Annotated in this window: 45 protein-coding genes and 1 pseudogene; 30 read left to right on the forward strand and 16 right to left on the reverse strand. The window is 71.8% G+C overall.

All coding sequences use genetic code 11. From position 1 onward, the window contains the following. Nucleotides 1-213, forward strand: a pseudogene (locus AB0472_RS40985) (hypothetical protein); the annotation flags it as partial. 590 nt (nt 214-803) lie between these two features. On the opposite strand, the gene AB0472_RS40990 reads toward AB0472_RS40985, so the two are convergent. Together AB0472_RS40990 and AB0472_RS40995 are read right to left on the reverse strand one after the other, a co-directional pair. After that, complete coding sequence (locus tag AB0472_RS40990; protein ID WP_366364457.1) at nt 804-1,904, reverse strand: DUF5937 family protein; 1,101 nt, start codon at nt 1,902-1,904, stop codon at nt 804-806. 208 nt (nt 1,905-2,112) lie between these two features. Then, on the reverse strand, nt 2,113-3,318 hold the full coding sequence (locus AB0472_RS40995; protein ID WP_366364458.1) for a beta-eliminating lyase-related protein: 1,206 nt from the start codon (nt 3,316-3,318) through the stop codon (nt 2,113-2,115). 176 nt (nt 3,319-3,494) lie between these two features. Here AB0472_RS40995 and AB0472_RS41000 point away from each other — a divergent pair, with 176 nt between their 5' ends. The 10 genes from AB0472_RS41000 to AB0472_RS41045 all read left to right on the forward strand — a co-directional run bounded on the left by AB0472_RS41000 (nt 3,495) and on the right by AB0472_RS41045 (nt 11,895). Then, nucleotides 3,495-4,442, forward strand: coding sequence for a DUF2520 domain-containing protein (locus AB0472_RS41000; protein WP_366364459.1), 948 nt, complete (start codon nt 3,495-3,497; stop codon nt 4,440-4,442). Next, nucleotides 4,439-5,440, forward strand: a complete 1,002-nt coding sequence (panC, locus tag AB0472_RS41005) for a pantoate--beta-alanine ligase (protein WP_366364460.1) — start codon at nt 4,439-4,441, stop codon at nt 5,438-5,440. Before AB0472_RS41000 ends, panC begins: the two co-directional genes overlap by 4 nt. Continuing rightward, nucleotides 5,437-7,185, forward strand: a complete 1,749-nt coding sequence (locus AB0472_RS41010) for an L-aspartate oxidase (RefSeq protein ID WP_366364461.1) — start codon at nt 5,437-5,439, stop codon at nt 7,183-7,185. Before panC ends, AB0472_RS41010 begins: the two co-directional genes overlap by 4 nt. Nucleotides 7,186-7,190: 5 nt before the next feature. After that, nucleotides 7,191-8,168 carry a carboxylating nicotinate-nucleotide diphosphorylase gene (gene nadC, locus AB0472_RS41015; RefSeq protein ID WP_366364462.1) on the forward strand — a complete coding sequence of 326 codons (978 nt, stop codon included), beginning with the start codon at nt 7,191-7,193 and terminating at the stop codon, nt 8,166-8,168. Nucleotides 8,169-8,172: 4 nt separating this feature from the next. Further along, nucleotides 8,173-8,970, forward strand: a complete 798-nt coding sequence (locus AB0472_RS41020) for a type III pantothenate kinase (protein ID WP_366364463.1) — start codon at nt 8,173-8,175, stop codon at nt 8,968-8,970. A 314-nt stretch (nt 8,971-9,284) separates the two neighbouring features. Further along, nucleotides 9,285-9,902 carry a hypothetical protein gene (locus AB0472_RS41025; RefSeq protein ID WP_366364496.1) on the forward strand — a complete coding sequence of 206 codons (618 nt, stop codon included), beginning with the start codon at nt 9,285-9,287 and terminating at the stop codon, nt 9,900-9,902. Between the two features lie 84 nt (nt 9,903-9,986). Next, nucleotides 9,987-10,166, forward strand: a complete 180-nt coding sequence (locus tag AB0472_RS41030; RefSeq protein WP_366364464.1) for a hypothetical protein — start codon at nt 9,987-9,989, stop codon at nt 10,164-10,166. A 138-nt stretch (nt 10,167-10,304) separates the two neighbouring features. Continuing rightward, entirely contained in the window at nt 10,305-10,727 is a 423-nt protein-coding gene (locus AB0472_RS41035; RefSeq protein ID WP_366364465.1) for a BlaI/MecI/CopY family transcriptional regulator, read from the forward strand. Nucleotides 10,728-10,736: 9 nt separating this feature from the next. Further along, nucleotides 10,737-11,270 carry an amino-acid N-acetyltransferase gene (locus tag AB0472_RS41040; protein WP_366364466.1) on the forward strand — a complete coding sequence of 178 codons (534 nt, stop codon included), beginning with the start codon at nt 10,737-10,739 and terminating at the stop codon, nt 11,268-11,270. A 289-nt stretch (nt 11,271-11,559) separates the two neighbouring features. Next, the gene (locus tag AB0472_RS41045; RefSeq protein WP_093500012.1) at nt 11,560-11,895 is read left to right on the forward strand and encodes an Lsr2 family protein; all 336 of its coding nucleotides are present in this window, start codon (nt 11,560-11,562) and stop codon (nt 11,893-11,895) included. On the opposite strand, the gene AB0472_RS41050 is transcribed toward AB0472_RS41045, so the two are convergent. Further along, nucleotides 11,874-12,560: an SCO3374 family protein gene (locus AB0472_RS41050; protein ID WP_366364467.1), complete on the reverse strand. Its 687-nt coding sequence runs from the start codon at nt 12,558-12,560 to the stop codon at nt 11,874-11,876. The genes AB0472_RS41045 and AB0472_RS41050 overlap by 22 nt on opposite strands. A gap of 430 nt (nt 12,561-12,990) precedes the next feature. On the opposite strand from AB0472_RS41050, the gene AB0472_RS41055 reads away from it, so the two are divergent. Next, nucleotides 12,991-15,516 carry an ATP-dependent Clp protease ATP-binding subunit gene (locus tag AB0472_RS41055; protein ID WP_351960935.1) on the forward strand — a complete coding sequence of 842 codons (2,526 nt, stop codon included), beginning with the start codon at nt 12,991-12,993 and terminating at the stop codon, nt 15,514-15,516. 60 nt (nt 15,517-15,576) lie between these two features. Here the strand turns inward: AB0472_RS41055 and AB0472_RS41060 are convergent, their stop codons facing one another. Together AB0472_RS41060 and AB0472_RS41065 are read right to left on the reverse strand one after the other, a co-directional pair. After that, nucleotides 15,577-18,636, reverse strand: coding sequence for an NACHT domain-containing protein (locus AB0472_RS41060; protein ID WP_366364468.1), 3,060 nt, complete (start codon nt 18,634-18,636; stop codon nt 15,577-15,579). Nucleotides 18,637-18,682: 46 nt separating this feature from the next. Then, nucleotides 18,683-19,285, reverse strand: coding sequence for an HAD family acid phosphatase (locus AB0472_RS41065; protein ID WP_366364469.1), 603 nt, complete (start codon nt 19,283-19,285; stop codon nt 18,683-18,685). 511 nt (nt 19,286-19,796) lie between these two features. On the opposite strand from AB0472_RS41065, the gene AB0472_RS41070 reads away from it, so the two are divergent. Beyond that, nucleotides 19,797-20,348: a M23 family metallopeptidase gene (locus AB0472_RS41070; protein WP_366364470.1), complete on the forward strand. Its 552-nt coding sequence runs from the start codon at nt 19,797-19,799 to the stop codon at nt 20,346-20,348. A gap of 7 nt (nt 20,349-20,355) precedes the next feature. Here the strand turns inward: AB0472_RS41070 and AB0472_RS41075 are convergent, their stop codons facing one another. Then, a complete protein-coding gene (locus tag AB0472_RS41075) occupies nt 20,356-20,952 on the reverse strand; it encodes a TetR/AcrR family transcriptional regulator (RefSeq protein WP_366364471.1) in 597 nt (198 codons plus the stop codon). 148 nt (nt 20,953-21,100) lie between these two features. On the opposite strand from AB0472_RS41075, the gene AB0472_RS41080 reads away from it, so the two are divergent. The 4 genes from AB0472_RS41080 (at nt 21,101) to AB0472_RS41095 (ending at nt 24,752) form a co-directional block, all read left to right on the forward strand. After that, nucleotides 21,101-22,699, forward strand: coding sequence for an MDR family MFS transporter (locus tag AB0472_RS41080; RefSeq protein WP_366364472.1), 1,599 nt, complete (start codon nt 21,101-21,103; stop codon nt 22,697-22,699). A 291-nt stretch (nt 22,700-22,990) separates the two neighbouring features. After that, nucleotides 22,991-23,422 carry a helix-turn-helix transcriptional regulator gene (locus tag AB0472_RS41085; RefSeq protein WP_366364497.1) on the forward strand — a complete coding sequence of 144 codons (432 nt, stop codon included), beginning with the start codon at nt 22,991-22,993 and terminating at the stop codon, nt 23,420-23,422. A gap of 32 nt (nt 23,423-23,454) precedes the next feature. Beyond that, nucleotides 23,455-23,886, forward strand: a complete 432-nt coding sequence (locus AB0472_RS41090) for a VOC family protein (protein ID WP_366364473.1) — start codon at nt 23,455-23,457, stop codon at nt 23,884-23,886. Nucleotides 23,887-23,888: 2 nt separating this feature from the next. Continuing rightward, nucleotides 23,889-24,752, forward strand: coding sequence for a class I SAM-dependent methyltransferase (locus AB0472_RS41095; protein WP_366364474.1), 864 nt, complete (start codon nt 23,889-23,891; stop codon nt 24,750-24,752). Nucleotides 24,753-24,879: 127 nt separating this feature from the next. On the opposite strand, the gene cseC is transcribed toward AB0472_RS41095, so the two are convergent. From cseC to AB0472_RS41120, 5 genes are all read right to left on the reverse strand, one after another. Further along, entirely contained in the window at nt 24,880-26,232 is a 1,353-nt protein-coding gene (gene cseC / locus AB0472_RS41100; RefSeq protein ID WP_366364475.1) for a two-component system sensor histidine kinase CseC, read from the reverse strand. A gap of 11 nt (nt 26,233-26,243) precedes the next feature. After that, nucleotides 26,244-26,948, reverse strand: coding sequence for a two-component system response regulator CseB (cseB, locus tag AB0472_RS41105; RefSeq protein ID WP_366364476.1), 705 nt, complete (start codon nt 26,946-26,948; stop codon nt 26,244-26,246). Between the two features lie 125 nt (nt 26,949-27,073). Continuing rightward, nucleotides 27,074-27,745 (reverse strand): hypothetical protein, encoded by a 672-nt coding sequence (locus AB0472_RS41110; RefSeq protein ID WP_366364477.1) that lies wholly within the window; start codon nt 27,743-27,745, stop codon nt 27,074-27,076. Next, complete coding sequence (locus AB0472_RS41115; protein ID WP_362603150.1) at nt 27,733-28,272, reverse strand: SigE family RNA polymerase sigma factor; 540 nt, start codon at nt 28,270-28,272, stop codon at nt 27,733-27,735. Before AB0472_RS41115 ends, AB0472_RS41110 begins: the two co-directional genes overlap by 13 nt. 267 nt (nt 28,273-28,539) lie before the next feature. Beyond that, nucleotides 28,540-29,415, reverse strand: coding sequence for an A/G-specific adenine glycosylase (locus AB0472_RS41120; RefSeq protein ID WP_366364478.1), 876 nt, complete (start codon nt 29,413-29,415; stop codon nt 28,540-28,542). Nucleotides 29,416-29,617: 202 nt separating this feature from the next. Between AB0472_RS41120 and AB0472_RS41125 the strand changes: the two genes are divergently transcribed. After that, nucleotides 29,618-30,466, forward strand: coding sequence for a hypothetical protein (locus AB0472_RS41125; protein WP_366364479.1), 849 nt, complete (start codon nt 29,618-29,620; stop codon nt 30,464-30,466). A gap of 99 nt (nt 30,467-30,565) precedes the next feature. Here the strand turns inward: AB0472_RS41125 and disA are convergent, their stop codons facing one another. Together disA and radA are read right to left on the reverse strand one after the other, a co-directional pair. Then, nucleotides 30,566-31,690, reverse strand: a complete 1,125-nt coding sequence (gene disA, locus AB0472_RS41130) for a DNA integrity scanning diadenylate cyclase DisA (protein ID WP_366364480.1) — start codon at nt 31,688-31,690, stop codon at nt 30,566-30,568. A gap of 80 nt (nt 31,691-31,770) precedes the next feature. Beyond that, nucleotides 31,771-33,180, reverse strand: a complete 1,410-nt coding sequence (gene radA, locus AB0472_RS41135; protein ID WP_366364481.1) for a DNA repair protein RadA — start codon at nt 33,178-33,180, stop codon at nt 31,771-31,773. 262 nt (nt 33,181-33,442) lie between these two features. On the opposite strand from radA, the gene AB0472_RS41140 reads away from it, so the two are divergent. Then, nucleotides 33,443-35,143, forward strand: a complete 1,701-nt coding sequence (locus AB0472_RS41140; protein ID WP_366364482.1) for a hypothetical protein — start codon at nt 33,443-33,445, stop codon at nt 35,141-35,143. Between the two features lie 108 nt (nt 35,144-35,251). On the opposite strand, the gene AB0472_RS41145 is transcribed toward AB0472_RS41140, so the two are convergent. Continuing rightward, nucleotides 35,252-36,109 (reverse strand): hypothetical protein, encoded by an 858-nt coding sequence (locus AB0472_RS41145; protein WP_366364483.1) that lies wholly within the window; start codon nt 36,107-36,109, stop codon nt 35,252-35,254. Nucleotides 36,110-36,189: 80 nt separating this feature from the next. On the opposite strand from AB0472_RS41145, the gene AB0472_RS41150 reads away from it, so the two are divergent. The 4 genes from AB0472_RS41150 (at nt 36,190) to ilvD (ending at nt 40,682) form a co-directional block, all read left to right on the forward strand. Beyond that, complete coding sequence (locus tag AB0472_RS41150) at nt 36,190-37,122, forward strand: Ppx/GppA phosphatase family protein (protein WP_366364484.1); 933 nt, start codon at nt 36,190-36,192, stop codon at nt 37,120-37,122. A 134-nt stretch (nt 37,123-37,256) separates the two neighbouring features. Continuing rightward, nucleotides 37,257-38,087 (forward strand): sugar phosphate isomerase/epimerase, encoded by an 831-nt coding sequence (locus AB0472_RS41155; protein WP_366364485.1) that lies wholly within the window; start codon nt 37,257-37,259, stop codon nt 38,085-38,087. After that, nucleotides 38,084-38,707, forward strand: a complete 624-nt coding sequence (locus tag AB0472_RS41160; RefSeq protein WP_366364486.1) for a TetR family transcriptional regulator — start codon at nt 38,084-38,086, stop codon at nt 38,705-38,707. The genes AB0472_RS41155 and AB0472_RS41160 overlap by 4 nt, the downstream gene beginning before the upstream one ends. 121 nt (nt 38,708-38,828) lie before the next feature. Continuing rightward, nucleotides 38,829-40,682 carry a dihydroxy-acid dehydratase gene (gene ilvD, locus AB0472_RS41165; protein ID WP_366364487.1) on the forward strand — a complete coding sequence of 618 codons (1,854 nt, stop codon included), beginning with the start codon at nt 38,829-38,831 and terminating at the stop codon, nt 40,680-40,682. Between the two features lie 64 nt (nt 40,683-40,746). Here ilvD and AB0472_RS41170 read toward each other — a convergent pair whose 3' ends face one another. Beyond that, complete coding sequence (locus tag AB0472_RS41170) at nt 40,747-42,891, reverse strand: serine/threonine-protein kinase (protein WP_366364488.1); 2,145 nt, start codon at nt 42,889-42,891, stop codon at nt 40,747-40,749. 180 nt (nt 42,892-43,071) lie between these two features. Here AB0472_RS41170 and AB0472_RS41175 point away from each other — a divergent pair, with 180 nt between their 5' ends. The 7 genes from AB0472_RS41175 to proC all read left to right on the forward strand — a co-directional run bounded on the left by AB0472_RS41175 (nt 43,072) and on the right by proC (nt 48,078). Next, on the forward strand, nt 43,072-43,398 hold the full coding sequence (locus AB0472_RS41175) for an SH3 domain-containing protein (RefSeq protein WP_366364489.1): 327 nt from the start codon (nt 43,072-43,074) through the stop codon (nt 43,396-43,398). A gap of 75 nt (nt 43,399-43,473) precedes the next feature. Then, nucleotides 43,474-43,755, forward strand: a complete 282-nt coding sequence (locus tag AB0472_RS41180) for a peptidase (protein WP_366364490.1) — start codon at nt 43,474-43,476, stop codon at nt 43,753-43,755. A gap of 55 nt (nt 43,756-43,810) precedes the next feature. Continuing rightward, nucleotides 43,811-44,317, forward strand: coding sequence for an EamA/RhaT family transporter (locus AB0472_RS41185; RefSeq protein WP_366364491.1), 507 nt, complete (start codon nt 43,811-43,813; stop codon nt 44,315-44,317). A 76-nt stretch (nt 44,318-44,393) separates the two neighbouring features. Beyond that, nucleotides 44,394-45,197 carry a class I SAM-dependent methyltransferase gene (locus AB0472_RS41190; protein ID WP_366364492.1) on the forward strand — a complete coding sequence of 268 codons (804 nt, stop codon included), beginning with the start codon at nt 44,394-44,396 and terminating at the stop codon, nt 45,195-45,197. Nucleotides 45,198-45,602: 405 nt separating this feature from the next. Beyond that, complete coding sequence (locus AB0472_RS41195) at nt 45,603-46,412, forward strand: ABC transporter ATP-binding protein (RefSeq protein ID WP_366364493.1); 810 nt, start codon at nt 45,603-45,605, stop codon at nt 46,410-46,412. Then, a complete protein-coding gene (locus AB0472_RS41200) occupies nt 46,409-47,197 on the forward strand; it encodes an ABC transporter permease (protein ID WP_366364494.1) in 789 nt (262 codons plus the stop codon). Before AB0472_RS41195 ends, AB0472_RS41200 begins: the two co-directional genes overlap by 4 nt. 68 nt (nt 47,198-47,265) lie before the next feature. Then, nucleotides 47,266-48,078, forward strand: a complete 813-nt coding sequence (gene proC / locus AB0472_RS41205) for a pyrroline-5-carboxylate reductase (protein WP_294009600.1) — start codon at nt 47,266-47,268, stop codon at nt 48,076-48,078. Between the two features lie 86 nt (nt 48,079-48,164). Here proC and trpS read toward each other — a convergent pair whose 3' ends face one another. After that, nucleotides 48,165-49,235: a tryptophan--tRNA ligase gene (gene trpS, locus AB0472_RS41210; RefSeq protein WP_366364495.1), complete on the reverse strand. Its 1,071-nt coding sequence runs from the start codon at nt 49,233-49,235 to the stop codon at nt 48,165-48,167. Between the last annotated feature and the right edge of the window lie 520 nt (nt 49,236-49,755).

Below are 49,755 nucleotides of genomic sequence, written 5' to 3' on the forward strand. Positions count from 1 at the left end.
TCTGACGGCTCCGTCGAAGCCTGGCTCAACACCGGCATAGCAGGGTGGTCGGCGCAAGGGAAAATCGCCGGCGGCGTGGGTCCGATCGCATCTGGTGATCGCATCGCTTTTGCCGATGTCAGTGGCGACGGCAGAGACGACTACCTAGTAATCCGGGCGAACAGTTCCATCGATGCCTGGCTAACGACCGGCTCTTACGGCCTCTGGCTGTAGAAACCGAGCACCAGCTGAAGGCTGCCCGTAACTCGATGAAGAGACCGGTCGCCTACCCCCTAAGGGCTAGCTTGCCCGGTTCCGGCATGACCCGCGACCCAATCGCGAGGCGACCAATAGAGGTCGAACTGGACATTGGCGAGCGGCTCTCAGAGTTACGGGACAGCCCTAGCCGCTGAGGCCCCGACGGAGGACCCGCCGGCGCCAGGACACTGCGGGCGGGATCCAGAACACGCAGCAGCTCCGTACGGAAGGACCTCAGGGCCTGCTGCCCCCTCGCGGTGTCCTGGTAGTTGGCGGTGACCGAATCTTGTGTTTCCCGTAGGTGTAGTGGCAGGTCTCTGCGCGACTGAGCTCTCCGGCTTCGTTTCGGGTTGATGCTGGTCAGTGGCGTGTGTGGGTGTGGAAGACGCGGAAGGGGTCGTTCGCGTTGCCGGCGAGGCGCGCCGCTGTCGGGGGCGCGACGGGCCGTCTGCCGTCTGCCGTCTGTCGCCCGCGGCGCCGTCGTGCCTGGTCGCGCAGTTCCCCCAGCCTTCGGCCGGGCGTGACCCCGGCGTCCCATCGGGGCGCCGCGCTTGGCGGCCTCTCGGCTAGCGGAGCATCCCCTCCAGGAAGTCGCTGCCGAGGCGGGCGACGACCGTGACGTCCAGCTGGTGCAGGACGTACCGGCCGCGGCGGCGCGTCGTGACCAGGCCCGCCTTCTTGAGCACGCCCAGGTGCCGGGACACCTCCGGCGCCGACAGGCCGTGCATCTGCGCCAGCTCACCGGTGGTGTACGCGCTGCGCGCCAGGTGCCGGCACAGCCGCATCCGCACGGGATGGGACAACGCCGCCATCCGCAGCGTCAGCTCCTCGACGGACGCGGGCGGGGCGAGTTCCGGCGAGCCGACCGGGTAGTGCAGCACCGGCTGCCAGCCGTAGCGGTGCAGCACCGCCAGATGCGGCCGGCCCAGGCTGGTGGGCACCAGCAGCAGGCCGTCGGCCGCCACGCGCGCGTGACCGTCGATGAGCTTGTCCACGGTGATCCGCGCGTCCGCCTCGTCGAGCGTCACGGCCGGCGAGACCGCCGTCAGCGCCTCGGCCAGCCCTCTGCGGCGCAGCAGCTCGGTCTTGTGCCGGGCATCGGCCTCCAGCTGGGGGCGCAGCCGTGACCAGGCGTCGTCGAAGAACGCCGCGGCGCAGTCCTCGAGGAACCGGCGCAGCCACGCACGCACACCCGGCGGGTCGTCCAGCAGCCGCCGGGCGAACCGGGCCTGCTGCGGGCCCCGCGAGGCGGCCGTCTCCAGCGCCCTGCTGCGCCCGGCCGGATCCGACAGGAGCGCCGGTGCCCGCGTGGAGTACGTGAGCACGCACGCGAACTCCAGGGCCGCGTCCACGAACTGTTCATCGGCCAGCTTGTCGAGCTGGTCGAGCTCCGCCGCGAGCGTGCCGGCCGGGAGGGTGCCCGGCACGGCCGCGTAGGGCAGGAACAGGTCCGAGAACGTCGTCCGCCACAGGAAGTCCGCCTCGCACATCCGGTCGGCCAGGTGCGGCTCCAGGCGGGCGGCGACGCCGGTCGCCCAGCCCTGCAGGCCGGGGTGGTGGCCGGGCTCGGACAGGGCGTGCAGCGCCATGCCGAGCTCGGCGAGCGGCGAGGGCACGACGGCGACGCTCTCGGGGCGCAGCCCCGGGATGTCGATACGTACGCTCATGTGCCCATCGTGCACCCTGCCGCGAGGCGGGTGGGCCGAGCACCTTCCGGGGGCGCCGGGTGCCGGGTGCGGTTCGGCGGCGGGTGCGGGTCGTGGGTGGCTGCGGGTCGTGGGTGGCGGGTGCGGGTCGTGGGTGGCAGCGGGTCGTGTGTGGGGGGCTAGCGCAGTTCCTACCCCCGGCGTTCGGCCGGGGGTACCCCTGGCGCGCCTAAAGGGGCGCTTCGGCTCGCGGCGTTTCGGGCAGCCGCCCCACGAAGTCCGCGACCGCTGCCCGCACGTCCTGGGCCGTCCACTCCAGGCCCGCCTCCGCCACCGTCACCTCGGTCATCGACAGGCCCGGGCCCTTGTGCTCCCAGAAGCCGGGGAAGAGGTAGGTGCCGGTCTCCTCGGCCTGGCGCACCGCCGTCTCCAGCAGGACGTCGGCGTCGTACGGCAGCCAGACCTGGAACTGGTGGGTGTGCGGTGGTTCGGGGTGGATGCGCGACCAGGGGACGCCCGCCCCGGTGAAGCCGTCCCGCAGGGCCGCGGCGACCACGCGCGCGTGGCGGACGTAGTCCGGGAGGCGGGGCAGCTCGTGGTCCAGGCCGGCCAGGGCCGCGAGGACGGTCGGGAACTGCTGGAAGATCATGCCGCCGTAGCGGTGGCGCCAGGTCTTCGCCTCCTCGACCAGGGACTTCGGGCCGGCCAGCGCGGCACCGCCGAAGCCGTCGAGGGACTTGTAGAACGACACGTAGACGCTGTCCGCCAGGTCCGCGATCTCGGACAGGGGGCGCTCGAAGTGGACGGTGGCCTCCCACAGGCGCGCACCGTCGAAGTGCACCACCGCGTCGCGCTCCCGGGCCGCCTCCACCAGCTCCGTGAGCTCCTCCCACGAGGGCAGCACGAAACCGGCGTCCCTCAGGGGCAGCTCCAGCATCAGCGTCCCGAAGGGCTCGGCGAAGTCCCGTATCTCCTGGGCGGTGGGGAGCCGGGGCTCGCCGGTGACCCGCACCGTGCGCAGGCCGGCCACCTCCCGGAAGGCGTTGCGCTCGTGCACCTCGGGATGGGCCAGGGCGTGCAGGGCGACCGTGGGGTTGCCGGTGCGGGCCGCCCAGCAGCGCAGGGCGACCTGCTGGGCCATCGTGCCGGTCGGGAAGAACGCGGCAGTCTCCGTGCCCAGCAGGGCCGCGACGCGCCGCTCCAGCGCCTCGACGACGCCGTTGCCGTAGACGTCCGTCGGTTCGTCCAGGTCGTACACCCCGGGAGCCGCCTCCTGGAGGCCCGCGAGCCGTTCGCGGAGCGAAGCGCGCCCGCCCACGCGCGCGAGGACGCGGGTGGCTCGCCCGTAGGCGGCGGAGCGCCGCTCCCGCATCCGGTCCTCAGCGGACAGGGGTTCCTTCGGCTGGTCGTCCCGGGCCGTGGCCGTATCACTCATGCCGTGGATGATGCCGTGGCAGGGCGGCCGGAAGCCCGTCATTTTCCGCCGCAGCACCGGTGTGATCCGTCACCCACAGCCTGTGGACGACCGATCGGCTCCGGACCGGATAGCGTTAACATGACGAGAAATCGTCCGGTACCCAGAGCGGACTGGAACGGGAAGGCCACCCTCGCGTGAGTACAGTCCAACAGCCAGACCCCAGTGAGCGCCCCGCGCGGCTCACCGTCGGCGTGGTCGGCGCCGGCCGGGTGGGCCCCGCGCTGGCCGCGTCCCTGCAGCTCGCCGGGCACCGCCCGGTGGCCGTCTCCGGGGTCTCCGACGCCTCCCGGCGGCGCGCCGAGGCGATGCTGCCCGACGTCCCGCTGGTACCCCCCGCCGAGGTCCTCCAGCGCGCCGACCTGGTCCTGCTGACCGTTCCCGACGACGCCCTGCCCGGCCTGGTCACCGGTCTCGCCGAGACCGGTGCGGTACGCCCCGGCCAGCTGCTCGTGCACACCTCCGGGCGGTACGGCGCGAAGGTGCTGGACCCGGCGCTGCGCGCGGGCGCGCTGCCGCTCGCCCTGCACCCGGCGATGACCTTCACCGGGACTCCGGTGGACGTGCAGCGCCTGGCGGGCTGCTCGTTCGGGGTCACCGCGCCGGAGGAGCTGCGGCTGGCTGCCGAGGCCCTGGTCATCGAGATGGGCGGCGAACCGGAGTGGATTTTCGAGGAGAACCGCCCGCTCTACCACGCGGCCCTCGCCCTCGGCGCCAACCACCTGGTCACCTTGGTCGCCCAGGCCATGGAGCTGCTGCGCACCGCTGGCGTGGAGGCCCCCGACCGGATGCTCGGCCCACTGCTCGGCGCCGCCCTGGACAACGCCCTGCGTTCCGGTGACGCGGCCCTGACCGGGCCGGTCGCGCGTGGCGACGCGGGCACCGTAGCCGCGCACGTCACGGAGTTGCGCAGGCACGCCCCGCAGACGGTCGACGGCTACCTGGCGATGGCCCGCGCGACCGCCGACCGGGCGCTCGCGCACGGCCTGCTGAAGCCGGAGCTCGCCGAGGACCTGCTCGGCGTCCTCGCCGACGGCGGCCACGGCACGACCGGTACTGACGGCACCGAGGGGAACTCCCGATGAACACCGCCCTGCTGCGCTCCGCCGACGAACTGCACGCGTGCGTGCGGCACGGGCGCCGTGCCGTCGTGATGACCATGGGCGCCCTGCACGAGGGCCACGCCACCCTGATCCGGGCGGCGCGTGAGACCGTGGGCCCGGACGGCGAGGTGGTCGTCACGGTCTTCGTCAACCCGCTGCAGTTCGGTGCCGGAGAGGACCTCGACCGCTACCCGCGCACCCTGGACGCCGACCTGAAGATCGCCGAACAGGCCGGTGCGGACATGGTGTTCGCCCCCTCCGCCGACGAGGTCTACCCGGGCGGGGAGCCCCAGGTGCGGGTCACCGCCGGTCCCATGGGCACGGTCCTGGAGGGCGCCTCCCGCCCCGGGCACTTCGACGGCGTCCTCACCGTCGTCGCCAAGCTGCTGCACCTCACCCGGCCCGACGTGGCCCTGTTCGGGCAGAAGGACGCCCAGCAGCTGGCCGTGATCCGGCGCATGGTGCGCGACCTGAACTTCGGCATCGACATCGTGGGCGTGCCGACCGTGCGCGAGGCCGACGGGCTCGCGCTGTCCAGCCGCAACCGCTACCTGTCCGTCGACGACCGGCGCACGGCGCTCACGCTGTCCCGCGCGCTGTTCGCCGGCCGCGACCGGCACGCGGCACAGGAGGCGCTGCGCGCGCGGGCGCTGGAGGTGCCCTCCACGCGGGCGCGTGCCGAGGCGCTCAGCGCCATAGGCGAGTCCCGGGCGGCCGCCGACGCGCACGCCGTCGCCAAGGCCGTGCCGAACGCCGCCGCGGCGGTCCGTGCGGCCGCCCGCCAGGTCCTGGACGAGGCCGTCCACTTCGACCCGCCGCTCGAACTGGACTACCTCGCCCTGGTCGACCCGTCCGACTTCACCGAGATCGACGACGACTTCACCGGAGAGGCCGTCCTCGCCGTCGCCGCCCGGGTCGGGACGACCCGGCTGATCGACAACCTTCCGCTCACCTTCGGAACCCTCGGAGCCGCCTCGTGACCAGCACAGGCACCAGCAGTACACGCACCAGCACCGGCATACGACTGCACGCGCCCGCCCCGGGGTGGAGCATCTCGGCGGACGTGGTCGTCGTCGGGTCCGGGGTGGCGGGTCTGACCGCGGCCCTGCGCTGTCAGGCCGCCGGACTCACCACGGTCGTCGTCACCAAGGCCCGTCTGGACGACGGCTCCACCCGCTGGGCGCAGGGCGGCATCGCCGCGGCCCTCGGCGAGGGCGACACCCCCGAACAGCACCTCGCGGACACCCTGGTGGCCGGTGTCGGCCTCTGTGACGAGGACGCCGTGCGGATCCTCGTCACCGAGGGCCCCGGCGCGGTACGCCGGCTCATCGACACCGGCGCCATCTTCGACGAGTCCTCCGAGGGCGGCCTCGACCTCACCCGCGAGGGCGGCCACCACCGGCGCCGGATCGCGCACGCGGGCGGCGACGCCACCGGCGCCGAGGTCTCCCGGGCCCTGGTGGAGGCGGTACGCGCGCGTGGGCTGCGCACCTTCGAGAACGCGCTCGTCCTGGACCTGCTGACGGACGCCGAGGGCCGTACGGCCGGCGTCACCCTGCACGTCATGGGCGAGGGCCAGCACGACGGCGTGGGCGCCGTGCACGCCCCCGCGGTCGTCCTCGCCACCGGCGGCATGGGCCAGGTGTTCTCCGCGACCACCAACCCGTCGGTGTCGACCGGCGACGGCGTGGCGCTCGCCCTGCGGGCCGGCGCGGAGGTCAGCGACCTCGAATTCGTGCAGTTCCACCCGACGGTGCTCTTCCTCGGCCCGGACGCGGAGGGCCAGCAGCCGCTGGTCTCCGAGGCGGTGCGCGGCGAGGGCGCCCACCTGGTCGACGCGGACGGCACCCGCTTCATGGTGGGGCAGCACGAACTGGCCGAGCTGGCGCCCCGGGACATCGTCGCCAAGGCCATCATGCGGCGCATGCAGGAGCGGGACGCCGAGCACATGTACCTCGACGCCCGGCACTTCGGCGCCGACATGTGGGAGCACCGCTTCCCGACCATCCTGGCCGCCTGCCGGGCCAACGGCATCGACCCGGTCACCGAGCCCATCCCGATAGCGCCCGCCGCCCACTACGCTTCCGGGGGCGTACGCACCGACGCGCGCGGGCGCACGACCGTACCCGGGCTCTACGCCTGCGGCGAGGTCGCGTGCACCGGCGTGCACGGCGCGAACCGGCTCGCCTCCAACTCCCTCCTCGAAGGCCTCGTCTACGCCGAGCGCATCGCCGCCGACATCACGGCGGCCCGCGCGGCCGACGGCCTGCACGCGCGCGTGCCCGCACCGGTCGCGCACCCCGAGAAGCCCGCGCACCCGCTGCTCGCCGCCGAGACACGCTTCGCCATCCAGCGGACAATGACCGAGGGCGCCGGCGTGCTGCGCTCCGAGGAGTCCCTGGCCAGGGCCGCCGCGCAACTCCAGCGGCTGCACACGGACGCCCGCGACGCCCTGGACGAGAACGGCAAGACCGCCGAGCCCGGCGTCGACACCTGGGAGGCGACCAACCTCCTGTGCGTGGCCCGCGTGCTCGTGGAGGCGGCCCGCCGCCGCGAGGAGACCCGCGGCTGCCACTGGCGCGAGGACCACGCGGACCGCGACGACGCCCGCTGGGAGCGGCACATCGTGGTACGGCTGAATCCGGACCGGACGCTGGCCGTGGGCACCACCGACACCGCAGACTTCCCCCCTACCCGGCCACACCAGCCACACCAGGAGCAGTGACAGACGTGAGCACCAACGACCTTCCCCTTGCCGACGGCGGCGGCTGCGGCGACGGCTGTGCCTGTGGCGCCGAGGGCGACGAGGAGTACCTGGAGTGCGGGCTCGACCCCGCGCTCGCCGAACTGCTGGCCGCCGCCGGGCTCGACCCCATCGAGGTCGAGGACGTCGCCAACGTGGCCATCCAGGAGGACCTGGCGGGCGGCCTGGACGTGACGACCGTCGCGACCATCCCCGAGGAGGCGGTGGCCACCGGCGACTTCGTCGCGCGCGAGGCCGGCGTCGTGGCGGGCCTCCGGGTCGCCGAGGCCGTGGTCTCCGTGGTCTGCGCCGACGAGTTCGAGGTCGAGCGGCACGTCGAGGACGGCGACCGGGTCGAGGCCGGGCAGCCGCTGCTGTCGATCACCACCCGCACCCGTGACCTGCTCACCGCCGAGCGCAGCGCGCTGAACGTCCTGTGCCGCCTCTCCGGCATCGCGACCGCCACGCGCGCGTGGGCGGAGGAGCTGGAGGGCACGCGGGCACGCGTGCGTGACACCCGCAAGACCACCCCGGGGCTGCGCTCCCTGGAGAAGTTCGCGGTGCGCTGCGGCGGTGGCGTCAACCACCGGATGTCGCTGTCCGACGCGGCCCTGGTCAAGGACAACCACGTGGTCGCCGCCGGCGGCGTCGGACCGGCCTTCAAGGCCGTCCGGGAGGCGTTCCCGGACCTGGCGATCGAGGTCGAGGTCGACACCCTCCACCAACTGCGCGAGGTCGTCGACGCGGGCGCCGACCTGATTCTTCTGGACAACTTCACGCCGGGGGAGTGCGAGGAGGCCGTCGCGATCGTCGGCGGGCGCGCGCTCCTGGAGGCGTCCGGGCGGCTCACGCTGGAGAACGCGCGGGCGTACGCCGAGACGGGCGTGGACTTCCTGTCCGTCGGTGCCCTCACCCACTCCTCGCCGATCCTGGACATCGGCCTGGACCTGCGCGAGGCGGAGTGACCCCATGCTGCTCACGATCGACGTCGGCAACACGCATACCGTCCTCGGGCTCTTCGACGGCGAGGACATCGTCGAGCACTGGCGCATCTCCACGGACGCGCGCCGTACCGCGGACGAACTGGCGGTGCTCCTCCGCGGCCTGATGGGCATGCACCCGCTGCTCGGCGACGAGCTGGGCGACGGCATCGACGGGATCGCGATCTGCGCGACCGTGCCGAGCGTGCTGCACGAGCTGCGCGAGGTCACCCGGCGGTACTACGGCGATGTGCCGGCGGTGCTGGTGGAGCCCGGGGTGAAGACCGGGGTGCCGATCCTCACCGACAACCCCAAGGAGGTCGGCGCCGACCGGATCATCAACGCGGCCGCCGCCGTCGAGCTGTTCGGGGGCCCGGCGATCGTCGTCGACTTCGGGACGGCGACGACGTTCGACGCGGTGTCCGCGCGCGGGGAGTACGTCGGGGGCGTGATCGCGCCCGGGATCGAGATCTCCGTGGAGGCGCTCGGCGTCAAGGGCGCCCAGCTGCGGAAGATCGAGGTGGCCCGGCCCCGCAGCGTGATCGGCAAGAACACGGTGGAGGCCATGCAGGCGGGCATCGTGTACGGGTTCGCCGGGCAGGTAGACGGGGTGGTCGGGCGGATGGCGCGGGAGCTGGCGGACGATCCGGACGACGTGACGGTGATCGCGACGGGCGGGCTGGCGCCGATGGTGCTGGGGGAGTCGTCGGTGATCGACGAGCACGAGCCGTGGCTGACGCTGGTGGGGTTGCGGCTGGTGTACGAGCGGAACGTGTCGCGGATGTGAGCGCGCGGTGGGGGCGGGCGTGGGTTTTCTCGCCCCCGCCGCCCCTGCCCGTCCCGTCCTGTCAGGGGGTGGGCCCCCTGCGGCCGCCCGTTTCGGGGGCTGCCGCCCCCGGACCCCCGCATCGGCCTGCCGGCCTCGTCCTCGAACGCCGGACGGGCTGAAAGCGCGCCGTGCCGGGCCGCGGTGGGGTGGCGTGGCGGGTGGCGGCGGCCAGGTGGGTGGCCGTGGTGCGCCACACCCGGTCGCTATGTCGAGTTTGTCTGATTTACGCGTATCTTCGGTCCATGCCCACGCCATACGGATCCCGCGGCGGCATGGCGTTCGGTGCGGAGGAGCTGCGTGTGCTCCGCCGTGCTCTCGCCCTCGCCCTTCACCCCGGCCCCGTCTCCGCCGAGGACGTCAAGGACTGTCATCGGCTCGCCGAGTCGCTCGACGAGGCGATCGGCGAGGGGGCCCGGCTGCGCGCCTTCCTGGTGGCCGATCTGGCCCGGTACCGTGCCGCCCTGCCGGGGACCGCCATCGGTTACCTGGCCCTCCTGGAGGAGGCGCTGGCGGCCGGGCACCGGCCCGCTCCGGACGACCTCGCCGCGCTGCGGGCGCTGCGCGGGAACGCCGTTGCCGCCGGTCTGCTGGGCCGCTGCCAGGAGCTCGCCGAGCACGATGTGCGGGCCCGGCTCGCCCAGGGGGCCCGCAAGGTACCGGCACCGGCCGTTCCGGGCGCCAGGGTCCGGCTGACGGCCCTGCCGGGCGGAGTGGCCGAGGAGTCGGAGAAGAAGCCCAAGGAGAAGCCCGCGGAGCGGCCCGCGCCACGGCCCGCGGCTCCCGAGCCCACCGCGCCGAAGCGCCCCATCCCCACGCCGGGCGAGGTCTTCCCGCGGCGCCGGCCCGCCGCGCCGCCGGCCGGGCCCCCGCGGCAACTCGCCGCGGGCTGACGGAAACGGCAGGCGGCGGGGGGTTGCGGCGTGGTTCGCCCACCCCGCCCCTTTCGCCCGGTCCGCCGTGGCTACTCTGGACCCATGGAATACTTCGCCGCGCTCCTGCCTCCGGTCGTCATGGCCGTCTTCTTCATCGGACTGGTCCGGGTGATCGTGAAGACCCAGGGTGGCGCCGCCAAGGCCAAGGAGGACGCCGCCGTCGACGCGGCCTTCGCGGAGAACGCCCGCCAGGCCGCCGTCTCCCGGGCCGACGGCGTCTGAGAGCCGGACCGCGCCCGTCTCGACGTACCGCACTTTCCGAGTCGTACGCCCCTTTTGTTCGGCTTTGTTGGTGAAAGTGCACGTCCGGCACGCCATTTGCGGGATCTCCCACTATTGTTCTGAGCTGTGCCTCGCCCATTGGGAGAACTCGAAGACGCGGTCATGACGCGGGTGTGGAAGTGGAACCGCCCGGTGACCGTTCGAGAAGTCCTGGAAGACCTTCAGCAGGAACGGTCCATCGCGTACACCACGGTGATGACCGTCCTGGACAATCTCCATCACAAGGGCTGGGTCCGGCGGGAGGCCGAAGGGCGTGCCTATCGATATGAGGCCGTCTCCACCCGGGCCGCCTACGCCGCCGCCCTCATGAACGACGCCTGGTCGCAGAGCGACAACCCGGCCGCCGCGCTCGTCGCCTTCTTCGGGATGATGAGCGACGAACAGCGCCAGGCACTCCGGGACGCCGTACGCATCGTGCAGGGTCCGGATAGCGAGAGGGAACACCGGGAAGCCCGGCAGGGGGAGAACCCCGGCTCGGTGGCGGACGCCGACGGGCGATAGCGTCCGCTCATGTCAGCGACGCGCCCCGAAGTGACCGCAAAAGCCATCACCGTCCGGCGGGCCCGGACCAGCGATGTCCCGGCCGTGCGCCACCTCCTCGACGTGTACGTTCGCGACCGCATCCTGCTCGACAAAGCCATGGTGACGCTTTACGAGGACATCCAGGAGTTCTGGGTCGCGGAACGCGACGACAACGCCGAGGTGGTCGGCTGCGGCGCACTGCACGTGATGTGGGAAGACCTCGCGGAAGTGCGCACTCTCGCGGTGAACCGGAGCCTCAAGGGGGCCGGTGTCGGTCATCAGTTGCTGGAGAAGTTGCTGGAGACCGCACGTTGGCTTGGTGTTCGCCGGGTTTTCTGCCTGACCTTCGAAGTCGAGTTCTTCGGGAAGCACGGCTTCGTGGAGATCGGCGAGACGCCCGTGGACACCGATGTCTACGCGGAGCTGCTGCGCTCCTATGACGAGGGTGTCGCGGAGTTCCTCGGACTCGAACGAGTGAAACCGAACACCTTGGGCAACAGCCGGATGCTTCTGCATCTGTGATCGTCGAGAGGGATCGCGGCGGACAAGGGCCGTCGAGGCAGAGATGGCCGGAGATGGGGCCGAGATCGGCCCGCTATTCAGCGGCATCCCCCCTTGCCCCGGTGCCCTATGTCCGAAACGCGCATGTTTCCGGGTGGGAGCGGGCCCCTCGGCCTCTCCCAGGGGTTTGTGTTTTTCCCGCAAAAGCGGTTTGCTTTCCGACGTACTGCAGTACTGCATATAACAGGGGGCGGCGAAACGGCGGGCGCCGCACACCCCGGCCCTGAAGTTATCGATGAAAGGAAATCCGGTGGCACAGAAGGTTCAGGTCCTTCTTGTCGACGACCTCGACGGCGGCGAGGCGGACGAGACCGTGACGTTCGCGTTGGACGGCAAGACGTACGAGATCGACCTCACGACCGCCAATGCGGACAAGCTGCGCGGCCTTCTCGACCCCTATGTCAAGGGCGGCCGGCGTACCGGTGGCCGTGCTTCCGGCGGACGCGGAAAGGCCCGTGCGGCTTCCGGCGGCAGCCAGGACACCGCGCAGATTCGCGCGTGGGCCAAGGAGAACGGTTACGACGTCAACGACCGCGGCCGTGTCCCGGCGACGATTCGCCAGGCCTACGAGGACGCGAACGCCTGACTGTCCTCCGGTCCGTGGCCCACGCGCCGCAGCCGGACGCGGTGGCACTCCGTGGCCAGCGTGTTCACCAGTCGTACGAGATCGGGGGCGCCTCCGACGCCCCCCATGGCCGACAGTGTCGGCAGCGAGGCCTCGACCTCGCACCCCGACTCGGGGGGCCGCAACCATACGGCGGCCCCCTGCACGGGCCCGGCCGGGCTCCCGGCACAGCCGGACGGCGGCCGGCTCCCGCTGCCCGACGGCCCGGGCCGGTCCGGGGCGTCCATCGCACCCCCGGCGCCCAGCGCCCGCAGGCCGAGATCCAGGGCCGGTGCGCCCCACTCCAGCCAGGTCAGCAGCCCCGGCAGCTCCTCCGCGCTGCCCGCCGCCACCAGCAGCCGCATCCGTCCGCCCTGAAGGGCCACCGGAGAGCCCGGCACCAGGTGCCCGAGCGCCCGCGCACCCGCCCGCGCCGGCACCTCGACCACGTCGAACCGCACGCCCGTGACCAGCCGCAACGGCTCTCCGGGCGCCGCGGGCACCGTCGCCCACCCCAGTTCGTTCTCGTACCAGTGCCGGACGGCGCCCGGACCGGAACCGGCGCCGTGCCCGGATCCGGAAGCGGAATCGAACGGAGAACGGGGGTGAGGGACCGTTGAAGCGGACAGAGGTGCGGTGCCGGCCATACCCGGCGCAACCGTCCCGGAACCCGTCGGGTTACGCTGGGTGTGCGTGTGACTGCGCAGAGTTCCGCGAACGGGGGTGTCCGGGGATCCGGAGAGACGCAAGGTTGTTCGCCCGTAGCGGAGGGACCGGGGGCCAACGGCATGGACTGTCAGTAGCAGCGGGTAAGACATCCCTAGTGGGAGGGGGCGACACGCAGGCGAGGGCGTCTCACGTTCGCCATCGGCGTACTGGAGGAAAGGGTAACTGCCTGGCCTGCGGGAACATCGTCTCGCACCATCGGGTTGGAGCATATGTCGGCGTTCGGGGTCAGGAGGCCATCGACGGTGTCGGCAGTTGGAATGAGCGGTCCCCGCTTGCGGGACTAAGCTGCGGAAGGACAGAGAGGGGAAGTTCCCCCCACTGCCTGACCGCTCTGAGGAGCGATTAACGATGTTCGAGAGGTTCACCGACCGCGCGCGGCGGGTTGTCGTCCTGGCTCAGGAAGAAGCCCGGATGCTCAACCACAACTACATCGGCACCGAGCACATCCTCCTGGGCCTGATCCACGAGGGTGAGGGTGTCGCCGCCAAGGCCCTTGAGAGCCTCGGGATTTCGCTCGAGGCGGTCCGCCAGCAGGTGGAGGAGATCATCGGCCAGGGCCAGCAGGCCCCGTCCGGGCACATCCCCTTCACCCCCCGTGCCAAGAAGGTCCTGGAGCTGTCGCTCCGCGAGGCCCTTCAGCTCGGTCACAACTACATCGGCACGGAGCACATCCTGCTCGGCCTGATCCGCGAGGGCGAGGGCGTCGCCGCCCAGGTCCTGGTCAAGCTGGGCGCTGATCTCAACCGGGTGCGGCAGCAGGTGATCCAGCTGCTCTCCGGTTACCAGGGCAAGGAGACCGCCACCGCCGGCGGCCCTGCCGAGGGCACCCCCTCGACGTCCCTGGTCCTAGACCAGTTCGGCCGGAACCTCACCCAGGCCGCTCGTGAGTCCAAGCTCGACCCGGTCATCGGGCGCGAGAAGGAGATCGAGCGGGTCATGCAGGTGCTGTCCCGCCGTACCAAGAACAACCCGGTCCTGATCGGTGAGCCCGGCGTCGGCAAGACCGCCGTCGTCGAAGGCCTCGCCCAGGCCATCGTCAAGGGCGAGGTGCCCGAGACCCTCAAGGACAAGCACCTCTACACCCTGGACCTCGGCGCCCTGGTCGCCGGCTCCCGCTACCGCGGTGACTTCGAGGAGCGCCTGAAGAAGGTGCTCAAGGAGATCCGCACCCGCGGCGACATCATCCTGTTCATCGACGAGCTGCATACGCTGGTCGGTGCGGGTGCCGCCGAGGGCGCCATCGACGCGGCTTCCATCCTGAAGCCGATGCTGGCCCGCGGTGAGCTGCAGACCATCGGTGCCACCACCCTGGACGAGTACCGCAAGCACCTGGAGAAGGACGCGGCCCTCGAGCGCCGCTTCCAGCCCATCCAGGTCGCCGAGCCGTCCCTGCCGCACACGATCGAGATCCTCAAGGGTCTGCGTGACCGGTACGAGGCCCACCACCGGGTCTCCATCACGGACGAGGCGCTGGTCCAGGCCGCCACCCTGGCCGACCGGTACATCTCGGACCGCTTCCTGCCGGACAAGGCGATCGACCTGATCGACGAGGCCGGCTCCCGGATGCGCATCCGCCGGATGACCGCGCCGCCGGACCTGCGCGAGTTCGACGAGAAGATCGCCGCCGTGCGCCGGGACAAGGAGTCCGCGATCGACTCGCAGGACTTCGAGAAGGCCGCCTCCCTCCGCGACAAGGAGAAGCAGCTCCTGGCCGCCAAGGCCAAGCGGGAGAAGGAGTGGAAGGCCGGCGACATGGACGTCGTCGCCGAGGTCGACGGCGAGCTGATCGCCGAGGTCCTCGCCACGGCCACCGGCATCCCGGTCTTCAAGCTGACCGAGGAGGAGTCCTCGCGTCTGCTGCGCATGGAGGACGAGCTCCACAAGCGGGTCATCGGCCAGGTCGACGCCGTCAAGGCGCTGTCGAAGGCGATCCGCCGTACGCGTGCCGGTCTGAAGGACCCGAAGCGCCCCGGTGGCTCGTTCATCTTCGCCGGCCCGTCCGGTGTCGGTAAGACGGAGCTGTCCAAGGCCCTCGCCGAGTTCCTCTTCGGTGACGAGGACGCGCTGATCTCCCTCGACATGTCGGAGTTCAGCGAGAAGCACACGGTGTCGCGTCTCTTCGGTTCGCCCCCCGGCTACGTGGGCTACGAGGAGGGCGGCCAGCTGACCGAGAAGGTCCGCCGCAAGCCGTTCTCCGTCGTCCTCTTCGACGAGGTGGAGAAGGCCCACCCGGACATCTTCAACAGCCTGCTGCAGATCCTGGAGGACGGTCGCCTGACCGACTCCCAGGGCCGGGTCGTGGACTTCAAGAACACGGTCATCATCATGACGACCAACCTCGGCACCCGGGACATCTCCAAGGGCTTCAACCTGGGCTTCGCGGCCACGGGTGACACCAAGTCCAACTACGAGCGCATGAAGAACAAGGTCCAGGACGAGCTCAAGCAGCACTTCCGGCCCGAGTTCCTCAACCGCGTCGACGACGTGGTCGTCTTCCCGCAGCTGACGCAGGAGGACATCCTGCGGATCGTCGACCTGATGATCAGCAAGGTGGACGAGCGCCTCAAGGACCGGGACATGGGCATCGAGCTCTCCCAGTCCGCGAAGGAGCTGCTGTCCAAGAAGGGCTACGACCCGGTGCTGGGCGCGCGGCCGCTGCGCCGCACGATCCAGCGCGAGATCGAGGACACCCTCTCGGAGAAGATCCTCTTCGGCGAGCTGCGTCCCGGTCACATCGTGGTCGTCGACACGGAGGGCGAGGGCGACACCAAGACCTTCACCTTCCGCGGCGAGGAGAAGTCGGCCCTCCCCGACGTCCCGCCGATCGAGCAGGCGGCCGGCGGTGCCGGGCCGAACCTGAGCAAGGAGGCGTAGCCCTCCGGGGTGAGCCGAGAAGAGGGGCCGGTGCTTTCCGAAGCACCGGCCCCTCACTCGTCAGCGCGACTCCAGGCTCGGCTCCACGCCGGGGAAGAGCCCTGTGAAGCGGGAGATCGGGAAGGTGTGCCCCGACCGGTTGGTCAGGGTCAGCGAGCGCAGTCCAGGCAGCCGGGGCACCAGCGGAGCGAGGTCCTCGGCGCCGTGCATCGACGCGATCCGCAGCTCCTCGACCCCCGGCAGTTCGGGCATCAGCTCGATGGAGTGGGGGAAGTCCCGGATGATCCTCGCGTTCAGATACAGGCGGGTCAGTTCCGGCAGCTCGGTGACCCGCCGCCAGTCGGCGACCGTCAGCTCCGTGGTCAGCGGCCCCAGGCTGAGCGTGTGCAACGTGGTCCAGTGCTGGAGTCCGCGCAACCCCGTGCTGTCCGTGCTGTGCGCGCCGAGGAAGAGGAACTCCAAGGCCGCCTCCGTCGGCAGGGTTTCGGTGAGATCGGTGCCCGGGAGCTCCTGGCTCAGGGTGATCCTGGTCAGTGACCGCAGGAACCGCATCCCGGTCAGGTCGGCGACGCCACCGCAGCCGATCAGCGCCAGCGGCAGTTCGGCCAGTCGTTCCAGGCCGGTGGCCGCCGGGCAGTCGTCGACCCACAGCCGGTTGAGCGAGCCGAAGGACGACAGCACCCCCAGGTCGGTGAGAAAGGGGTTGTCCGACAGACTGAGCGATGTCACGAAGTCGGGCGCCGGCACCGCGGCCAGGACGTCCGGGACCTCGTGCGCACCCGCGAAGGAGAGTTCCGGCCAGGGGCGCATGTGGGCCAGCGCCCTCAGCTCCCCGGTCGTCTCGCCGCGCAGGAAGAGGTCCGTCCGCGCAAGATGGTCCAGCACCTCCCTCGCATACTCCCCGGTGTCGAACCGGCTCCAGGTGCCGGCCAACTGCCTGCGCACATCGAGGTCCTGATGGTCCCGGTACCGCCGCAGCACCCCCAGTGCCCCGGTCGGGTCCTCCGTACCCAGCATCGACGCCGTCACCGTGACCCCCAGGGCCTCCTCGGCGCTCAGCGCCTGCGGTCCCGGTAGCAGTTCCAGCACCAGAGGCCCCGCCTCGGCCAGGAGCTTCGCGTCGTCCTTCGTCCGGGGTGGAATCAGCGCGGCGGCCCGTGACTCCACCTCCGCCCGTACCTCCGGATCCAGTGCTGTCGCGTGCTCCAGACAGGCCAGTGCCAGCAGGGTCAGCCGCGGCTTGTCGCCGGCCAGCAGCTGCCGCAGCAGCCAGGCCCGTTCGCGGGGCCTGGCGTGGGCCATCGCCATGCGGATCACGTCCTCCCACTGCGTGTCGTTCGCATGGCTGGCGAGGACGTCCAGGTGGCCCTCCGCCACCGCGTACCGGGCGCCCAGGTAGTCCTGGAAGGTGCGGTGGACGAAGTCCATGACACCGACGGCCGGTTGACGGACCAGGCCACTGCGCAGCAGCAGGGTGCGGAGCACGGTCGGTGCGTCGGCCCGGCGTCCCGGCAGCGCGATCGACGGCAGGCAGCGTTCCACGATGCCCTCGGCCGTCTCCACCTCCATCTCGGTGCGGCCGCTCAGCACCAGCGCGTAGGCCAGGCGCTGGAGGAGCTCCAGCTGGGCCTCCTCGCCCAGTTCCACCTCGTCCACCGTGCCCATGCCGCGTTCCCGGTCCCGGCGGGCCAGCAGCATCGTGAGGGCGGAGTCGTACAGCTCCTTGCGGCCGGTGGGGAGATAACCGCGGCGCTCCCGGTGCAGGGCGCAGATCAGGCCGCACATCAGGGGGTTGGTGGCGAGGCGGGCCAGATCGCGTTTGGTCCGGAGGGAGTCCAGCAGTGGTCCCTCGAACTGCGGGGCCCCGGCGGCCGTGTGCCAGCGGTGGACGAAGGTCGCCACGTCCGGGCGGCGCATGGGGGCGAGGGCCAGCTCGCGAAAGCCCTCGGTGGCGAGCCAGTCGGGGCGTACCGCGGTCGGGCGGGAGGTCAGGAGCCAGCTGTTTCCGGGGAACGCGCGGACCAGGGCCAGGAGCCAGTCGCGGGTGCGGCGGCGGTCGGGTGCCGGGATCTCGTCCAGGCCGTCGACCAGGACGAGGGCCCGGCCCGCCGTAAGGACGCGTTCCGTCCACCCCTCGGGGGGTGTCAGGGGGCAACTCACCGCTGTCACGAAGGACGCCGGGGCGGGCAACGCGCCCGCGCGGATCAACGTGCGCAGGGGGAGGACGTACGGGATGCGTTGACCGGCGCGGGCGGCCGACACCGCCAGCCACTGGACCAGGGTCGTCTTGCCGGAGCCGGCGTCGCCGCGCAGCAGCACGCGGTCGTTGCCGTGCATGGCCTCCTCGGCGGGCATCGTGAGGGTCACGGGGGCTCGGTGAGCAGCGTCCGGCCGGCCCTCGGGCTCGTCGGCCGTCGTCGCCTCCAGGCTCAGGTAGGCGACTTCCAGGGGCCAGCGGTCCGGGGAGTCGCGCAGGTCGATGCCGTAGATGGTGATGTGACTGTGGTGTTCGGCGACGTACCCGAGGTAGCGGCGTTCGAAGGCCGTGTCGTGGGCGTCCGGGCGTGGGACGCGGGTGATCAGCTCGTCGGTCCTGGCGATCAGCTCGGCCTGCGAGCGGGTCTGTTCGACCAGGGTGCGGGCTACGAAGGTGGACCGGCGGGTGAAGAACTCCAGGATCTGGAGGCAGGCCCACTCGGTCGCGGAGTCGAGGAAGAGGGCGGCGTCCGAGGAGAGGCCGGTGCCGGAGGCGGGGGCGGCCCCGCGCAGGCGCCTGGCGAGTTCGTCGTGCCCCAGGCGTACGGCCTGTACGTCGTCCATGTCCAGGTCGCCGAGGGCGAGCAGGCGGTGGGCCAGGGCGTCGGCCACCGCCGCTTGCTCCTCGGCAGGGAACCGCGGCTCTCCCGGAGGCTCGACGGCCCGTGCGACCAGCTGGGCGGAGAGCCTGCCGAGCTCCTTCTCGCCCAGCACACGCTTCTCGCCCCTGAAGGACACCAGGTCCCTCAGCCGCACCGGCCTGTCCACCAGCCCCGCGCCCGGTCCGTCCGCCACGAGGAGTTTCTTCACCAGCTGGCCCATCAGGCTCGACGCCAGCTTCCCGCCCAGTACAGTCGGCTCCATCCGCCACCCCCGTGAGTCCCGTCAGCGGATGGAGCCTATCGGCGGTCTACGACAACTGGCCGTTGTAGTCCGGCAGCTTGAACGTCCGGTCGGCGTGGCCGCCCGAGAGATCGGTGGCGCTGTTGCCGACGTTCGCGATGATGTCGTAGCCCTTGTTCTCGATGTCGACGCGCTGGGCGGTCTTGTAGGCGGCGACGTCCTTGAAGAGGTCGAGGAAGCCGCGTGCGTAGAGGCCGGAGACCTGGTAGCCGTCGTGTTCGAGGTTGTACTCGGTGGGCAGGTAGATGATGCCGGGGCGCGCGGTGACGAAGAACAGGGAGACGCCGTGCTCCTGGGCGTACTCGGCGACGTTCAGGACCGGCTTGTTGGCCGGCTGGGGGTAGCTGAAGCCGAAGTCGGTCTCCAGCGTGGTGTTGTCGATGTCGAAGACGATCGCCTGCTTCTCGCCGGGCCGGGCGGCGGCGATCCGCTGCTTCAGGTAGGGCAGGGCCTGGTCCATCACGGACTGGCAGTCCTGCTGCCAGGTGGCGTAGTCGACCGTGGTGGAGCTGCTCTCCGTCGCGGCCTGGGCCGGCGCGGCCAGTCCGGCGAGCGCGGCCACGGAGACGGCGGTGACGGACATGCGGCGGGTCCACGTGCCTGTGGTCATCGGGGTGGGGTGTCCTCTCACGTCATGGCTCATGTCATGGCAGGGGTGTCAGGGGCATGATGAGTGGAGCAGGTGGCGTGCGGGGAACCATAGGGTTACTGGTGGGTAGGGCGCTAGGGGTGTGCGCCGCATCGGTGCGCGCTGTCCCGGCGGTCCGGGGGTGGTCGGGGGGTGGTCCGCAGGGGCCGGTGACGGCCCCGGCGGGTGACATACCGCACGGGCGAAATGTTCGTTACTAGTGGAGATAGTGGATTCCCTGGCCGGGCGGCCCAGGGGCCTTCCTGCCGGGTCTCCCTGCGCGGGGCCGACGCGAGGGCGGACCTGCCCTGCCGGCGCGGCACGTGTCAAGGAATGGTCAATAACGGGTCAGATTACTAACGTTTATCGTAGATGAGCGGCTTGAGCGTTTTCCGGCCTCCGGGTTACCAAGGGATGCCCCGTTCGGCGGCCGCCCCACTGCGGGCCGGTGCTGCCGGAGCGGGGGTCCTGTTGTCTACTCCACGAGGTTCCGATGTCCCTGCGCGCCGCTCTCCGTTCCCCCCGTACGTCCCCGCTCCGCCGCCGGGCCGCCGTTCTGGCCGCCGGAGTCGGGGTCACGGCCGTGGTGGGGTCGGGGGTCGCGTCGGCCGCCACGCCGAGCGCCGCAGCCTGGGTCGACCCGGTGAAGAAGTACACGCTCTCCGCGACCTTCAACCAGGCCGGCGGCATGTGGTCAGCCAGGCACAGCGGTCAGGACTTCGCGGTGCCGAGCGGCACCGACGTCGTCGCGGCGCACGGCGGCACCGTCGTCAAGGCCGGCGGCAACGGCGCCGGTGACGGTCCCGCGTACGGCAACGCCATCGTCGTCAGGCACGGCAACGGCCAGTACTCGCAGTACGCCCACCTGTCCCGCATCGACGTCAGGGTCGGCCAGATCGTCAGGACCGGGCAGCACATCGCCCGCTCCGGCAACACCGGCAACTCCTCCGGCCCGCACCTGCACTTCGAGATCCGTACGACCCCGAACTACGGCTCCGCGGTCGACCCCGTCGCCTTCCTGCGCGCCAAGGGCGTGTCCCTCTAAGCGGCGGTCACGCGGGGTGCGAGCCCCGGTGGGCCTGGGTCACCAGGTCCACGGCGACCTCCAGGACGGCCTCGCGCTTCTTGCGGGGGTCGCCCTCGATGTCCTGCATCACGAACATGCCGGCGTGCAGCGTGAAGAGCGCGCTGATGCAGCGGATCTGGTCGGTCAGCGCCGCGTCCGGGTCGATGATGATGTTCCGCAGGCCGCGCATCCGGTCCTTGAAGGTGTCGCCGATCCTCAGCTCCCGGACCGTCGCCTGGTTCTCCTGCATGAACCGGAACAACGGCTCGGCGCCGCCCAGCGCCTCGTGGTACCGCCGCACGATCTCCTGCTTGGTCTCCAGGGTGTGCGGCTGGCCCTTGCCCCACTCGATCAGGTCCTCGATCGGCCGCGTCAGATCCTCGAAGACGCTGACCAGGATCTCTTCCTTGGTCTTGAAGTGGTAGTACAGGGCCGCCTTGGTCACGTCGAGGTGCTCCGCGATCTCCCGCAGGGAGGTCTTCTCGTAGCCCTGCTCGGCGAAGAGTTCGAGCGCCACGTCCTGGATGCGCTGGCGGGTGTTCCCGCGGCGCTGCTGCTTGGTGCCGTCCATGGTGACGCTCATCCTCTTACTCCTCGCACTCCCGCGAAAACTTGCTTGCCGCCCGGCTAGTAAACTTACTTGACGCCCGGCTAGCAACGGGTCTAACTTCCGAGTGTACTGAACTAGCCGGGCGGCAAGTAAGTAGCTGTCGCCAGGGGGAGTGGGAGAGATGGCGGACACCCAGGCGGCCGAGACCGGCCAGGAAACGACTGCGGCACCGGCAGCGGCCGAGAAGCCGCAGAAGGAGCCCAAGAGCGTACGGGTCGTGATGCTCGCGCTCATGGTCGCGATGATGCTCGCGATGCTCGACAACATGATCGTGGGCACCGCGATGCCGACCATCGTCGGCGAGCTGGGCGGGCTGGAGCACCTGTCCTGGGTCGTGACCGCCTACACCCTCGCCACCGCGGCGGCCACCCCGCTCTGGGGCAAGCTCGGTGACATGTACGGGCGCAAGGGCGCCTTCATGACCTCCATAGTCATCTTCCTGCTCGGCTCCGCGCTCAGCGGCATGGCCCAGGACATGGGCCAGCTGATCGGGTTCCGGGCCATCCAGGGCCTCGGCGCCGGCGGTCTGATGGTCGGCGTCATGGCGATCATCGGCGACCTCGTACCGCCCCGCGAGCGCGGCAAGTACCAGGGCATGATGGCCGGCGTCATGGCGCTCGCCATGATCGGCGGTCCGCTGGTCGGCGGCACCATCACCGACAACTGGGGCTGGCGCTGGGCCTTCTACATCAACCTGCCGCTCGGCGTGGTCGCGCTGGCCGCCATCAGCGCCGTGCTGCACCTGCCGAAGAAGCGGAACAAGACGCGCATCGACTACCTCGGCGCCGGTCTGCTGACCCTCGGCATCACCTCGATCGTGCTGGTCACCACCTGGGGCGGCTCGCAGTACGCCTGGACGTCCGCGCGCATCATGGAACTGATCGCCATCGGCGTCGTCGCCCTGATCGGCTTCGTCTTCTGGCAGACCAAGGCCGCCGAGCCGGTCCTGCCGCTGCACATCTTCCGCAGCCGCAACTTCACCCTGATGTCGATCATCGGCTTCATCGTGGGCTTCGTGATGTTCGGCGCCACGCTGTTCCTGCCGCTCTACCAGCAGTCCGTGCAGGGCGCGTCCGCGACCAACTCCGGTCTGCTGCTGCTCCCGATGCTCGGCGCGATGCTGGTGACCTCGATGGTCGCCGGCCGGGTCACCACCAACACCGGCCGCTACAAGATCTTCCCCCTCGTGGGCGGCGTGCTGCTCACCATCGGCCTGTACCTGCTGTCCACCATGGACACGGACACCACCCGGTTCATCTCCGGCGTGTACATGGCCGTCGTCGGCCTCGGCATGGGCTGCCTGATGCAGATCACCATGCTGGTCGCGCAGAACAGCGTGGAGATGAAGGACATGGGCGTCGCGTCCTCGTCCACCACCCTGTTCCGTACGCTCGGCTCGTCCTTCGGCGTCGCCATCATGGGCGCGATCTTCAACGACCGGGTCAAGTCGGTCATGGCCGAGCGGGCAGGCTCGCTGGGCTCGAAGATCACCGAGCAGTCGGCGCAGCTGGACGCGAAGAGCCTGGCGAAGCTGCCGGCGGCGGCGCGCGAGGCGTACCAGCACGCGGTGTCGGCCGGTACCCACTCGGCGTTCCTGCTCGGTTCCGTGATCGCCGTGCTGGTGCTGGTGGCGGCGGTCTTCGTCAAGGAGGTCCCGCTGCGCGGCGGGCCGCAGAAGGCGGACGAGGCGGCACCGATGCCGGCCGTCGAGGCCATCTGAGACCGGGTACGGGGGCGGGGGGGGGGGGGCCCCCCCGCCCCCCCGCGAGTTTGGGGGCGCCGGCGGGGGGCGGGCGGCCCCCGGGGCGCACGGCGAGCCGGCCCCGGGCGGGGCGGGGGCGCCCCGGGGCGCGGGGGGGGGGGGGGGGGGGGCCCCCCCCCCCCCCGCCCCTCGTCATTTCTGCGGCCTGCGGCCTGCGGCCTGCGGCCTCGTTCCCGATCGTCGACCGGGCCGGTTTCCTAGCATGGGCCCGTGGACAAGTTGCGGCAGCTGCGCCTCGCCAAGGACGCCATGGACCGGGACTGGGCCGACCCGGCCCTGGACCTCGACGCGGTCGCCGCGCACGCCGGGTACTCGCGGTACCACTTCCTGCGGGCCTTCAAGGCGGCGTACGGCGAGACCCCCGGCCAGTACCTGACGCACCGCAGGATCGAGCGGGCGGAGGAGATGCTGCGCAGCGCCGACCTCAGCGTCACCGAGATCTGCCACCTGGTCGGCTTCAGCAGCCTCGGCACCTTCTCGGCGAGGTTCAAGGCCCGCACCGGGCTCAGCCCCACCGAGTACCGGACCGAGCACGTCGGCCGCGGCGCCTCCCTCATCCCCGGCTGCTACGCCCTGCTCTGGGCCGGCGGGTTCCCCGGCAGGAGCGCAACTTCCGAGAAGCGCGGCCCGGACCCGGCTGTCTACGGTGACGGGCAGGAACAGCGACCGTCCGGCGGCTGAGGCCGAGGCCGGGCAGGCAGGAGAGCGGACCCATGATCCAGGGCCTGGCCATCACCACCGTGTGGACCTTCGACCAGCAGCGCACCAAGGCCTTCTTCACCGAGAAGCTCGGCTTCGAGGTGCGCGACGACATCGCGATGGGCGACATGCGGTGGGTCACCGTCGGCGCCAAGGACCAGCCCGGTGTCGAACTCGCCCTGATGCGCCTGGACGGACCGGGCCTCGACCCCGAGTCCGCCGAGGCGCTGCGCAGGCTGGTGGCCAAGGGGGTCATGGGAGCCGGCGCCTTCCGCACGGACGACTGCCGCGGCGACTACGAGACCTTCAGGGCGCGGGGCGTCGAGTTCGTCCAGGAACCCAAGGAACGGCCCTACGGCGTCGAGGCGATCTTCCGCGACGACAACGGCAACTGGTACTCGCTGACCGAGCGCAGCGAGGAGCTCGACTTCTCCAAGGAGTTCTGAGCATGCAGGCGGAGACCGCGCCCGATCACACCGCCGTCCGCACCGCCCTGTGGCGGGCGCTGCACCTGCGCGCCGACGCGCCGCCGCACGTCATCGAGGACGAGGTCGGGCTGCGGCTCGCCGGAGCGGACGCCCCGGACGGCCGGGGCTGGCGGGCCCGGCCGGACATGGACGTCGAGGCGACCCGGCGGACCCGGGCGTCGATCGTGGCCCGGGCGCGGTTCGTGGAGGACCTGGTGATGGACCGGGCCGGGCGCGGGGTCGACCAGTACCTCGTCCTCGGCGCCGGGCTCGACACCTTCGCGCAGCGCCGGGCCGCCGACGCGGTGGCCGCCGGGCTGCGGGTGTTCGAGGCGGACCGGGCCGGGGCGGTGGCCTGGAAGCGGCGGCGGCTGACCGAGCTGGGATACGGAGTGCCCGACTGGCTGACGCCGGTGCCGGTGGACTTCGAGGGCGACTGGTGGGGGCAGCTGGTGGCCGCCGGGTTCGATCCGGGCCGGCCGGCCGTGGTCGCGTCCTCCGGGGTCACGATGTACCTCACGGAGGACGCCGTGACGGCCACCTTCCGGCACATTGCGCGGCTCGCCCCGGGGTCGACGCTGGTCACGACGTTCCTGCGGCCGATCGAGGACGTCGAGCCGGACCAGCGGGAGCAACTGCGGGTGGCCCAGCGGGGCGCGCGGGCCTCCGGCACGCCCTTCCTGAGCTTCTACGCGCCCGAGCGGATCGCGGCCCTGGCGCGCGCGGCCGGCTTCCGGGAGACCCGGCACGTCCCGGCGGAGGAACTCGCCGACCGCTACTTCGCCGGCCGCACCGATGGCCTGCGGCCGTCCCGCGGCGAGGAGATCCTCGTGGCCCGCACCTGAAGGCCACCGGACGGGGGCCGAGCAGCGAGTGGTGATCAGCGGGCCGGTGGGGGCCTGTCGCGCAGTTCCTACCCCGGCGCCCCCTACGGGGCCCTGCAGGGCCGCCGTGTCGGTTGCCTGGAGTGGCTCATCGGCCGCCCGCGTTCGTGGGCCCCGGCAGCATCGGGTAGCTGCCGGTGGCCGTCGGGGCGTGCTCCGGGAGCCACAGGACGGCCACCGCGCCCTCCGCCGGGATGTGCGCGGGTGCCCCGGCCGGGCGGATGTTGCGGAAGGTCAGGCGGGCGCCCAGGACGCGGGCCTGGCCCGCCGCGATGGTCAGGCCCAGGCCGTGGCCCTGGCCGGCCCGGTCCTCGCTGCCGGTGCGGAACCGGCTCGGCCCCTCCGCGAGGAGCTTCTCGGGGAAACCGGGGCCGTGGTCGCGGACCCGGATGACCCGGCCCTCGACGGTCACCTCGACGGGCGGCTTGCCGTGCCGGGCCGCGTTGGCGAGCAGGTTGAACAGCACCCGCTCCAGTCGGCGCGGATCCGTGGTCACCTCCGACTCGTGCACCACCCGCACCTCGATCTCCGGGTCCTTCGCGGCCACCCGCCGGGCCACGAACTCACCCAGCATGATGTCCTGCAGTTCGGCCCGCTCGGAGGCGCTGTCGAGCCGGGCCACCTCCAGCACGTCCTCGACGAGGGTGCGCATCGCCTTCGCCCGGTCCAGGACCAGTTCGGTCGGCCGGCCGGGCGGCAGCAGCTCGGCCGCCGTGAGCAGGCCCGTCACCGGTGTCCGCAGCTCGTGCGCGATGTCGGCCGTCACCCGCCGCTCGGCCTCCAGGCGCTGCTGCAACGCGTCCGCCATGGCGTCCACGGCCCGCGCCAGGTCGTCCGTCTCGTCCCGTACGACCCCGCCGATCGCCTCCCGCACCCGCACGTCCGGCTCGCCCTGGGCGACCTGGTTGGCCGCGGCCGCCGCCTTGCGCAGCCGGACCGAGAGCTGCCCGCCGATCAGCACGCCGAGCGCGCTGCCCCCGAGGACGACCGCGATGGACCCGATGACCAGAGCCTGGTCGAGGTCCTTCAGCACGTCGCTGCTGCGGTTGGCGAAGGTGCTGTGCAGGGACAGCACCCGCCCGTCCTTGGCCTGCACCGCGGCCCAGATGTCCGGCGAGCCGCTGCCGTGGTCGATGACGTCGGTCGCCCGGCGGCCCGCGTCGACCCGCTCGCGCAGGGCCGGCGGCAGCCGGGGGTCGTCGACCTTGACGTCGGGGAAGTTCGCCCTCCCGTACAGCTCGTAGTTGCGCTGGCCGATCTGCAGCCGCTCGTTGGCCAGCTCGCGCGCGTTGTCCAGCATCGAGACCCGGGCGGCGTTGTGCACCACCAGGCTCAACGCGATCGCGACCAGCGCGCCGACCAGCGCGATCGCCGCGCTCAGCTTCCATCTGAGTCCGGTGCGCAACCCCGGACCCCGGTACCGGTTGGAGAACCCCCGCATGACCGCCTCGCTCAGGCCTTCAACTTGTAGCCGAAACCACGGACCGTCTCGATCCGGTCCTGGCCGATCTTGGTGCGCAGCCGCTGCACGTGGACGTCGACGACGCGGGTGTCCCCGCCCCAGCCGTAGTCCCAGACGCGTTCGAGCAGCTTGTCGCGGGAGAGCACGGTTCCCGGCGCCGAGGAGAACTCCAGGAGCAGCCGCATCTCGGTGGGCGTCAGCGCGACCGGCTGCCCGGCGCGGCGCACCTCCATGCCCTCGGTGTCGATCTCCAGGTCGCCGAAGGTGAGCATGCCGCCCGTCACCTCCGCCGCGTCCTCGTGCGGTCTCTCGCCGCCGCTCGCGTGCCCGAAGCGGCGCAGCACCGCCCGGATCCGGGCGACCAGGACGGCCCCGTCGAACGGCTTGGTGACGTAGTCGTCGGCGCCGGCCTCCAGGCCGAGCACCACGTCGATCGAGTCGGCCCGCGCCGACAGCATGATCACCGGGACGGTCGACTCGTCACGGATGCGCCGGCACAGGCTCACCCCGTCCAGGCCCGGGACCATCACGTCCAGCAGGGCGATGTCGGGCCGGTCGGCGCGGAAGGCCTCCAGGCCCGACAGGCCGTCGGGCATGGCGGTGACCGCGAAGCCGTCCCGCTCCAGGGCGAGCTGGGTGGCCTCGCGGATGACGTCGTCGTCCTCGACGAACAGGACGTGGGTCTGGTCTGCCATCCCGGCTCTCTCGGTGGTCGGTGGTCGGTGGGGGGATCAAGCGGGTACGTCGGGTACGGCGGGTGCGGGCGGTTCGGTCGGCCGGTTCAGCCTGGCGGTTCGGTCGGCCGGTTCAGTTGCCCGGTTCAGTTGCCCGGGGAGGGCGCCGCCGTGGGCTCGTCGCCGCTGCCGGCCGCGTTGCCGTAGTCGGTGTGGTGGAAGTCCTCCTGGACGAAGCGTCCCCCGGACCAGCTGTAGGTGATCACGTTCTCGCCGGAGGGGCTGGACACCGGGTCGCCCTTCTCGTACACCTGCTTGGTCACGCTCAGGTCGCCCCGGTCTATCTCCGCGTAGACCGGGGACTCCTCGGCCTTGAAGACGTTCTTGTACGCGCCGCTCTCCCTGCGGTACACGTACGCCCCGACCCCGACCGCGTCCCCGCAGGTCAGGACGTTCACGACGATGTCCTCGACCGGGCCGCCGGTCAGATCGCCGTACGTCACGTCGACGGGGTACTCGTCGCCGGAGCACGGCTTCAGGTCCCGCTTCACCGTGCCCGAGACGGCCGGGTCGGCCTTGACCAGGGCGACGGCGTCGACCTTCTCGTACGTCTGCGACGGGTTGGGGGAGGGGGCCTTGGCCGCGGGGGCGGGCGTGACCGAGCCGGCGTGCGCCGGGCCCTCGTCACGGGCTCCGGTGCCGCCGGTGCCGCAGGCCGCGGCGAAAAGGGCGAGGGCGGCGAGCACGGCCGTCGCCGTGATCACCGCCTGTGCACTCGCCGGGCCCCTGCTGGGCCCTGTGCCGGTCAGGCCGCGCAACGCTCCCGCTCCTCACGCTCCAGCGCGCGTGCGTCGAGGTCGCGTGACTCCAGCTCTTCGCGGAGCCGCGCGAGCGCCCGGTGCAGCGTGCTCTTGACCGTTCCGGCCGACATGCCGAGGGCGGCGGCCGTCTCCTCCGTGGACATCTGCTCCCAGTGTCGCAGCACCACGACGCTGCGCTGCTTGGGAGCCAGCACCTTCATGATGTCCATGAGGAGGGCGCGGTCCGCGTGCTGCTCGGTGGAGTCCTCCACGGACGCGTCGGGCAGCTGCTCGGTCGGGACCTCCTCCAGCTTCCGGGCCCGCCACCACTCGGTCCGCGTGTTGATCATGACCCGGCGCAGGTAGGCGTCGGCGAGCTTCTTGTCCTCGATGGTCTCCCAGCGGCCGTACGTCCGGACCAGCGCCGTCTGCAGCAGGTCCTGGGCGTCCGTCGGGTCCGGGACCAGCCGGCGGGCGCTGCGCAGCAGCGCGTCCTGTCGAGTGCGGACGTACTCCTCGAATTCGAGCACCTCGCCCTGCGCCATGATCAACCGCCTCCCGATCCCCGTTTTCCCCGGCCCTGTGCCTGAGTTCCCGCCGTCCCGCGGTCCTGGCGGGCACAGAAACGAAGCTACGGACCCGTTGTCACGGGGCTGTGCGGAGCAGCCTGCGGCTAGCAATCGGCTGTCCGTCGGTTGTGTAACGGAAGTAGGTTCGGGGTAAGCAGGCGCAGACTTATGCCCGGCTATGTGGGGATTCGTCGCGGAGATGGGGCCGTAACAGAGCTCCGCCTCCTGTGATGTGCCGATACGTCAGCTCAGCGGAAGCCGGTACAGGCCGCCCGCGAGCGGCTCCACCAGGCCGTCCGAGACGAGCCCGTCCAGCGCGCGGGCGCGCTGCACCGGCTCGTGCCACACCCGGTCGAGCGCCGTCTGCGGCACCGGCGCGTGCGCCTCCCGCAGGACGGCCAGCAGCTTGCCCCGCACCTGCCGGTCGGTACCGGCGTACGTCTGCCCGCGCCGCGGCGGTCCCTCGTGCTCCGGCTTGCCGGCCAGCCGCCAGGCGCACTCCCCGGCGATCGGGCACCGCGGGCACGTCTCGTTCTTCGCCGTGCACACCAGCGCGCCCAGCTCCATCGAGGCGGCGGCCCAGCGGGCGGCGGTCTTCTCGTCCGGGGGCAGCAGCTCGCGGGCGAGCTTGCGCTCGGCCGCGGTGGTGGCGTTCGGCGGGTACTGCACGCCGGTCACCGCCCGCGCGAACACCCGCCGCACATTGGTGTCCAGCACGGCGTGCCGCTGCCCGTACGCGAACGAGGCCACCGCCGCGGCGGTGTACTCACCGATGCCCGGCAGCGCCAGCAACTGCGCGTGATCCGTCGGTACGTCGCCGCCGTGCCGTTCCGTTATGGCGACGGCGGCGCCGTGCAGCCGCAGGGCGCGGCGCGGGTAGCCGAGCCGGCCCCAGGCGCGGACCGCCTCGCCGGGCGCCTCCGCGGCGAGGTCGGCGGGGCGCGGCCAGCGGGCCAGCCACTGCTCGTAGACGGGCAGGACCCGGTTCACCGGGGTCTGCTGCAGCATGAACTCGCTGACCATCACACCCCACGGGCCCGCCTCCGGGCGGCGCCAGGGGAGGTCACGGGCGTGGGCGTCGAACCAGGCGATCACAGGGGTGTGCAGCTTCTCAGTCATGGCCCTTCCGATCCTGCCACGTCCGGCGACGGGTGGGGTGGACGTGGATCACGGCGAGGGCGCGGCGGGGTCCGGGTTGACGCCGTGCATGGCGAAGGGTGGCCGCACCGAAGGGAGTTGCCGAAATGATGATCCGGAAAAGTTGAGGTTTGGGCGGCGGGTGGGGCGAGGAACTGCACGGATCTCTCGTACAGTTTGCGCCGTGGGATCTCTGCGCAATCCGGTCGGGCCGCTTCCCTCCTCCATCTACTGGCGACGGAGGGTCCTCATGGTGTCCGTGGTCGCCGTGCTGGCGCTGCTGATCGCCTGGATCGTCACGTCCCGCGGCGGAGGCGGCAAGAAGGGCGACGACGGGGCGAACGGCAAGAATCCCGTGTCCACGATCACCCCGGGGCCGTCCGGCAGCGGGCCGGCGATCAGCCAGGCACCGGGCGGCCGGGACGGGTCGAGCGGGGGCGGTTCGGGCGGCGCTACCGGTTCGAGCCCCGGTGCGAGTTCCGGTTCCGGTGACGCCGGCGGGAGTTCGGCCGGCTCGGACGGTTCGGGCGGCGACACGTCGGGCGGGTCGGGCGGTTCCTCGGGCTCGGGGGACGACGTGACGTCCGGGTCCGGCGGTACGGCCGCCTCGCTGCCGGGGAGTTCCTCGCTGCCCAACTGCACCGCCGGGTCGGTGGCGTTGACGCTGCGGAGCCTGCACAACTCGTACTCGCCCGAGCAGGCGCCGACCTTCGAGCTCACCGCGAAGAACACGTCGTCCAGCGACTGCAAGATCGACCTCGGGCCGAAGAACGCGGTGCTGACCATCACCCAGGCCAGCGCGGACGACACCTACTGGTCGTCGGCGGACTGCCCGAAGTCGGCGGGGAGCCGGTGGTACCGGGTGCCGTCCGGGAGCAGCATCACGTACACCCTGAAGTGGGACCGCAAGCCGAGCGCGCCGAAGTGCGCGACGCCCGCGGCGGGCTCGGCCGGAGCGGGCACGTACCTGCTGGAGGCAACGGCACCGGGGTACAGCAAGGCCCAGGCGTCCTTCGTACTCGCGGCGGACTAGCAGCGGGCGGCGGCAGCCGGGCCGGGGGAGGAACTGCGCGAGCGACCCCCACCACCCGCGCCCTCCATACGACGCCACCGCCCGACCTGATCGGCGAAATCAGACATACCGCTCAAGGATCGAGGACTCCGCCAGGCGCGACAACCCCTCGCGCACGCTGCGGGCGCGGGCCTCGCCGACCCCGTCGACGGTCTGCAGATCGTCCACGCTCGCGGCGAGCAGCTTCTGCAGGCCCCCGAAGTGCTCGACCAGCCGGTCGATGATCGCCCCCGGCAGCCGCGGTACCTTCGCCAGCAGCCGGAAGCCGCGCGGCGACACCGCCGAGTCCAGCGCCTCCGGCGACCCGGTGTACCCCAACGCCCGTGCCACCGTCGGCAGTTCCAGCAGCTCCGCATGGCTCAGGGCGTCCAGCTCGGACAGCGCCTCGTCGACCGTACGGGAGCGCTTCGCCGTCGGCTCGGGCACGTAGTCCCGGACCACCAGCTCACGCTCGGGCTCCACCCCGGCGATCAGCTCGTCCAGCTGGAGTGCGAGCAGCCGCCCGTCGGTGCCCAGTTCGACCACGTACTCGGCGATCTCCGTGGCGATCCGGCGGACCATCTCGAGACGCTGGGCGACCGCCGAGACGTCGCGGACCGTCACCAGGTCCTCGATCTCCAGCGCCGACAACGTTCCCGCGACCTCGTCCAGGCGGAGCTTGTACCGCTCCAGGGTCGCCAGCGCCTGGTTCGCGCGGGACAGGATCGCCGCCGAGTCCTCGAGGACGCGGCGCTGTCCCTCGACGTACAGCGCGATCAGCCGCATCGACTGGGAGACCGAGACCACCGGGAAGCCGACCTGCTTGGAGACGCGGTCCGCCGTGCGGTGCCGGGTGCCGGTCTCCTCCGTGGGGATCGTGGCGTCGGGCACGAACTGGACGCCCGCCCGGAGGATCTTCGACAGGTCGGAGGAGATCACGATGCCGCCGTCGAGCTTGCACAGCTCACGCAGCCGCGTGGCCGTGAACTCGACATCCAGGACGAATCCGCCCGTGCACATCGACTCGACCGTCTTGTCGAAGCCGAGGACGATGAGTCCGCCCGTGTTGCCGCGAAGGACCCGCTCCAGGCCGTCCCGCATGGACGTGCCCGGAGCCACGGCGCTCAGCGAGGCGCGCATCAGGCCATCGGAACCGGCACTCCCACCGTACTTTCCGGGAGCTCCTGCCCGGTCGTTGGCTGCCACTGCACTCCTCCGGTCGCAGGTTCTGAGGCGCTGCCGTCCCCGCACTCGGTTCGTACGGACGGGCGAGACCAGGGCAAAGTCTACCGGCGCTCCTCAGCCTCCCGTGGGGCCTCTCGCCGACGGGAGCGCGGCAGCACCCGCAGCGCGTCCCCCATGTCGGCGACTTCCAGGACCTTCATCCCCGCCGGGATCTTGCCGGGATCGCCCGGCACGAGCGCGTGTGTGAAGCCGAGCCGGTGCGCCTCCGTGAGCCTGCGCTGGACCCCCGTGACCCGTCTGACCTCGCCCGCGAGGCCGACCTCGCCGATGGCGACCAGGTTCTTCGGGAGCGGGGTGTCGCTGGCGGCGGAGGCCAGGGCGAGCGCGATGGCGAGGTCGGCGGCGGGCTCGGAGAGCTTCACCCCGCCGACGGTCGCGGAGTAGATGTCCCGCTTGCCCAGCGCGCTGATGCGCCCGCGCTGCTCCAGCACCGCCAGCATCATGGACACCCGGGAGGTCTCCAGACCGGACGTGGTCCGGCGCGGGGAGGGGATCTGCGAGTCCACGGTCAGCGCCTGGACCTCGGCGACCAGCGGGCGGCGGCCCTCCAGGGTGACGGTCAGGCAGGTGCCCGGTACCGGTTCGGCGCGACGGGTCAGGAAGAGGCCGCTCGGGTCGGCGAGGCCCGTGATGCCCTCGTCGTGCAGTTCGAAGCAGCCGACCTCGTCGGTGGCGCCGTAGCGGTTCTTGACGCCCCGGACCAGGCGGAGCCGGGCGTGCCGGTCGCCCTCGAAGTGCAGGACCACGTCCACGAGGTGTTCGAGGAGCCGCGGTCCCGCGATCGCGCCGTCCTTGGTGACATGGCCCACGAGGAGGGTGGACATGCCCCGCTCCTTCGAGGCGCGGATGAGGGCGCCGGCCACCTCGCGGACCTGGGCCATGCCGCCCGGGGCGCCGTCGATCTCCGGGGAGGCGACCGTCTGCACGGAGTCCAGGATCAGCAGCGACGGCTTCACCGCGTCCAAGTGGCCGAGGACGGCGGCCAGATCGGTCTCGGCGGCGAGGTAGAGGTGGTCGTCGATGGCGCCGATGCGGTCGGCGCGCAGCCGGACCTGGCTCGCCGACTCCTCGCCGGTGACGTAGAGCGTGCGGTGCTCGTCGCTCGCCGACTTGGCGGCCACGTCGAGCAGGAGGGTGGACTTGCCGACGCCGGGCTCGCCGGCGAGCAGCACCACCGCGCCGGGGACCAGGCCGCCGCCGAGGACCCGGTCCAGCTCCGGGACGCCGGTGGTGCGGGCGGTGGCCTGCCGGCCGTCGACCTGGCCGATGGGCACGGCGGAGGTGGTGACCCGGCCGGGGGCCGTCGTACGGACCGCGGGCGCGCCGTACTCCTCGACCGTCCCCCACGCCTGGCACTCGGCACACCGGCCGAGCCACTTGGCCGTCTGCCAGCCGCACTCGGTGCAGCGGTACGACGGACGGTCCTTCGCGGTCTTGGTACGGGCAGCCATGCGGAAACCGTATCCCCCGCCACTGACATTGATATTGCCAGGCGGGTTCCGGTGGTCGTGGCTCTGCCACTGACTGACGTCCAGTGGGGCCACGGTGTCCCGCGTGACAGCTGTGGGCGGCCCGGCCCCGGCCTGTGCGGGACGGGGACGAGCCGCGGTGGAACGGGTTCCTGTCCCCGATTGAGGGATCGTTTCACCCGTACGGATTAAAAGAGCTCAAGCCGCCCGAAGGGGCCGTACGAGGCCGCCTACGGTCGCACGGGTGATGAACAGCAGCCCGGAGACCTCGGCCCGAACGACCGGCGCACACCGGGCGCACCGAGAGGCGCGCTCGGCGCGTGACCGCGCGGCGGCGCGTGCGCTGGCGCAGCGACCGCCGACCCGCTACGAGCCGTACCTGGACGGACTGTTCACCTACTGCCTCTCGGTGCTGTGCGACCACGACGCGGCCACCGCCGCGCTCGGGGACGTCCTCGCCCTGGCCGAGCGGCGCGGCCAGCGGGTTCCGGAGGCCGCAGGGGACCGCAGGGCCTGGCTGTACGCGCTGGCCCGCTGGGCCTGTCTGCGCGGGCTCGCCCAGGCCAAGCAGAAACGTCAGACCACCCACGCGGCGGGCCGGCCCGCCGCCCCCGCCGCCGACCCCGTGGTCCCCGCCGACACCCAGGAGCAGCGGCGCCGCGAACTCGCCCTGCTCGCCTGGCCGGAAGCCGCCGGCACCACCCCCGAGCAGCGCGAGGCGCTCGAACTCGCGGTACGCCACCACCTGTCCGCCCACGAGGTCGCCGCCGTCCTCGGCATGGACCAGGCCGGCGCCCGGGAGCTGCTGGCCTCCGCCGCCTGCGAGGTGGAAAGGACCCGCGCCGCCCTCGCGGTCGTCGAGACCGGCGGCTGCCCGAGCGTGTCCCACCTCACCGGCGACAGCCAGCTGGTCCTCAGCAGCGCCCTGCGCCGGGAGCTGGTCCGGCACGTCGACGACTGCCCGCGCTGCCGCCGTACCGCCGAACGCGCCGCACCCGGCCGGTGGCCCGGCGCGATGACCACGCCCGCCGAGCTGCCCGTCCTGGAGGCGCCCCGCGCGGCCCTGCACCTGGCCATGGCGCACCCTCCACGCGCGCGTGGCGCCGCCGCCCCGCGCTTCGACCGGCGCGGCTTCCCGATGGACCCCAAGGACCACGCGGCCCGCCGCGACCGGCTACGCGCGCGCGCCGTCACGACGACCGTCGTCGCCACGGTGGTGGCCGCGCCGGTGCTGGCCCTGTGGGCGGCGTACCGGGGCTCTCCGGCCGGGGAGGGCCACGACGGGCCGTCCGCGACCGCGCGAGAGGCCGCGGGACCCGACGCACTCGACGGTGCGGGCCGGGGCTACGAGAACGCCGGCAACGCCAGCACCAGACCCGGGCCGCGCATCGGCAAGAACGGCAAGGCCGACGTGTCGGTGGCCGTGATCGGCGTCACCGGGGCCGGCCGGACGCGGACCGGTGCGGGGCACCTCGCGGTGACGGCCGCCAACGACGGCGACACGACGCTGATCACGCTCGCGGCGTCCGGGGGCACGGCGGTGCGGTGGTCGGTGTCCACCTCGGCGGGCTGGCTGTACTTCTCCCGGCCGTCGGGAACGCTCCGGCCGGGCGAGTCGTTCACGATCAAGGTGTACGTCGATCACCTGCGGGAGCCGGCCGGGCGCTGGAGCGCGCGGGTGGCGGTGGCGCCGGCCGGGGCGGTGGTGTCGATCGACGGCTACGGCATGGCCCCGCCGACGCGCAGGGGGCCGAAACCACCCCCTGCGGGGAGGCCGACCCCGACACCGACGGCATCCGACCCGACGCAGCCGTCACCGCCGGCCAGCGACCCGCCGACGTCGGCCGATCCGACCCCGACACCCACCGACTCCGCCACCACCGGCCCGACGCCGTCCCCGTCCCCGACCACACCCACCCCCGAGAGCCCACCACCGGGCCCGTGAGCTTGGCCGCGCAGTTCCTCCCGCAGCCTTGGGCCGGGGATACCCCCGGCCCTCCTTTCGGGGGGCGTCGGGGCGAGGGGCCGTTCTCTTCGCGCCCCGAGGGGGGGCTCAGCTCGCCGGATCCGCCGGATGCGGGGCCAGCAGAGGCAGCTGGGAAGCGAGGCGTTCCTCGCACAGCTCCGCGAGGCGGTCGTAGCCGGCCTTGCCCATCAGCTCGGTCAGTTCCGGGCGGTAGGAGATGTACACCGGGTCGCCCGCGCCGTGTGCCGAGGTCGCCGAGGTGCACCACCAGTGCAGGTCGTGGCCGCCCGGACCCCAGCCCCGCCGGTCGTACTCGCCGATCGAGATCTGGAGGACCCGCGTGTCGTCGGGGCGGTCGATCCAGTCGTAGGTCCGGCGGATCGGGAGCTGCCAGCAGACGTCCGGTTTGGTCTCCAGCGGCTCGCGGCCCTCCCGCAGCGCGAGGATGTGCAGCGAGCACCCCGCGCCGGCGGCGAAACCGGGCCGGTTCTGGAAGATGCAGGAGCCCTGGTACGGGCGGGTCTGGCGGGAGCCCTCCTCGTCCTCCGAGACCCAGCCGCCCCGCGTGCCCTCCTCGTGGTGCTGCCAGATCTCCGGCGTGAGCCTGGCCACATGCTCGGCGACCCGCTTCTCGTCGTCCTCGTCGGAGAAGTGCGCGCCCAGCGTGCAGCAGCCGTCGTCCGCGCGGCCGGCCTGGATGCCCTGGCAGCCGCTGCCGAAGATGCAGTTCCAGCGCGAGGTCAGCCAGGTCAGATCACAGCGGAACACCTGCTCGTCGTCGGCCGGATCCGGGAACTCCACCCACGCCCGCGCGAAGTCGAGACCCTTCTCGTCCGCGGCGAGGGCGGTCTTCGGCGGCTTCGACTGCTTCGGCGGCTTCGCCCGCGAAGAACCGTCGGCTGATTTGGCGGCCTTGTGGTCCTTCGTCTTTTTCGTCTTTGGCACCCGTCCAGGGTAAGTCGCCGACGGCCACTCCGGGGACTGCTCAGGGACCCCCGTCTGCAGTGTTCCGTACAGTTCCGTACATGAGACTCGGTGTCCTCGACGTGGGATCTAACACGGTGCATCTGCTGGTGGTGGATGCGCACCCCGGCGCGCGCCCGCTGCCGGCGCACTCGCACAAGGCGGAGTTGCGCCTTGCCCAACTCCTCGACAGCAACGGGGCGATCGGCCCCGACGGTGTCGAGAAACTGGTCGGTGTGGTCCAGGACGCCCTCCAGGCCGCCGAGGACAAGGGCGTCGAGGACCTGCTGCCGTTCGCCACCTCCGCCGTGCGCGAGGCCAGCAACGCCGACGACGTCCTCACCCGCGTGAAGGCCGAGACCGGTGTCGAGCTCCAGGTTCTCACCGGCGCCGAGGAGGCCCGGCTGACCTTCCTCGCGGTCCGCCGCTGGTTCGGCTGGTCCGCCGGAAAGCTGCTGGTGCTGGACATCGGCGGCGGCTCCCTGGAGGTCGCCTACGGCATCGACGAGGAGCCCGACACGGCCGTCTCGCTGCCGCTCGGCGCCGGCCGGCTCACCGCGGGCTGGCTCCCCGGCGACCCGCCGTCCTCCGAGGACATACGGGCACTGCGCCGCCACGTACGCGCCGAGATCGCCCGTACGGTCGGCGAGTTCAGCCGCTTCGGCGCCCCCGACCACGTGGTCGCCACGTCCAAGACCTTCAAGCAGCTCGCCCGCATCGCCGGCGCCGCCCGCTCCGCCGACGGCCTCTACGTCCAGCGCGAACTCAAGCGCGGCTCGCTGGAGACCTGGGTCCCGAGACTGGCGGCCATGACCACGGCCCAGCGCTCCGCACTCCCGGGAGTCTCGGAGGGCCGCTCGGGCCAGCTGGTCGCGGGCGCGCTGGTGGCGGAGGCCGCGATGGACCTCTTCGAGGTGGAGAACCTGGAGGTCTGCCCGTGGGCCCTGCGGGAAGGCGTGATCCTGCGGCGCCTCGACCACATGGGATCCGCGTAGAGACGGAGAAACACAGGGGCGCGAGGAACAGCGCGAACAACCCCGACGGCGCCGCACTCGCCGACGCACCGCAAACCGGCAACGGCGAGTAGGCGCGCCCCTCCCACCCACCCCCACCCCGTAACCTGTCCCTCGTGGCAAACCCAAGGGACGTCGTCCGCATCCCGGATGCGAAGGTCGCGCTCTCCACGGCCTCCGTCTATCCGGAGTCGACGGCGACGGCCTTCGAGATCGCCGCACGCCTCGGTTACGACGGCGTCGAGGTCATGGTCTGGACCGACCCGGTCAGCCAGGACATCGAGGCCCTGCGCCGGCTGAGCGACTACCACCGCATCCCGATCCTCGCCGTCCACGCCCCCTGTCTGCTGATCACCCAGCGGGTCTGGTCCACCGACCCCTGGGTCAAGCTCCAGCGGGCCCGGGCCGCCGCCGAGAAGCTGGGCGCGAGCACGGTCGTCGTGCATCCGCCGTTCCGCTGGCAGCGCCAGTACGCCCGCGACTTCGTCGAGGGGATCTGGCGCATGGCGAACGAGACGGACGTGCGGTTCGCGGTGGAGAACATGTACCCGTGGCGCTACCGCGACCGCGAGATGCTCGCGTACGCCCCCGACTGGGACGTCACCAAGGACGACTACCGGCACTTCACGATCGACCTCAGCCATGCCGCGACGTCCCGCGTCGACGCGCTCGCCATGTTCGACCGCATGGGCGACCGGCTCGGCCACGTCCACCTCGCCGACGGCCGGGGCTCCGCCAAGGACGAGCACCTGGTGCCCGGCCGCGGCACCCAGCCCTGCGCCGAGCTGCTGGAGCGGCTCGCGGTCACCGGCTTCGACGGGCATGTCGTCATCGAGGTCAACACCCGGCGCGCGATGTCCGGCGCGGAGCGCGAGGCGGACCTCGCGGAGGCCCTGGCCTTCACCAGACTGCACCTGGCCTCGGCGGTGAAGGTGCCCCGCCGGTGACCGACACCCCGACCGGAGGCGGTGCGGGTACCCGCCGCCGCGGCCGCCCCCCGCGTACCGAGTCCGCCGACACCCGGGACCGTATCCTCGTCACGGCCCGCGAGGAGTTCTCCGAACACGGCTACGAGAAGACGTCCGTACGCGGCATCGCCAAGGCCGCCGGGGTCGACTCCGCCCTGGTCCACCACTACTTCGGCACCAAGGAACAGATCTTCGAGGCCGCCATCGCGGTCGCCTTCGCCCCCGCCGCCGAGGCGCCCCTCGCCATCGCGGACGGCCCGCTGGACGGCGTCGGCGAGCGGCTGACCCGGTTCGTCTTCGGGATCTGGGAGAACCCCACCACCCGTACGCCCCTTCTCGCGATCGTCCGCTCCGCCGTCAACAACGAGACGGCCGCCGCCGTCTTCCGCCGGCTCATCGCCGCCCAGCTGCTGCGCCGACTCGCGGAGCAGCTCGGCCACACCGACGGGGAGCTGCGGGCCGAGCTGGCCGCGGCGCAGCTGGTGGGGTGCGCGATGCTGCGCTACGTGATCAAGCTGGAGCCGCTGGCGTCCGCGGACCTGGAGCAGATCGTGGCCAGGATCGCCCCGGTGGTGCAGGGGCATCTGACCGGGCCGTGAGTCCGGCGGTGAGTCCGGCCGCGCGAGACGCGCGTCCCGCATTCCGGACACCTCGTCCCGAGGCCTGAACAACGGGCGTACGCTCGTCAGCAGCCCTACCTGTCTGAAGGAGCGAGCGACGATGCCCGAGCTGAGGTCCCGCACAGTCACCCACGGCCGCAACATGGCGGGCGCCCGCGCCCTTATGCGCGCCTCCGGTGTACCGGGTGCGGACATCGGCCGCAAGCCGATCATCGCCGTCGCGAACTCGTTCACGGAGTTCGTGCCGGGCCACACCCACCTCCAGCCGGTCGGCCGGATCGTCTCCGAGGCGATCAAGGAGGCGGGCGGCATCCCGCGCGAGTTCAACACGATCGCCGTGGACGACGGCATCGCGATGGGCCACGGCGGCATGCTGTACTCCCTGCCCTCCCGCGACCTGATCGCGGACAGCGTGGAGTACATGGTCGAGGCGCACTGCGCCGACGCCCTGGTCTGCATCTCCAACTGCGACAAGATCACCCCGGGCATGCTGATGGCCGCCCTGCGCCTGAACATCCCCACGGTCTTCGTCTCCGGCGGCCCCATGGAGGCCGGGCGCGCGACCCTCGTGGACGGCACGGTCCGCACCCTCGACCTGATCGACGCGATGGTCGAGGCGGCCAACGAGAACGTCTCCGACGAGGACGTCCTCAAGATCGAGGAGAACGCCTGTCCGACCTGCGGCTCCTGCTCCGGCATGTTCACCGCCAACTCGATGAACTGCCTGACGGAGGCGATCGGCCTCTCCCTCCCCGGCAACGGCTCGGTGCTGGCCACCCACACCGCCCGCAAGCAGCTCTACGTCGACGCGGCCCGCACGGTGATGGACCTCACCCGCCGCTACTACGAGCAGGACGACGACACGGTCCTGCCGCTCAACATCGCGACCTTCGCCGCGTTCGAGAACGCGATGGCCCTCGACATCGCGATGGGCGGCTCCACGAACACGATCCTCCACCTGCTGGCCGCCGCCCAGGAGGCGGGCGTCCCCTTCGGCCTGGAGGAGATCAACGAGGTCTCGCGCCGGGTGCCGTGCCTGGCCAAGGTGGCCCCGAACGTCGCGAAGTCCCGCACCTACTACATGGAGGACGTGCACCGCGCCGGCGGCATCCCCGCTCTCCTCGGCGAACTGCACCGCGGCGGCCTCCTGAACGAGGACGTGCACTCCGTCCACAGCCCCTCCCTCGCGGACTGGCTGAAGACGTGGGACGTGCGCGGCGGCTCCCCGTCCCCCGAGGCGGTCGAGCTGTGGCACGCGGCCCCGGGCTGCGTCCGCTCCTCCGAGGCGTTCTCCCAGTCCGAGCGCTGGGCGGCCCTGGACGAGGACGCGGCGGAAGGCTGCATCCGCAGCGTCGAGCACGCGTACTCCAAGGACGGCGGCCTCGCGGTCCTCAAGGGCAACCTCGCCGTCGACGGCTGCGTGGTCAAGACGGCCGGCGTCGACGAGTCGATCTGGACCTTCGAGGGCCCCGCGGTCGTCTGCGAGTCGCAGGAGGAAGCCGTCGAGAAGATCCTCAACAAGCAGGTCACCGACGGCGACGTCGTCGTGATCCGCTACGAGGGTCCCAAGGGCGGCCCCGGCATGCAGGAGATGCTCTACCCGACGTCCTTCCTCAAGGGCCGCGGCCTCGGCAAGACCTGCGCGCTGATCACCGACGGCCGCTTCTCCGGCGGCACCTCCGGCCTCTCCATCGGCCACGCCTCCCCGGAGGCGGCCTCCGGCGGCACCATCGCCCTCGTCGAGGACGGCGACCGCATCCGCATCGACATCCCGAACCGCACGATCGAGCTCCTCGTCGACGAGGCCGAACTGGCCCGCCGCGAGCAGGCCCTGGGCGGCGTCTACGCCCCGAAGAACCGCGAGCGCAAGGTCTCGGCGGCCCTGCGCGCCTACGCCGCGATGGCCACCAGCGCCGACAAGGGCGCGGTCCGCGACGTGACCAAGCTGGGCTGACACCCGACGTGACCTCGGAAGGGGCCGCCTCCCGTACGGAGGCGGCCCCTTCTCTCCGGCCCCGCTACCAGCCGCCGGGCTCCGCCGCGTCCACGGCGAAGACGGTGCCGTCGGGGGCGGCGGCGTAGACGTGGGAGTCGAGGAGCAGGGGGGCGGGCACCGAGGTGGTGACTCCGCCCGAGCCCGTTCCGAAGCGGGCCGAGGTCTGCCCGGCGGCCGCCCCGCTGCGTGCGTCGACGGCCATGAGCCGGCCGTCGGCGGCCGAGAAGTACACGTGCCGGCCGTCGGCGACGGGCACCGAGCCCCGGCTGACCGAGGTCTCCGCATGCCAGGCGCGTCTGCCCGCCGTCATGTCGACGGCGTCCAGCGAGCCGGTGGCGGCCAGCACATAGACCACGCCGCGGTCCGCCCCGGCCTGCGCGTCCTCACGCGGCACGGGCAGTTTGACCCTGCGGGTCTCCCCGGACGCCGGCGCGTAGCGGACGACGGCGACGGCGTCGCCGTAGACCGGATCGGCGGACAGCAGGAAGACCGTCCCGTCCTGTGCACCGACCGGCTTCAGCAGTCCCTGCAGCCGGCGGGTGTCTCCCCGTACCTCTCCGGTGGCCGGATCCAGGACGGTGACCTGTGTGCTGGTCCCGTCCGCGGACGTACTGGTCACGTACGCCGAGGACGGATCCGCGGCGAAGAAGTCGATGCGCGCTGTGCCGTGCACCCCCGTCGACCGGCTCCACCTGGTCGCTCCGGTGGCGCTGTCCACTCCGGTGACCGTGCCGTCGGCGCGCGCCAGCAGGAGCATGTCGCCGGCGTACCTCATCCCTCTGCTCTCGGGCAGGTCACGCTGCCATCGGCTCCTGCCCGAGGCCGGGTCCAGCGCGGTCACCTGCCGGGCCTCGTCGGTGACGAGCTGGAGGAGCCCGCCGGAGAGGACCGGGGGCCGGTTCCCGTGGGCGTTCACGACGGTGTGCCGCCAGAGCACGTCACCCGTCGCCGGGTCCAGGGCGAACGCCACCGACGCCTCGGTGCAGAACAGTCTTCCCTCCCCGGCGGTGCACTGGGGAGTGGTCGCGTCCTTGGCGACGGGCTTGGCCTGCCAGGCGGAGAAAGCGGCCGCCGTCGTCCTCGGGTTGCCGACCCGCGGCCGCGCGGTACCCCCGGCGCCCCACTCGACCAGGGCAGCGACCGCGCCGAGCGCGAGGACAACGGCGCCCGTGGCCAAGGCGACTCGCCTGCCGGGCCGAGCTCTGCCCTGCGGCCGCGGTCTCCCGTCCTCCTGGGGCTTGTCCGCCGTCTTCTGCGGCGGCTCCGGTTGCACGGCCTCGCCGGTGTCGCCGTCGACGCTCGCCCGCTGCGCCGGTATGAACATCTGCGTGTCGTACGAAGCTGACAACGACCGCAGTTCCCGCATCAGTTCGTCGGGCGTCGGCCGGTCCTCGGGCTCCTTTGCGAGGCACCGCAGCACCACCGGCGCGAGCTCCTCCGGTACGCCGGTGAGATCGGGCTCGTCGTGTACGACCTGGTAGGCGACGACATACGGGCTGTCGGAGTCGAACGGCCCCTGCCCCGTCGCCGCGTGCACCAGCACCGACCCGAGCGCGAAGATGTCGGCGGCTGGCCCCACCTCACGCGGCCGCCGGAACTGCTCCGGCGCCATGAACGGCGGCGTGCCGATCAACTTCCCGGTCTCGGTCCGCAGTTCGCTGTCTTTCGGCCGGGAGATACCGAAGTCGATGACCTTCGGACCGTCCTCGGCGAGCAGTACGTTGCTCGGCTTGAGATCCCGGTGGACCACGCCGACCCGGTGGATGTCGCGCAGCGCCTCCGCCAGTCCGGCCATCAGCCTGCGCAACTGGGCCGGAGCCATCGGACCGTTCCGCTTCACGTGCTCGGAAAGGGTCGGCCCGGGGATGAAGAGGGTGGCCATCCAGGGCCGTTCGGCCTCGGGATCGGCGTCCACGACGGGGGCGGTGAAGGCGCCGCTGACCTTGCGCGCGGCAGCCACCTCCTGCCGGAAACGGCCCCTGAACTCACGGTCCTTGGCGTACTGGGCATGCACGACCTTCACCGCGAGCTTCAGCCCCGAGGTGCTGCGGGCCAGATGCACCACGCCCATGCCACCGGAGCCCAGGCAGGACTCCAGACGGTAGTGCCCGGCATACTCGGGAAGTTCCGCTTCCGCGCCCGCTCCGGTGTTGCGCTGTGGCGTCAAGGGACCACCCCCGTGCTGTTTCCGCGGAGCGCGACTCCCGGAGCCTAGTCGATGACTCGTACGAGACAGAGGCGGCTTGCTAGCCTCCGCGTGCGAGTTACGGACATGTGTTTCGTGGCTCGAATGAGGGGAATCAACGGGACTCCATGGAACTCATGGGTCCAGTGGGGGGAGCAGTACATGTCTGTCGATCACGTGCAGGAAGCCGAAGGCAGCGGCGAGGAAAGTGCCGCCACGACGCTGGCGGCAACCACCACAGTCCGCTACTACCCGGTCGCCCCGGGCGTCCGCCTGAACGTCCGCAGCGGCCCGGGCACCGGCTACGACATCACCCGGACCCTCCCCGAGGATGCCAAGGTCCCGATCTACTGCCAGACGCCGGGCACCTCGGTGTCCGGTTACTACGGCACGTCGAACATCTGGGACAACATCAGCAACGGCGAGTTCGTGTCAGACGCCTACGTCCACACCGGCAGTGACGGCTACGTGGCCGACCGCTGCTCCTGACCGGTCCAGGGGGACTGGATGACACCCTTAAGACGCGCTTCCGTCCTTCTCGCGAGCTCCGCGGGAGCCTTCCTCATGGTGCTGGGGTCGGCCTCCGTCGCCGCCGCCGTCTCGACCTACCCGGTGGCCCCCGACGTCCGCCTGAACGTCCGCGGCGGCCCGGGCACCGGCTACAGCATCACCCGGACCCTGCCCGAGAACACCAGGGTCCCGATCTTCTGCCAGACGCCGGGGACCTCGGTGTCCGGTTACTACGGCACGTCGAACATCTGGGACAACATCGACAACGGCGAGTTCGTCTCGGACGCCTACGTCAACACGGGCAGTGACGGCTACGTGGCCGACCGCTGCGCCTGACCCGCACACCACCCCGACCCGGAGCCCGCGCGGCACCCGGCGCCATAATCGTCCCGTGAGCGACGAACCAGGCACCCCGGACACCCCCGCGGGCTCCACCGGCGGTCCCCGCCCCGAGCCCCTCCGTTTCTTCGGCACGTCCTGGGTGAACCACGACGACGGCTACACCGCCCGCCGGATCGGCGTGGCCGTGGGCTCGCTCGCCGCAGCCGTCGGCTCCTGCCTGGTCCTGCGCCTCGCCTACGAGGGCGTCCAGCTCGCCGACACCGGCGCCTTCGTGTCCGTCCTCGTCGTCGCGATGTTCGCCATCTGCAGCGCCCTGGCCTTCCGCAACACCTGGGAGTCCTTCGGCAAGCGCCCCGACCCCGAACGCCAGGCGTCCCTGCGCGGCCTCCTCGCCATCGGTTTCGTCGGCTCGCTCCTCGCCTACTTCTGCCGCTCCCTCGCCGAGGCCCCCGGCGAGAAACTCCACCGCGCCGAGTACGACACCGCCGTCAAGGAACACGAACGCCGCAGCACCCGCCGCTCGGGCAACCCGTCGAGGAAGAAGCGGAAGCCCTGAGGCCGACGGGGCCGGATCCGGACCACCTCCCGGACATTCCTGTCCGCCCCGCCCCGCCCCCGGGGACCATGGCTGTATGACCACAGGCCAGTCGCAGTCGCAACCCCGGAACCCGACCTCCCACCACGCCGCACGCGCGCACTCCTTCAACGCCGCCGCGGCCCAGTACGCCGCGAACCGTCCCTCCTACCCGCCCGCTCTCCTCGACGCCGTCGAGGAGGAGGCCGGACGCTCCCTCGCGGGCGCCCGGGTGGTCGACGTCGGCGCGGGCACCGGCATCGCGACCGCCCTCCTGCACGCGCGCGACGCCGAGGTGATCGCGGTGGAGCCGGGGGAGGGCATGGCGGCGCAGTTCCACGCCACCCGCCCCGGCATCCCGATCGTCCGCGGCAACGGCAACGCCCTTCCGTTCGCCGACGCCACCGCCGACTTCCTCACCTACGCCCAGGCCTGGCACTGGACCGACCCGGCCCGCTCCGTGCCGGAGGCGCTCCGCGTGCTGCGTCCCGGTGGGGCGCTGGCGCTGTGGTGGAACACCAGCGCCCTCGACGTCGGCTGGATCGCCGACGCCTCCGAGCGCATCGGCAGCTTCTTCGGTACCGACACCACGTTCGAGCAGCGCAAGGGAGCCGACAGCACCGACCTCGCCGACCCCAGCGGCCGGCTCCGCTTCGCCCGCCGCGAGGTCCGCTGGAGCCGCCGGGTCCCGGTCGACACCCACCTCGCCAACATCGGCAGCCACTCGGCGTTCCTCGTCATCTCCGAGGCCCGCCGCGCCGCGTTCCTCGCCGAGGAACGCGCCCACCTCCTGAAGGTCTTCCCGGACGGGATCGTCGAGGAGACGTACGACGTCCTCCTCCTAGTCGCCCGCAACACCTGAGCACTGCCGACTCCCACCGCCCCGCGGCAGCGATACGGCCGCGGGCCGGTGGGGGCTGGTCGCACCGTTCCTCCCTCAGCCTTCGGCCGGGGGCCCCAGCGTCCCTTGGGGTGGCGCCGTCCGGTCGTTTCTCCTCTGCGTCGTCCTCAGCCTGGGCGTTGTCGGCGACACCGGCCCTGCCGCAGTGATTCGGCCGCGGGCCGGTGGGGGCTGGTCGCACCGTTCCTCCCTCAGCCTTCGGCCGGGGGCCCCAGCGTCCCTTGGGGCGGCGCCGTCCGGTCGTTTCTCCTCAGCGCGGCAGGCGGTACCCCGCAAGCGTCGGTCAGTCCCCCATCCGCCGACCTGCCCCGGCGCTTTCACCGCCTCCCCTTGACGACCCACCCCCTCCCGAGCATTATTCATCACATGGTGAATTATTCGCCGGAGCCGTCCCAGGCCACCGGCAACCCAGACCTGCCCCCCGCCGTCCAGGCCGCCGGACTCACCGCGGTCCGCGGCCCCCGCACCGTGCTGCGCGGACTCGACTTCACCGTCCCGCGCGGTCAGATCACCGGCCTCCTCGGCCCCTCCGGATGCGGCAAGTCCACCCTGATGCGGTCGATCGTCGGCACCCAGGCCAAGGTCACCGGCACCCTGAACGTCCTCGGCCGGCCCGCCGGACACCCCTCCCTGCGCACCCGCATCGGCTACGTCACCCAAGCCGCCTCCGTCTACGACGACCTGACCATCCGCCAGAACCTGGACTACTTCGGCGCGATCCTCGACCCCACCCGCCCCACTGCCGCCCGCCGCGCCGACGTCGACCGTGTCCTCGGTGAAGTCGACCTCACCGGCCACGCCGACGCCCTCGCCGGCAACCTCTCCGGCGGCCAGCGCAACCGCGTCTCCCTCGCCGTCGCCCTGCTCGGCAGCCCCGAACTCCTCGTCCTCGACGAACCCACCGTCGGCCTCGACCCCGTCCTGCGCCGCGACCTCTGGAACCTCTTCCACTCCATCGCCGCCACCCGCGGCGCCACCCTCCTCATCTCCTCCCACGTCATGGACGAGGCCGAACGCTGCCACCGCCTCCTCCTCATGCGCGAGGGCGAGATCCTGGCCGACGACACCCCCGAGGCGCTGCGCACCCGCACCGGCTCCGACACCGTCGAGGCCGCCTTCCTCCACCTCGTCGACGAAGCCGCCGCCAACTCCCGCACGAAGGAAACGGCCCGATGACCACCCAGACCACGACCACCACCGCCGGCACCGTCCCCGTCGGCGCCCTGAACCTCTCCCGCACCACAGCCACGGCCGCCCGCGTCCTGCGCCAGCTCCGCCACGACCCCCGCACCATCGCGCTACTGATCCTCATCCCCTGCCTGATGCTGGTCCTGCTCCGCTACGTCTTCGACGGCAGCCCGCACACCTTCGACAACATCGGCGCCTCGCTCCTCGGCATCTTCCCGCTCATCACGATGTTCCTGGTGACCTCCATCGCCACCCTCCGCGAACGCACCTCGGGCACCCTCGAACGACTCCTCGCCATGCCCCTCGGCAAAGCCGACCTCATTGCCGGCTACGCCCTCGCCTTCGGCATCCTCGCGATCATCCAGTCGGCCCTCGCCACCGGCCTCGCCGTCTGGCTCCTGGGCCTCGACGTCACCGGCTCCCCCTGGCTCCTGCTCCTGGTCGCCCTGCTCGACGCCCTGCTCGGCACGGCCCTCGGTCTCTTCGTCTCGGCCTTCGCGGCCTCCGAGTTCCAGGCGGTCCAGTTCATGCCCGCGGTGATCTTCCCCCAGCTCCTCCTCTGCGGCCTCTTCACCCCTCGCTCCGAGATGCACCCCGTCCTCGAAGCCGTCTCCGACGTGCTGCCCATGTCCTACGCCGTCGATGGCATGAACGAGGTCCTCCACCACACCGACATGACCGCCACCTTCGTCAGGGACGTCCTGATCGTCGCCGGCTGCGCCCTGCTGGTCCTGACCCTCGGAGCGGCCACCCTGCGGCGGCGAACCGCCTGACCCGCCGCCGACGTCCGGTCGGCGGACAACCGGCCCCGGCCCGCACCCCCGGTGCCAGACTGAACCGCATGAGTCAGAAAGTCGCAGTCCTCGGCACCGGCAAGATCGGCGAAGCCCTGCTCAGCGGAATGATCCGCGCCGGCTGGGCCCCGGCCGACCTCCTGGTCACCGCCCGCCGCCCCGAACGAGCCGAAGAACTCCGCGCCCGCCACGGAGTCACCCCGGTCACCAACCCCGAGGCCGCGAAGACCGCCGACACCCTGATCCTCACGGTCAAGCCCCAGGACATGGGCACCCTCCTCGACGAACTCGCCCCGCACCTCCCCGCCGACCGTCTCGTCATCAGCGGCGCCGCGGGCATCCCCACCTCCTTTTTCGAGGAACGCCTCGCCACCGGCACCCCGGTCGTCCGCGTCATGACGAACACCCCCGCCCTCGTCGACGAGGCGATGTCCGTCATCTCCGCCGGCACCCACGCCACCGAGGCCCATGTCGCCCACGCCGAGGAGATCTTCGGCGCCGTCGGCAAGACCCTCCGGGTACCCGAGTCCCAGCAGGACGCCTGCACCGCCCTCTCCGGCTCGGGCCCGGCGTACTTCTTCTACCTGGTCGAGGCCATGACCGACGCCGGCATCCTGCTCGGCCTGCCCCGCGACAAGGCCCACGACCTCATCGTCCAGTCCGCGATCGGCGCCGCCGTGATGCTCCGCGACAGCGGCGAACACCCCGTCAAACTCCGCGAGAACGTCACCTCGCCCGCCGGTACCACCATCAACGCCATCCGCGAACTGGAGAACCACGGCGTCCGCGCCGCCCTCATCGCCGCCCTCGAAGCCGCCCGCGACCGCAGCCGCGAACTCGCCTCCGGGAAGAAGGACTGAGGCCCGGCCCCGGAACCCCGGGGCCGGCGGGGCGGTGGTCCGCCGTTCCACCGGCCCCGCCGCCCCTCGCTCTACCGCCCCTTGCTCTACCGCGCCGCGTTGAGCGCGGGCCCGGCCGTCACCGAGCCTGCCCCCGAACGCGAGCCCGAGCCGGAGAAGCCGTCCGGCGGCAACAGCCCGATCGCCCGGTAGGCCGTATCGACGATCGGCCGGGCGATCGCCCGAGCCTTCTCCGCCCCATGCCGCAGCACCCCCTCCACATATCCCGGATCGGCACACAACTCCTTGTGCCTGGCCTGCACGGGCCCGAGCGTCTCCAGCACCGCCTCCGCGGTGGCCTCCTTCAGAGCGCCGTACGAATCGTGAACGGTTGCCAGTGACTCAGGGTTCCCGCCCGTGCACGCAGCGAGAATCTCCAGCAGGTTCGCGACCCCCGGCCGCTCCTCCCTGTCGTACACGACCTCCCGCCCGCTGTCCGTCACGGCCCGCATGATCTTCTTCCGGATCACGTCCGGCTCGTCGAGCAGATAGACGATCCCGGGACCGGAGTCGTCGCTCTTGCCCATCTTCGCCATCGGGTCCTGCAGGTTCATCACCCGCGCCGCCACCGTCGGCACGGTCGCCCTCGGCACCACGAACGTGTGCCCGTACCGCTGGTTGAACCGCACCGCCAGATCCCGGGTCAGCTCCACGTGCTGCGCCTGGTCGTCCCCGACCGGCACCTCGTCCGCCCCGTACGCCAGGATGTCCGCCGCCATCAGCGCCGGATACGTCAGCAGGGACAGCCGCACGCCCCGCCCCCGCGCCCCCTCGCTCGCGACCTTCTCCTTGTACTGGATCATCCGCCGCATCTCACCGTCGGTCGCCACGCACTCCATGACGTACGACAGCCGGGTGTGCTCGTCGACATGGCTCTGCACGAACACGGTGCACAGCTCCGGATCCAGCCCCGTCGCCAGCAGCAGCGTCGCCGCCTGCCGGGTGAGCCTGCGCAGCCGGGCCGGATCGTGGTCCACGGTCATGCCGTGCAGATCGACGACGCAGAACACCGCGTCGGACCGGTGCTGGTCCACGGCGGCCCACTGCCGCATCGCCCCCAGGTAGTTCCCCAGTGTCAGGTGCCCGGTCGGCTTGATCCCGCTGAAGACCCGTGTCATTCCCTCTCCACCTCCTGGTCGAGGCCGCCGCCCCCGGCGGCCGGCCCTCAGGGGTTCTGGAGGGAGATACGCGAACGGCCGCCGAAGCGGCGGCCGTTGAGTACGTACGTGAGCGCGGCCGCCGTCAGGCGGGCCACCACTGCTGGGAACACGTACGCGTAGTCATGCCGCCCACCATACGCCGCCGGGGTCCCGTCGGGCCGCAAGTTGACACGCCCCGACCGGATACGTACTGTTCTCCGAGTTGTCCGACGTGAGCGCCGACTCCGGTCGGTCCCCGGACAGCCATTCCGCAAGTACCTGCCACCAATCGGCGACCTGTCGTCGTGGTCATTGGCGTGCGTATTCGCGTAATGAGGAATCCACGTTCGAAAGGACGCGGCCCCCGATTAGCTCGGAGGCTGGGAATCCGCTAAAGTCTCACTCGTCGGAACGGCCCAACAGCCGCGAAGACACCACCCGCTGACTGGGAATCAGACGCCGAAAGGATCTGATAGAGTCGGAACCGCCGGAAAGGGAA

It is taken from the genome of Streptomyces sp. NPDC086777, assembly GCF_040702065.1.
Lineage (GTDB): Bacteria > Actinomycetota > Actinomycetes > Streptomycetales > Streptomycetaceae > Streptomyces.

Excerpts from the sequence above, each read along its gene's own strand:
- AB0472_RS41095 (WP_366364474.1), top strand. The coding sequence starts at position 23,889 with ATGCAGGCGGAGACCGCGCCCGATCACACCGCCGTCCGCACCGCCCTG.
- AB0472_RS41055 (WP_351960935.1), top strand. The coding sequence starts at position 12,991 with ATGTTCGAGAGGTTCACCGACCGCGCGCGGCGGGTTGTCGTCCTGGCT.
- AB0472_RS41175 (WP_366364489.1), top strand. The coding sequence starts at position 43,072 with ATGTCTGTCGATCACGTGCAGGAAGCCGAAGGCAGCGGCGAGGAAAGT.
- AB0472_RS41020 (WP_366364463.1), top strand. The coding sequence starts at position 8,173 with ATGCTGCTCACGATCGACGTCGGCAACACGCATACCGTCCTCGGGCTC.
- AB0472_RS41080 (WP_366364472.1), top strand. The coding sequence starts at position 21,101 with ATGGCGGACACCCAGGCGGCCGAGACCGGCCAGGAAACGACTGCGGCA.
- AB0472_RS40990 (WP_366364457.1), bottom strand. The coding sequence starts at position 1,904 with ATGAGCGTACGTATCGACATCCCGGGGCTGCGCCCCGAGAGCGTCGCC.
- radA (WP_366364481.1), bottom strand. The coding sequence starts at position 33,180 with ATGGCTGCCCGTACCAAGACCGCGAAGGACCGTCCGTCGTACCGCTGC.
- AB0472_RS41190 (WP_366364492.1), top strand. The coding sequence starts at position 44,394 with ATGACCACAGGCCAGTCGCAGTCGCAACCCCGGAACCCGACCTCCCAC.
- cseC (WP_366364475.1), bottom strand. The coding sequence starts at position 26,232 with ATGCGGGGGTTCTCCAACCGGTACCGGGGTCCGGGGTTGCGCACCGGA.
- AB0472_RS41115 (WP_362603150.1), bottom strand. The coding sequence starts at position 28,272 with ATGGCGCAGGGCGAGGTGCTCGAATTCGAGGAGTACGTCCGCACTCGA.
- AB0472_RS41070 (WP_366364470.1), top strand. The coding sequence starts at position 19,797 with ATGTCCCTGCGCGCCGCTCTCCGTTCCCCCCGTACGTCCCCGCTCCGC.
- AB0472_RS41060 (WP_366364468.1), bottom strand. The coding sequence starts at position 18,636 with ATGGAGCCGACTGTACTGGGCGGGAAGCTGGCGTCGAGCCTGATGGGC.
- cseB (WP_366364476.1), bottom strand. The coding sequence starts at position 26,948 with ATGGCAGACCAGACCCACGTCCTGTTCGTCGAGGACGACGACGTCATC.
- AB0472_RS41090 (WP_366364473.1), top strand. The coding sequence starts at position 23,455 with ATGATCCAGGGCCTGGCCATCACCACCGTGTGGACCTTCGACCAGCAG.
- AB0472_RS41195 (WP_366364493.1), top strand. The coding sequence starts at position 45,603 with ATGGTGAATTATTCGCCGGAGCCGTCCCAGGCCACCGGCAACCCAGAC.
- panC (WP_366364460.1), top strand. The coding sequence starts at position 4,439 with ATGAACACCGCCCTGCTGCGCTCCGCCGACGAACTGCACGCGTGCGTG.
- proC (WP_294009600.1), top strand. The coding sequence starts at position 47,266 with ATGAGTCAGAAAGTCGCAGTCCTCGGCACCGGCAAGATCGGCGAAGCC.
- AB0472_RS41075 (WP_366364471.1), bottom strand. The coding sequence starts at position 20,952 with ATGAGCGTCACCATGGACGGCACCAAGCAGCAGCGCCGCGGGAACACC.
- AB0472_RS41065 (WP_366364469.1), bottom strand. The coding sequence starts at position 19,285 with ATGACCACAGGCACGTGGACCCGCCGCATGTCCGTCACCGCCGTCTCC.
- AB0472_RS41030 (WP_366364464.1), top strand. The coding sequence starts at position 9,987 with ATGGAATACTTCGCCGCGCTCCTGCCTCCGGTCGTCATGGCCGTCTTC.
- trpS (WP_366364495.1), bottom strand. The coding sequence starts at position 49,235 with ATGACACGGGTCTTCAGCGGGATCAAGCCGACCGGGCACCTGACACTG.
- AB0472_RS41040 (WP_366364466.1), top strand. The coding sequence starts at position 10,737 with ATGTCAGCGACGCGCCCCGAAGTGACCGCAAAAGCCATCACCGTCCGG.
- AB0472_RS41085 (WP_366364497.1), top strand. The coding sequence starts at position 22,991 with ATGGACCGGGACTGGGCCGACCCGGCCCTGGACCTCGACGCGGTCGCC.
- AB0472_RS41200 (WP_366364494.1), top strand. The coding sequence starts at position 46,409 with ATGACCACCCAGACCACGACCACCACCGCCGGCACCGTCCCCGTCGGC.
- ilvD (WP_366364487.1), top strand. The coding sequence starts at position 38,829 with ATGCCCGAGCTGAGGTCCCGCACAGTCACCCACGGCCGCAACATGGCG.
- AB0472_RS41150 (WP_366364484.1), top strand. The coding sequence starts at position 36,190 with ATGAGACTCGGTGTCCTCGACGTGGGATCTAACACGGTGCATCTGCTG.
- AB0472_RS41120 (WP_366364478.1), bottom strand. The coding sequence starts at position 29,415 with ATGACTGAGAAGCTGCACACCCCTGTGATCGCCTGGTTCGACGCCCAC.
- AB0472_RS41050 (WP_366364467.1), bottom strand. The coding sequence starts at position 12,560 with ATGGCCGGCACCGCACCTCTGTCCGCTTCAACGGTCCCTCACCCCCGT.
- AB0472_RS40995 (WP_366364458.1), bottom strand. The coding sequence starts at position 3,318 with ATGAGTGATACGGCCACGGCCCGGGACGACCAGCCGAAGGAACCCCTG.
- AB0472_RS41025 (WP_366364496.1), top strand. The coding sequence starts at position 9,285 with ATGGCGTTCGGTGCGGAGGAGCTGCGTGTGCTCCGCCGTGCTCTCGCC.
- AB0472_RS41180 (WP_366364490.1), top strand. The coding sequence starts at position 43,474 with ATGGTGCTGGGGTCGGCCTCCGTCGCCGCCGCCGTCTCGACCTACCCG.